The following is a 40,808-nucleotide window of genomic DNA, read 5'->3' on the forward strand; positions in this document are numbered from 1 at the left end:
AAAATACTATAAAATTTTAACCCTTAACTCTTCCCCTTCTAAAAATGGGGCTTTTCTGCCAACCCTAAAATGTAACCACAAAGCACAAGCTCCACAAAAAATACCCACCAATACTAATTCAGGCGATCTACAACTCGCTTAGGGATTTTACTTGCCCCACCTTTTTTCAGCATTGCTTCCCGATAGGCAGCATAGTACGGCTTCGCCTCATCATGCTTACCCAGCGCCCAAAGAGAGTCAGCAACATTAAGCTTCAATGGCACTCGATCAGGAGCCAAGCTCAATAACCGATTGTAAATCTGCATCGCCAACAAATGCTCACCGCCCTGTGCAAAATAGAATCCTATGTCGTTATATTCAGAGATACTTTTTTCTGGCGGATAGCACGCCATATAAGAAGACACCCCCATAAAAAACGAATCTCTTAATGAATCCGAGCGAGACTCATTTGAAGACACACTAGCTACTTCAGACAGTAAATATTGCGGAGACATGCCTCCTTTAGGAAAATCGAAAGTCTCTCCTGTCGTAATTTTCCACTTCTGCCCTTGCCACACCCCATCACATTGAAGTGCTGAACCTACATTCTTGACACAGCCAGTTTCCAGCGATACTGCATCACAGTATGCCTGCGAAGAAATTATTTTATTGCCTTCTTCGTCGGTTACCTCTCCGGCATTTGTTCGTTGAACCATCACATATTTTTTGTCGGGGGAAACCATATCCATATCTGAACTGGCTACGATGCCCTCTTCTGAAGTCACCATCTTGCTAGGAACCATATATATATTAAATTCACCTGTGGCACCTTTATATTTTATGTCACTCCAACCTCCATATTTCTCATCAAAATTTCTGAATTGCAGCATACCATCGTTGCCCCCGTTAATTTCCAACGGCTCCGTATCTGCATGACTCAAGCGAGCGAACAGTAAAACCAACAACGCAACCACATAATATTTATTAAACATTCAATGTCGCCTTTATCTTGTTATATCTATTCGCTGGCTCAGTCATTCCAGGACGGCCAGGCCCATAAATTTCGGTAATTTTCCGGTCATAGTCTGCATGATTACTTCCCCAAGCCGTTATATCCTTGCTAACACTTGGGTTTTCCAGGAAAAATTTATCCAACGCTTTTTTCAGGTTCTTTACAACATTGCTAGGCCGGTTCACATGTTCGTCCAAAGCTGCAGCTTGCCCAAGCTCTGACAAAAATAGTTGTCCAATCGTAAAATTATATGTATCAGGACTTTTGAGCAGGACCTCTCTCAAGCGTTTTATAAAGTCCAAAATCTGAAGCTCAACATATGAAGAGGAGCCTATGGCGCAAGCCATAACCGATACTGGCTTACACTGAACCACATTCCCGTAGGTTGCTTCTTCGCAACCAACTCTCAACTTACTCTTAAGCTGGGCACCTTCAAGCCTTTCCCCATTCGAAAACGCAGAGTCTTGATAGTACATTTTTGGCTCATCCGAACTAAGATCCAAGTGCCAGCCTTGATTTTCGAACAACTCCATATATTCATCAGGGTATAAATTCTTAAACCTTTCCACTTGAGCTGGTAGTTCGCCAGCACCCTGTGGATTAATCGTTTTTTGCATCGCACCTGCAGTTATGAGCTCACTATCATATGACTGCACTGCATTTATCTTTCCTTCATTTTCACACATAACCGCGATTACTCTTTTCTCAAGCGCAGTTACCTCACCAGCAGCCTCTATAGCACTCCACTGAGGAGCATCACCCAACTTTCCTTCTCCCCACACTACAGGGCCGTAATGAGTTTTCCATCGCGTCACCTTCACCACAGCATTACAAGCACATCGTTTTTTACGATCAAAACTACCTATCAGCCCTATGGCGTGCATATGAAAGACCTTGGCATCTGGACTTAGCGCTTCCTTTCCAGCCACTTCTTTCCACCAACTCAGCTTCTCAATCCGCGCCTTCTCGGCAACCCACTCCTTATGTGGCGCCGACTCGCTATGCCCCATCAACTCATCCAATGAGTCCCACTTCGTTGCCTTGTAGTCCCATTCGCTCTCATATTTGATAATCATCTGTGAGACCGGTTGGGCAAACCAAGGCTTGCTTAGGGCATTTCTTATCTCTTCCGATGGAAGTTTCGTGTCGCGATTTCGATCAAGGATGGTACGGCGCAGCAGCGCCAACTATCACGATTGCTGGCGCTTTTTTGTGCCTGGCTTTCTCGTGTTATGGCGGCTGTGCGCGGGAGACCTTCGCGTCTGCCGGGTTCCGTTTACTCCGGTTTTCCAGCCCGCGCATAGCTGCCACCCTTTCGACTGGAAACGAAACGGCAGCTCAATTCAGTAAACGGAGTTACTGCCATGCACATCACCACCCCATTCAAAACCCATTCCCTGCCCAGAGCTGGAGGTGCGCAATGACCGCCTCAGTCAAAACCATCGGCATCGTCACCTTCGCCGATTGCGGCGAAAAAGAACAAAGCCTGTTCCGCGTCAATCCCGACATCCCAGTTCGGGAAGCCTTGGAGCATGCTTCCAACCTGTTCTACTACGCCAAAAAACTCATGCTCGATGCGGCAATGGAGGAACAAGGAGAGCGCTACGCTTGGCCGGCTTATTATCTGTGCGAAATGGGCAAAGCGGTGGTGGATGACCTTTCTACTGCAATGCTCTCTGACGTAACCACCACTCAAGAGCACGCCTAAATCAGCAAGCAAAGGGCGACTCAACGAGTGCCGCCCTTTACTTCCTTGCCGCTACACCTTCTTCTCGGACGACTTCATATTGCCGACCTGATTCGCCAGCATGTCTTTCCAACTTCCGGGCTTGTCCTCGTCGTTGGCAGCTTTCGCCAGCATTCCAGCCAATGATCCCGCATCCTTGTTGCGTGCCGCCTCCACAGCCTCCAGAGCCTGGTGCGCCACCAGGATTTTCTGCAACGCAGGTGTGTTGGCAGTTGCTTCGCTCAATGGCAACAGTGGCGGTAATGCCGCGACCTTGGCCGTGACGTCTCCCGGTGTTTTAGTAAAAGCTCGTAGCGAATCCAAGTTGTTCATCATCGGTAGGGCTATGCCAGTGACAGGGTCGAAAGCACTGATTTCCGGCAGACTGACTTTACCTGTGAGAATTGGGCTTACCGCAGTCATCAAAGGTAATGCCAGTAGCATTCGAGGGTCACGCTTCTTGATGCTCAAGCCAATACTGGCCACGGCAATACCCAAGCCTATTACACGTCCTGCTGTCACTATTGGTGAAAGTTGCTTATTGGATTCGTTATCAAAATGTACCAGTCGAATACGGAAATAGTCAGTGAACGGCTCACGGGGACCAAGCCCCGATGTATTCATAAACCATGCGCGAGAGTCATGCACTTGGTCATCGAACAATGCCACTAAGTCTTCCTGCCCCTTACGAGGCTTATCTGGAGCACTGAATATCTCTTGATAACGTTTAGTACCGTTGTCATGCAGGTAATTGTATTCCTCGGCCTCATCTTCTTCGTTAATTGCATAGACCGTCCCCCCCACCAACATATCGACAATTAAGCTTCCGTACTTCCAATCATCGACAATTCCCCACTCCTTAAAATAGTCACGGCGAAACTCTGCGGCTGCACCGAGTAGCTGAGCCTGATCCAGCGGAGGATCGAACGCCTTTTCCGTACTAATGCTATCCACTTTGTCTTGGCCTACAAGTTGGACATTCGCCTGATATTCCTTTTCCTCCTTCTCTGTATATGTTGGCAGCGGTTTCCCTTGAGCAGCAGCGGCATCCTTGGCTGAATGACGCTTGTAGATTGCCTCCCAGGCTTCCTGTTCGGCCTTAGGCATGTCCTTTTCCACATTTGCGAAGAAACCGCGTTGAGCCAGACCGCCTGCATAGCGATCAATACGCCAAGCGGTAATCAACGCATGCTCGCGCCTCATCATCTCGTCCATCGTGCCGGCTCTAGCTTGGGACTGCCAAGCATTGAAACGTGTTACTAATGTCGAGCTAAAGTCGAATTCGTTTTGCGTGATGTCATCCATCCCGCGGTAGGCTTCATGAATATCTGTAATAAGAATACTTTTTGGAACTTGCAATGGTGCTCCAGCCTTGAATGCCTCCGCATACAAATGATGTAAAGCAATCTGCGAAAGTAACTCTGCCGAACCTCCCATAGCCTTCCCTTGATTCCCTGGCGAATAACCTCCTCCGACATCAGAGTGCACACCAGGGTACAGATACTCTTCAGTACCATCACGATAACCAGATGCCTGTTTAGAGTCGCGTTTACCTTGAGCATTTTTCGGTCTACGCCGAATAGAATCTAAAGGAAAGCTTGCACGTTGCTCGTGTGCTGAAACCAAATGCACACACCGCTTCAAATAGTGACAATCATTTGGAAGTGCTGTGTCCATGCACTGTGCTAACACTTCATCAGGCAGACGCATTGTGTCGTCTGCCCACCCCATATGACCAGCAGCGAACGGCATACTGTCAGCCATGCCTACAGCAGCCACTGTGTCGCAAATACCAAGAAACTCTATAGAAATTGGAAGACCGGCGAAACGGTATTCTGTTTTACCAGAATCTCCTTGCACACGAGTCAGTACTTGTAACCAGTTCGCAAATGTACGCGCTTGTGCTGCACCACGAGAAAAGCCATAGACATATAATTTTATTGCTAAAATATGTGGCTTTTCTTCTGACTCAACACGTTTATCCAGAATTTTTTCTAATTTGGATATTTCATCTCCCATAGTTGCAGCGCGTTTCTTCTCACCATTCTGAAGCAATCCACCACTCAGAAAAGTAATTGTACCAGTCGCCATAGACTCCACGAGTTCTTGCGTCTTGGGTAGATCGAGCCTAGTACCTTCCAATGTCTGTTTCAATGCATCGATTAATCGAGTGAGCCCCCAGTTGATGCGACTCTCACCACCACTAGCAAACATCAGCCCACTATCACTGGGGGCGTACTCACCAACATCTGGGAATACGGTTCCTACACCAGGACTGTAATAACGGAAAAAACCCTGCTCTTCAGCTGCAACTCCACCAATACTGGCATGAAAGATTCTTGCAATATTACTACAGGACGACGGAATCGAAGCTCTGTCAGCCTTATCGTTATTATTAGTTCCATCAAATGCGATAGTAATGTGCAGAGTCTTACAGCAAGGCATCCCGCTATAGGCTTCTCCTTTAGCCTGTAGCTTTTTACGAAGTTTATTTCCGAAAGCAACCTCACCACGCCTCTGTATGGCAATATTCTCTGAAAGAGCCTTAGCATCGCTGGGAAGCCGGCCATCTTGAGGAAATTTGGGTGCAATCAACGCCGCACTAGGAGACGGAGAAACGTCTTTTCTTAATGACTCGGACATACCGCCGGCTCCTTAATTTTGAAATATTCTTTGTCAGGATAGTTAGGATTGGACGGCGTAAAGCATGTTGTAGATACCTTAACCTGATCGCAAGGAAGGAAATGAACCTGCAGCGCGCAAACTTTTTCCCCATACTGGGGGATATCTACGACTACTTGATGGCGAGTAAATTTAGCAGCGTGCTTTCGATATGCCTCTCGATAAGCATCTGTTCCAAGCGGAGGCCAATTTACTGACGCGCCAGCATTAGGATCCTTTTCCCACTTCACGATTGCCTTTAATCCCGGGTTCCATTTACGAGGAATTACACTGCAGCAAACCTCACCACCGCCCCCCAGATTCGGCCCCAAGTTTGGTCCACCTGCTCCGTTAATGGTGAACTGATTGATAGCAGCAGAGGTATGGTTATAACCAGTTACTGGAGCAGATAACATTTTTGATTCAGCTTGACAGGCACTTACTGTCACTACCCCCAAAACCAACAACGAACAACGAACTAAATCAAAAATATAAAATCGACCTTGGACATGCACATATGCCCCCGATAAAAAGCCATTTTTTCTGAGCAAGAAAAAGTACGCCATAATCTTATTTATAATTAAAGTACACATACCTTCGGCCCCTCCATGTTCATCGGGTAGTTATAGGGATAACCCGGAGAGCCGGGTTTAATATTGTCAGCAGAAACACGTACTTGGTCGCACGGAAGAAAATGCACTTTCAAACTCCCTGCTACAGCGTACCGGGGGATTTCAACCGTAACCTTGTGACGTGAGTAGTTGGCGGCGTGCCGTTTGTAGTCCTCAGTATCAAGCTGGCCATATTGGTCTCGCTTGATGTAGCCGCCAGGATCAGGATCCTTCTCCCATTCAACAATCGCCCTAAGCCCCGGCACCCACTCCCGAGGAACAAGACCGCAGCAAACTTCGCTCCCTCCTCCTTGATGAGGCCCCAAATTCGGCCCTCCAGCACCATTGACCGTAAAACGGTTGATCGCCGCAGAAGTATGGTTATAGCCAGTCACCGGCGCGCCCAACATCTTGGAAGGGCTCTGGCAGGCGGTGATCATCAATACGCTGCTTACGCCCAACAACAGCCGTAACACCAGGCTGCAGGCATTCCCCTTTAAAGACCGGTTCATATCAACGGCCTCGGCGGCTCGTCGATGACGAAAGGCGAATTATCCAGCAGCCACTCCTGGATAAAGGGCTGCCGTTCTTCCGGTTCCTTGAGGCCTTTTTTATTGGCGGCCAGTTGGCTGTGGAACAGGTGGCGAATCAAGCCTTCCTTACGGCTCATGCCGTAGTCCTGCGGAGTGGCGCAGCGTTCGATGCGGTAGTTGTCGGCCTCGGTCCAGGCCAGCAGGTTGGCCACTTGCGGGTGGTCGAACATGAAGGGTTCGATAACCGGTGGCGGGGCGTGGCGCACGTAGTTGCCGGGCAGGCTTTGGGTTTGCTGGTCGCGGTCGAGCCAGTGCCAGACGATGACCGGGGTGTGGAAGGCCTGGCCTTGAGCCGGGGTCAGGGTCTCGCACACTGGCACGAACATGCGCGGGTCGTAGTAGCGCAACACGCCTTCGGAGCGGCCCTGGTTCCAGCGCGCCTGGGTGCAGCTGCGCAGGTGCCCGGCCAGGGCTTCGAAGCTCCAGGGGCTGAACAGCGCCAGCACATGCTGATTGCAGTCGACGGCACTGATGAAGGTTTTCAACCAGGGTTTCTGCGCCTTGTTCACCCGCAGCAGCAGCGGGCCGAAGTCGGCGATCGCCACTTCCGGGGTGTTGTCGAACAGCTTGGCCAATGCCGGTGCGTCCGGCTGGTTCGCCAGCTCTGCCAGCAACGGGTAGTCGAGGCTGGTGGCGTCGATCAGCAGGTCGATATGCTCCTGGCCCAGTCGTTGGGCTTCGTCCCATAACAGCTCGTGCCACTGCGGATTGCTTGCGTACATGTCAGGGTCCTTTAGCGTGCCGCCAGGGCTTGGCTGTTACGTTTGGCCCGGGCCAGGCATTCCTTGCACACCGGTGGCGGTGGCATCGGTATGTTGCTCGGCGCAACCACCGGCAGATCACCGGCCACATCCTTATCCGCCGCCCCCGGCAACGTCGGCGGCTTAATGCCGATCCCGGTACCACTCCCCGGCGAGCCCCCCGCATTGATCTTCACCACCGGCCCCACCACCGTGACGCCGCCGGCATCAAGCTTGATAAAGCTGCCCCCGGCCTTGATCGTCAGTTCGCTGCCGGCTTCGATCACCATCTTGGCGCCGGCCTTGAGGTGGATTTCCTGGCCAGCTTTGGTCAGTTGCGCGGTGCCGAGTTTGATGTGCTGGTTTTCGCCCACGGTCAGGTGGTCGTCGACGCGGGTTTCGGTCTTGCGGTCGGCGTGGGTGATGCGGTGTTCTTCAGCCTTGAGTTCGGTGTAGGTGTTCTTTTCCACGGTGTCGTGGCGTTCGTGGCCGATGCGGATTTTCTGGTCGTGTTCGATGTTCTCGTCCCAGTCGCGCTGGGCGTGGATGAAGATCTGTTCGGCGCCTTTTTTGTCTTCGATGCGCAGTTCGTTGTAGCCGGCGCCGCCGGGGGAGCTCATGGACTTGAAGACGGTACGGGTCTTGTTCGCCGGCAGGGCGTAAGGCACCGGGTGTTCCTTGTGGTACAGGCAGCCGGTGATCAGCGGCTGGTCGGGGTCGCCCTCGAGGAAGGTCACCAGCACTTCCATGCCGATGCGCGGGATGACGATGGCGCCGTAGCGGTCTCCGGCCCAACTGGAGGACACGCGCAGCCAGCAGCTGGTCTTGTCGTCGGCCTTGCCTTCGCGGTCCCAGTGGAACTGCACCTTGACCCGGCCGTACTGGTCGCAGTGGATTTCTTCGCCCTTGGGGCCGGTGACCACCGCGGTCTGGCTGCCGAGGACGCGCGGTTTCGGGTGATTCAGGGCCGGGCGGTAGAACACCTGCCAGGGCGTGGCGAGGAAGCGGTTGCGATAGCCCTGGTGGAAGTCGTCCTTGTTGTCGGTGGTGTCGCTGGTCACCGACTCTTCCAGCACCTGCGGCTGCTTGCCTTCGTGGACGATGTGGGTCAGCAGCCAGAGGTCGTTCCACTCGCTGCGCGGGTGCTCGGACAGTTCCAGGAAATGGCCGCTGACCAGTCGTGTCTGGTCGCCCCAGCCTTCGGCCTGCTGGTAGTCGGCGCGGTGGCGTTCGAGGGCACGCTGGCTGAGGAACTTGCCGCGCGCACGGTCGGTGAAACGCCCCGGGTAATCGTAGTCTTCCAGGTCCGGTTCTTCGCTTTCAGCCTCGGGCTTATAGGCCGCTTCCAGTTGCAGGCGCGGCTTCTCGAAGTCGTAGTCGCGGTGGGTGGTGCGACTGGTACGGGTTTCCAGACGCAGGTTGAAACCCTTGATCACCGGCTCGTCGGCGACCATGCCGCTGCCCTGGATATAGGCAGTGGGCTGCCCGAGTTTGGGGAACACCGTCTGGTCGTCACCGAATACCAGCAGGTGGCCTTGCGGGCTGTGCTGGAAGTGGTAATGCAGGCCTTCCTCTTCGCACAGGCGCTGGATGAAGTGCAGGTCGGTTTCGTCGTACTGCACGCAGTAGTCGCGGTCCGGGCACGGGGTGCCGAGCTGGAACTGGTAGGCATTGCCCTGGATGCCGTGCTCTTCGAGGATCAGGGCGATGATCTTCGGTGCCGACAGCTGCTGGTAGATGCGCTGGTTGGTGCGGTGCTCGAGGTAGGCCAGCTGCGGCACCAGCGACACCTTGTAGCGGGTCAGGCGCTTGCCGGCATCGCCCTGAGCCACGCGGTAGATCTGGCCGTGGATGCCGCTACCTTGTGGATCAAACGCTAGAAAAGCCTGCTTGTGCAGCAGCGTTTCCAGGTCCAGGTCGGGGTTCTCGCTGACCAGCTCCAGATCGAAACGGAACGGCTGGCTGATGCCTTCGATCCCTTCGAAAGACAGCACCTGCAAGTCACCCTGGAAGTCGTCGACCGTCAGGCTGAAGTGGGTTTCATTGGAAGGATTGAACATATCTTGCTCCCTGTTCGGTGGTCATCCGTTACGCCGATGGAACCAGCGTTGCAGCCAGGACGAATCCGCGCGCATGGCGTCGCGCAATGCTTGGGCGCAGATGGTGCGTTGCGCCGCGTCGAAGGCCAGCGCCGCGCGCAGGGCTGGCCAACAGTGTCTGGGAAGGTTCTTGGGCGCCTGCAGCGTGCGGTCCAGGCGTTCGTCGCGGGCCTGGGTCGACGGCAACCGGCGATACGGGTGTTTGCCGCAGGCCAGCTCAAAGATCACACAGGCCACCGCGTACAGATCGGCGCTGGCCGACAAAGCCCCGCCCTCCAGCAATTCGGGGGCGGCATAGCCGGGTGTCCAGGCGTTGAAGCGGCTGCGGCTCAGCTGCGGCAGGCCGGGCAGCACGCCCTCCTCGGCCTGGCTCAGGCCGAAGTCGAACAGCCGCACGCCGTCTTCGCAGAGCATCACGTTGCTCGGCTTCAGGTCGCCGTGCAGCACACCGCGAGCGTGGCTGTACGCCAGGGCATCGAGCAGTGGCCGCACCACATCGCGCAGCTCTTTCCACGGTAGGCCCAACGGCCGCTCGCAGAGCAGTTTGTCCAGGGTCAGGCCGCGCATCAGCTCCATGGTGATGAAGGCGCGCTGGCACTGGGTGTCCACCTCGAAGCTGTGCAAGCGCACGATGTTCGGGTGGCGCAGGCGTCGGGTCAGGGCGAACTCGCTGTAGAGCAAGGCGCTGGCATCCGGCGTCTCGGAGAATTCTTCGCTCATGACTTTGAGCGCTATGTAAGGGTCGGGATCGCCGAACTGCTCATGCAGCAGGTCCCGCGCGCGGTAGACCGCGCCCATGCCACCGGCCCCGAGCAGACGCTCGAGGCGGTAACGTCCGGCCAGTACATCCGGCAGCCCACCCACAGGCGCCACGGCCTTGGCCTTGGAACGGGAGCGGTTCCTGGAACGGTTGCGACCCTTGCCCTTGGCCTTGGGCGCCACGGGACGCGGCGCCTCATTGGCCTTGGCGAAGGCGAAATAGGTCAGGTTGCTGGCCTCTTCCTCGCTCATCAGGATGTTATCCAGACCGGATTTGAGATCACTCATTGGCGGATCACCACGGCTGTCAGGTTGTCCCGTGCCGAGCCGCGCAGGGCGCCGTCGAACAGGCGCTCCAGCGCCACCTGCGGCGAAGCCAGGCTCAAGGCGTTACCCAGCGCGTCGCTGGTCAGCCCCTGGTACAGGCCGTCGCTGCACAGCAGGAAGGCATCGCCGGGGTAGACCTGCAACTCCAGCACATCCAGGGTCAGCTGCTCGCTGGCGCCCACCGCCCGGGTCAGGGCATTGGCCGCCGGATGAGCCCGCGCCTGCTCGACGCTCATCTGCTGCTCGTCGATCAGTTGCTGTTGCAGCGAATGGTCCTTGGACAGCTGGTACAGACGCTGCCCGCGCCACAGGTAACAGCGGCTGTCGCCGGCCCAGATGCACGCCGCGCGGTCGCCTTCCAGCAACAGCGCGACCACGGTGCTGCCCATGATGCTGTCGTGGCGCTCGGCGGTGACGGTCAACTCCTGGCCCAGGCGCCGGTTGAGCCAGTGCAGGCACTGGCGCAGGCCCTTGAGCCGCTCGTCGAAACTGTCCTGCGCCGGCAACTCGGCCAGGCTGGCGACGATCAACTGGCTGGCGATGTCGCCACCCTGATGCCCGCCCATGCCGTCCGCGACCACCCAGAGCCCCTGCTCCGGACAGTCGAGGAAGGCATCTTCGTTGCGCGCCCGAACCTTGCCCGGGTCGGTGCGCGCAGCGCTGCGCCAGGTACTGGCAACCAGCATCAGAGCTGCACCGGCATGCGGAAGGTGCGCAGCACGCCCATGTCGAACGGGTTCGGCGTGCGCTGGCTCATCAGCAGGTAGTTGGCGCGCAGGCCGCCCAGGTCGGCCTTGAGCACCAGCACGTCACGGCCGGTCAGGTACTCGGTCTGCATCAGGTCGAACAGGCGGAACAGCGACCAGGGGCCGGTGTTCTTTTCGATGCCCACCGGGCGCCCGGCCATCTTGTCCAGCACCAGGCTGGTGCGACCGTCTTCGGCGTCGGTCGGCCACTTGAAGGACACCGGCACGATCGGGCCGTGGCGGTATTCCATGGTCTTGTCGCCGAAACGGAACTCGGAGCGGCTCACCGCCGGGTCCAGGGTGTAGGGCTCCAGCTTGAACTGCACCTGCGGCTCCGCCGGGTTCTCCGAGAAGAAGCTCTGGCGGATCACCTGGGCCGCGGCCATCTGGTCGAGGTAGACCTTGGACATCGGCAGGCTGTGGCCGTCGATGCTGCGCAGGCGGTAGTTGCCCGGATCGCCGCTGACGAAAGGCCGCATGTAGGTTTCGAAGAAGCGATCGGCGATGCCTTGCGCCTTGAAGAACTCGCGGAAGTCGCTGATGGCGACATCGCTGGTGCTGTGGGCGCTGAACGGATAACGCTTGCTGATGGCCTTGCCGTAGAAGCTGTACAGCTCGCTCTGGTAACGCTGGTTGAGGTACTGGTAGGAGTCGTTGAGCACCAGGCGCCAGGTGTCTTCCGCCAGCACGTTGAACCACACGCTCACCGGACGCGGCAGGCGCACCGAGGCGTTGCGCAGGCTGCTCAGGGCATCGCGCTGACCGCTCATGCGGGTCTTGGCCATCTCGAACGCCGCCTGCTCGGGCGCGCTGGCACGGGCCAGGCCGGCCAGTTGCAGTTGCAGGTCGTTCAGCGCTTGCAGCGCCGGCGTCAGGTCAGCGGCCGGGCCGTTGTTGTCGTCCAGCAGGCGGTGCAGCGGTTCGAAGCGACGTTGCAGCGACTTCTTCGCGGTGTCCGGCAGGTTCTTGGCCAGGGCTTCCTGGGCCTTGCCCGCGGCAGCCGCCGCGACCTTGCCCAGCGCCCCGCCCTTCTCCGCGGCCTTGTCCGCCGCGGCGGTCACGTCTTCGGCGCTTTCGGCGATGGCCTGGAAGCGGGTGTTCTCGCGCACCTCCACCAACAGTTGCAGCACTGGCGAGTTGGCCGAGGTCAGGCCGGCGACCTGATCAGCGCCTTCGCCGGCGTCGTTGAACGGTTGCAGACCGACCTGGCCGACCGCTTCGCTCCAGAAGTTGGCGTAGTCGCGGAAGTACAGCTGTTCCAGTTCCACCATCAGGCGGCGCAGGTCCATGCCGCTGATGCCGCTGCCTTCGCCCAGCACCCAGTTGTCACGCAGGATATCGGTGACCAGCGCCGTGCCCTGGACCGAGAAATACTGCTGGTAACCCTGTTGGGTGTAGAAGCCCGGGATCGCGTAGTCGGTGCCGACGAACAGGCTGCCTTGCGGCCCCAGGTGCTGGCTCAGGCGGTACTCCGGCAGGCTCCGCGCCTGTTCGCGCAGCACGCGATAGACCACGTTGGCCAACGACTCGCTGCGCAGCACCTGGCGCGCCTGGGCCACCAGCGTGTCGTTGAGCGGGTAGCTGAACGGCAGCTTGAGCAGGCGTTCGAAGTGCGCGTTCAGGCCGTTCTGCACCGCGGTGTTGCCGGCGTAGCGTGTCGACCAGTCGCTGGCCACCCAGTCCTTGAGCCAGGACGGATCGCGACGGTCCTGCATGTTCAGCATCAGGTACGCCCGCAGGCTGTTGAGCAGGCGGTCGCGGTCGCGCATGTTGCTGCGGATCTGCCCTTCCAGCATCTGCGCCACCCGTGGCAGCAGCTGCGCTTGCAGCTCACGCTCGTAGGCGCTGAGCACCACCGGGTTGCTTTCCTCGCCCTGGTACAGGCCGACCCGCTCGTGCAGCGAGACGTCGCCCTTGGCCGGGAACACCTTGGTGGCTTCGAAGCTGGTGTCGAGGGTCTTGAGCGCCGCCATCGCGTCGTCGCGGGCGGTCAGCGCGGTGCGCTGCTGGTTCCAGTTCTGCGCCAGGGAGCGCAGGTTTTCCAGGCGCTCGTAGTTGGCGGAAAAACCACCGGCCCAGAGCAGGCCGAACAAGGCCAGGGCCACCAGCGCGCCAACGTACAGCGCACGCTGGCCCCAATGGATGCGATTGCGCTCGCGCTTGTCCAGGCCCGCCAGGTCGGCCTCGGGGAAAATCACCCGGCTCAACAGGTGGTGAATGAAGCGCGAACGACCGCTGCGCAGGGTCGGCAGCACGCCGGCCGCCATGCCCAGGCTGGCGCCGATGCCGGCGGTATCGGGGTCGAGTTTTTCCGTCAGGTGCGGCGCGCTGGTCAGGTAGAAACCACGCAGCTGGCTGGCCCGCTGGTAGCGGTTGCCGGTGAACGCCATGTCGACGAACAGGCACAGGCGCTCGCCGATCTGCCCCAGCTGGTGCGGGAAATCGAGGATGCGACCACGGCGCTGGGTGTCGCGCTCCTGGTGCATGCGCATGATCACCTGGCTGTTCAGGCGGCGCAGCAGCTCTTCGAACTCCTGGCGCAGCACGGCGACGTCGGTGCCGTTCTGTTCCTTGCGGAAGCTGGTGCCGAGCACCTGGTCGCTTTCCTCGCGGCTCAGTTGGTCGAAGAATTCGTCGAAGCCCAGCAGTTGGTCGGCCTTGCTCAGTACCAGGTACACCGGCACGTCGACGTGCAGTTTCTGGTGCACGTCCTGCAGGCGCGCGCGGACCTGGCGCGCCAGGGTGTCGAGATCCGGCTCGTTGCCGCTCAGCAGCAGTTCCACCGGAATGGTCACCAGCACGCCGTTGAGCGGACGCCCGCGCCGACGCTTGCGCAGCAGGTTGAGCAAGGTGCTCCAGGCGCTGCCGTCGACTTCCGCGTCGGGCTGGGTCAGGTAGCGGCCGGCGGTGTCGATCAACACACCGTGGTCGGCGAAGTACCAGTCGCAATGCCGGGTGCCGATGGTGTCGCGGGTCAGCTTGCGGTCGATCTTGTTGATCGGGAACTCAAGGCCCGAGAAGTCCAGCAGGCTGGTCTTGCCACTGCTCTGCGGACCGATCAGCAGGTACCACGGCAGGTCGTTGCGCCAGCGCTCGCTGCGCCCGCGGTACAGGCTGGAGGTCTTGAGGGTGCGCATGGCTTCCTTGAAGCGGCTGCGCAGCTCTTTCTGTTCCTCGTCGATCAGTTCTTCACGGCGCAGGCGTTCCTGGCCGTCTTCGCTGTCTTCCATTTCTTTCTTGCGGATCCCGGCGCGCCAGCTGACGAAGACCATGGTCAGGCCCCAGATCAGGAACAGCACGCTGATGGTCAGCAGGCGCGAGGTCGCGCTTTCCCAGAACTTGTAGTCGTTGACCGCCAGCAGCGGCCCGACGAACCACACCAGCAGCGCCACGAACAGCACCAGCAACAGCGTCCAGACCCACGTCTTGCGCAGGAAGGCGCCGACTTTCTTGAAGAAGTTTTTCATCACACGTCCCTGTATTACGGCTGGGGCTGGACCACGGCCGGGTCAAGCTGCTGATAAGGTTGCAGAACGGTCTCGCGCTGCTCGCCCAGAACCCAGGCGAACCCCGAATACATCACCACCAGGCAGACCACCGTGAACAGCGCGACCATCCACCACGGCACGATGCGCACCAGGCTGCGGCGCTTGTCGTGCAGGCCTTCCCAATGCGGCGACAGCTCGCGCGGCACGTCGCCACGCAGTTGGCGGATCTGCCGGTACAGCGCATCGCGGATGCCTTCGAGTTCGAGCATGCCGCGGGCCATGACCCGGTACTTGCCCTCGAAGCCCAGCGACAGGCACAGGTACATCAGCTCCAGCATCGGCAGGTGCTTGACCGGGTTCTTCGACAGCCGATCCAGCAGCTGGAAGAACTTCTCGCCACCAAAGGTCTCATTGTGGAAGCTGCTGAGCAGGCTCATCTGCGACCACTCGCTTTCATTGCCCCAGGGGGTGGTGACCACCGCCTCGTCGACCACGGTGCACAGCACGTAGCGGGCGGCCATGACCTGGCTGCTTTCGGCGCCGTTGTGCAGGGCGCGCACCTCGAACAGTTTCAGGGCCGAGGTCAGCCGCTCGTTGAGCGCGTACAGGTCTTCGCGGGTGTCGCTGTGCTTGAGGCGCACCACTTCCGACAACAGGTCGGAGGCCGCCGCCACCAGCGCGTTCAGGCTGATGTTGAAGGCCTCGGCCGGGCGCAGGCGCGCGGCGTAGATCATCCGTTCTTCCAGTTGCTCGAAGCGTGGCGGCGCGGCGAAATCGGTCAGCGGACTCTGCGCCGGGCCATGGCCCTGGCGATCGAGCAGGACGGTCTTGTCGTCCTGGTTGTGTTCCATGTCCTTGATCATGTCGGTCAGTTCCTGATGGCCCAGAATTTCAGTTCAAGCTCGGCGAATTCGCCGGACACGTGGAAGGCGAAACCGCCGGAACGCTCCAGTTGCGCCAGGTCTTCGGAACTGAGTTCGAGGATGAAATAGGTTTTGTTGGAGTGGAACGCGATCTGCCGTGGCGCCACCGGCAAGGGTTTGACCTTGATCCCCGGCAGGTGCAGGTTGACCAGCTGGCGAATGCGCTCCACCGGGCCGACCTTGAGGTGCGCCGGCAAGCGATGGCGCAGTTCTTCGGAATCGCAGTTGGCGCTGGCGGCCAGGACGAACGAGGCCGAGCCCAGCAGCTTGTGGTCGTGCAACGGCGACACGATGATCCCGTACTGACGCGCCTGCAGCACCAGTTCGATGGCGTGCTGTTCGAGCACCATCGACAGCACCTGGCGGATCGCGTCCATCAACTTGCGAAAGCTCGCGCCCTGGTCGCTGTGCTGGTAGCGGCTGTCCAGGCGCGGCCGCTTGCTGTCGCTGGCGAAGGTCGCCAGATCGCCGAGCATGGTCAGCAGCGTGCGGTACAGCTCTTCCGGGTGCACCTGCTCCAGGCCCAGGTAGTGGCGCAGCAGCAGCTCGGTGCGGTTGATCAGTTGCAGCATCATGAAGTCGCCGACTTCGGCACCGCCGACCTTGCCGTTGGAACGAATCCGGTCGGCAATGGTGTCGCCGCGGTGGCTGAGCATGCTGATCACTTCCTTCAGGCACGACAGCAGGTAGCTCGAGGCATGGGCGTGGATGAAGGTCGGCACGAAGTCCGGGTCGAGGCTGATCACCCCGTCGGGCGTGGTGTCGAGGACTTCGCAGAGCTTGAGCTTCACATAGGCCTGGTCGCTCTGTTGCTCGCCGAGCAGCAGGCGGAAGTCCGGCCGGGCGCAGCTGACCTGGCTGCTGGAATCGTCGCCGGCGTTGGAGTCGGCCACTTCCGCCTCGTAGGTGGTGTAGCGCGCCAGCACATCGGACTGCTCCGGACGGCGCGACTCGATGTGGTTGCCGGTCACCAGCGGCAAGGCCAGGTAGACCGGGGTGTTGCCGGTGTTCGGCGGTACGTCGAGGGCCAGCGGCTCGGTGTTGCCGCCCAGTTCGAACAGGCTGCCGTCGGGCAGGATGCCGGAGGCCTGGCTGATCACCAGCTTGCCCATGTTGAGGAACTGCAGGTCGATCTCCAGGCTCAGGAACCCCCAGGAATAACTGCCCAGCAACTGGGTGCGGGTTTTCATCTGGTAGTCGTAGTAGCGATCGTTGTGCTGGAAGTGCTGCGGGCGCAGCAACATGCCTTCCTGCCAAATGACTTTATGCACGTTCATGATTACTTGTCCGCCTTGGCGAGCGTTGCGTTGCTGGTGCGAATACCGGCCTGGTCGAGGGTCAGGTCGGCTTCGGTCAGTTCCACCGGAGTGAGCTGCACCACATAGCGCCACTGGGTTTCCGACAGGTCGCGGTAGGCCGCCAGCACGCCGACGTAGCGGCTGCCTTCTTCGACGCTGAGCTTGAGTTCCACGGTTTCACCCGGGCGCAGTTCCAGTTCTTCGCTGGCCACCATGTCCGGCGCCAGGGACTCCTTGGCGCGCTCGTAGAGGCTGAAGAAATCGGCGTTCTCGAAGGCCACCGGATGCTTGAGTTCGATCAGCCGCACCACGATCGGCGACGGACGACCGTTGAGGTCCGGGTTGAGCTGGTCGCTGGCGGTCAGCTTGAGGTTGAGCTTGGTCATGGTCGAGTACGGCGACAGCGACGAGCAGCCAGCGAGCAACGCCAGGGCGGTCAGCGCAGCCAGCGTCTTGAGTAACAGGGTCGAGCAGCGAGACATGCGCATCATCCTTGGTGTTCGGTGTGAAGGGTGGAGATCAGGCGGATCTGTTCTTCGTAGGCCTGGGCGAAGTCGCGGGCCAGCAGGCGTTCGCTCCAGTCATCGTCCTGGCGCAGGGCCTGGTGGTAGCGGTTGTAGGCTCTCCAGCGGCTGCCGGAGGTGGCCAGCAACGGCTTGTTGTCGCGCTCGAAACGCAGGGTCAGTTGCTGCGGCGAAAAATGCTCGAGGGTGCCGCGTACAGCTGCGCGGCTGGCGGTCAGCAGCGCCACCTGGTGCGCCTGCAGATCGCGGAAAGCGCGGGAGATCGCCTGCTCGGCCGGCAACTGGCCGGGCTTGTTGCCCTGCAGCAGGATGCCCAGCGCTTCGCTGGCGTCCACGGCAAACTTGAGCGGGTTCTTGCTACCGCCCTGGGCCGTGGTCAGGGCCAGGCGCAGTTCGTTTTTCAGCTCGCTGCGGGTGCGCAGGCTCTGCTGCAGGCCGCCGATGCTTTGCTTGAGCAGGCGCGCGGCATCGATCGCCAGGGCTTCGCGGGCGTCGTGATCGAGACCTTTGAGGTCCACCCCCAGCGCCGCGCCGAAATGCTCCCAGAAGCCTTCGCGCTGGCGCTCCACCGGGGCCGGCTCGACGGCGACCGGCGCCTCGGGCTGGGCCACCAGTTCCGGCACCAGCAGGCTTTCCATGTCGATGCGCGCATAGTCCGCGCGCTGCCGTGGTTCCTGGCGCGGCGTGTTGAGCGCGGTCAGCTCGTCGATTTCCGAATACACCCGCTCCTGCTGGTCCAGCGCGTTGAGCGGGTCGAGGTCGAGGAATGCGTCATCGGGAATGATGCTGCCAGCGGCTTGCGGACGACCGACTTCGGCGTCGAAGGTCGCCGGATCGCGCACCAGGCGCGCGCGGATCTCGAAATCCCCCAGCACATACACGCTGCCGTGCTCGATACGCTGCGGCTCGCCCTTGCGCAGGCGCGCGCCGCTGTCGCTGGCCTGGATACCGTTGCTGCTGGTATCGGTGAGGAAAAACATTCCGTCGCGGTAGCTGACGATCGCGTGGTGATTGGACAGATGACGCTTGCGGTCCGGAATGATCCAGTCGCAATCCTCGCCCCGTCCGATCACCCCACCGGCCTGCTTGAAGGTTTTGCTGCTCAACTCCGTGGGCACGAACTGCTTGGTGTTCAGCATTTCGAAAACCAGTTCCATGATGATGCTCCTTGCGGTCACTTGCCGCGATTGACCGCCTGCGGATCACCCAATGGGCGATAGGTGTTGTCGTTGAATTTGTAATTACCGCTACAGCCGCCGAGGCCGCTGAGAACGATCAGAGCCAGCAGGGCGGCTTGCCAGTGACGAACAGACATCAGAGGGTCTCCATGGGTAGACAATGCACAAAGCGCCGACCCTGGCGGGCGACGCTTGGCGAAACGAAAAAGGCGCTGGGGAAAGTCATGTCGCGCTAACCCTCGAAGTCGCCAAGATTGATGTTCAACCGCCCGAGGCGGTACAGCAGCGTACGCCTGGGCAGCCCCAGCTCGCGGGCCGCCAGGGTCTGGTTGCCGTCGTTCTTGCGCAGGCAATCGAGCAGCAGGTGGCGCTCGACCTTCTCCAGGCGTTCGCGCAGGTTCAGGCCGGGTTCTTCCGGCAGCGCTTCGCTGCTCAGGGAGAAATGCTCGGCCAGCAGCTCACCGCCTTCGCACAGCAGCACCGCCCGTTCCACCAGGCCCTTGAGCTCGCGCACGTTGCCCGGGAAGGTGTAGCCCGACAGGTGATTGAGGGCGGTTTCCGACCAGCTCACCGGGTCGCGCTGCAGGAAGGCGCAGGCCTTGTCGGCGAAGTGCCGGGCCAGGTCGAGGATGTCGCCTTCGCGCTGGCGCAGGGCCGGCAACTCGATCGGGAACTGCGCCAGGCGGTAGTACAGGTCCTCGCGGAACTTGCCCTCGCTGACCAGCACCGCCAGGTCGCGGTGGGTCGCGGCGATGATGCGCACGTCGATCTTGTGGGTGTCGTTGGAACCCAGCGGACGGATCTCGCCCTCCTGCAACACGCGCAGCAGCTTGGCTTGCAGGGACAGCGGCATGTCGCCGATTTCGTCCAGCAACAGGGTGCCGCCATTGGCCGCGTCGAACAGCCCCGGACGGTCGCGATCGGCGCCAGTGAAGGCACCCTTGCGGTAGCCGAACAGCTCGCTCTCCAGCAGGTTCTCCGGGAAGGCCGCGCAGTTCTGCACGATGAACGCCTGGGAGCGCCGCGGGCCGTAGTCGTGGATGGCCCGCGCCACCACTTCCTTGCCAGTGCCGGTCTCGCCACGCAGCAACACGGTGTAGGGGCTGTGCAGCACCTTGCTGATCAACTGGTAGGTCTGGCGCATGGCCGTGCTGTTGCCGATCAGCCCGTAGCCGCTGGCGCTGACCGGGGTGCTGGCCACGGGCGTCGCGTCGCCCACTGGACGGCGCAGGCGTTGCAGCAGGTGCAATTGCCCGAGCACGAACGAGCCCAGCTGCCCCATGGAATCGGCGAAGCCCTGCAGGTCGATATGTTCGCGACTGGCGCACAGCAGCAGGCCCTCGACGGCCTTTTGCGTGTTCACCAGCGGCACGCACAGCAGTGACTGCCAGGGGGTATCCCGGGCCGGCAGGAAGCTGGTTTCGTGCAGGCTGCCGCTCAGCCCCACCAGGCTCACCACGCGGTTCTGGCACAGCGCGAACTGCAGCAGTTGCTCACCGTTGTAGTCCGCCGGCAGGCTCGCCGCTTCCCGCGGTTGCAGGATGCCGCCCAGGCATTCGGCGCTCAGGCCCAGCCGGGTATGGGTGGCATCCAGCAGGTACAGCTGGCTCAGCTCGCAACCGCTGAGCCCGGCCACGCCGCGCACGAAATCGCCCAGCAGCGCGCCACCGTCGGCCGCCCGCGACAGGCTGGCGAACTGCGCCAGCAGCGCCTCGGCATAGATCAGCGGTTGCGGTACACGAGTGAACATCACACCCACCTCAGGCGAACTCGCAGGTCACGCCGCCGCTGCTGTCGAGCGTCGCGTGTACGCGCTTGAGGTTCTCGCCGGTGGCCATGGCGTCCAGCAGGCGGTCGGCCACCAGCGGCAGTACGCGCAGGTCGAGCAAGTGGTCGATCAGGCGCGCGCCGCTTTCGCTCTGGGTGCAGCGCTCGGCCAGGTGGTCGACCAGGTTCTGGCAGTAAGTGAAATCCAGCTGGCGACGGTTCAGGCGCTCGCCCAGGCGGCCCAGCTTGATTTCGATCAGCTCGCGCAGCACCGGGCCGCCCACCGGGTAGTACGGCACCACGCGCATGCGCGCCAGCAGCGCCGGCTTGAAGTGCTTGCTGAGCACTGGACGGATGGTCTCTTCCAGAGTCTCGGCGCTCGGTCGCTCACCGTTCTCGCACAGGGCGCTGATGCGGTCGCTGGCCAGGTTCGAGGTCATCAGGATCAGCGTGTTGCGGAAGTCGATCTCGCGCCCTTCGCCGTCGTTGGCCACGCCCTTGTCGAAGATCTGATAGAACAGGTTGAGCACGTCCGGGTCGGCTTTCTCGACCTCGTCGAGCAGCACCACCGAATAGGGCTTCTGCCGCACCGCCTCGGTGAGCATGCCGCCTTCGCCGTAGCCAACGTAGCCTGGCGGCGCGCCGATCAGGCGCGACACGGTGTGCTTCTCCTGGAACTCGGACATGTTGATGGTGGTGATGAAACGATCGCCGCCGTACAGCAGGTCGGCCAGGGCCAGGGCGGTTTCGGTCTTGCCGACGCCGCTCGGGCCGACCAGCAGGAATACCCCCACCGGCGCATCCGGCTTGTTCAGGCCAGCGGCGGTGGCGCGCATCGAGCGGTCCAGCGCATGCACCGCCTGCTCCTGGCCACGAATGCGCGCGCGCAGGTCGGTGGCGAAGCTCGCCACCTTGGCGTTGTGTTCACGGGCCAGTTGCGTCAGTGGCACACCGGTCCAGGCGCTGATCACTTCGGCCACCAGGCGCGGGCAGACTTCGAAGCTGACCAGGCGTTCCTGGCTCTGGGCATCGCTCAGGGCGCTATGGGTTTCGTTGAGGGCAGCCTCCAGCGCCTCGACGCTCTGCCCTTCTTCCACTTCGGCGGCGAGGGTTTCGATCACCGCGCCTTCGGCGTCTTCTTCCACCGATACCCGCGGTGGCTGGTTGGCCGCGTCGCGAGCCTTGGCCAGTTGCTGGCGCAGTTCGAGCAGACGCTCGGCCAGGGTGCGCTGTTCGCTCCACAGGGTTTCCAAGGCTTGTTGCTCGGCCTCGGCGTCGGCCAGACGGGCTTCCAACGCGTCCAGCGCTTCCTGGTCGATCACCAGGCCGGCCTCGGCATCGCGGCGCAGTGCCTGGCGCTGACGGCCGCCTTCGGCCATCTCGCCACGCAGGCGTTCCAGGCTCTCCGGCGCCGCCGCCAGGCTGATGCGCACCCGGGCACAGGCGGTATCGAGCACGTCCACCGCCTTGTCCGGCAGCTGGCGGCCAGCCAGGTAGCGGGCCGACAGTTCGGCCGCGGCCACCACCGCGTCGTCGCGCAGGTAGATGCCGTGACTCTTTTCGTAGACCTGGGCCAGGCCACGCAGGATGGTCACCGCCTCGCTGACGGTCGGTTCGTGCAGCTGCACCGGCTGGAAGCGACGGGCCAGTGCCGGGTCTTTCTCGAAGTACTTCTTGTACTCGGCCCAGGTGGTGGCGGCGATGGTCCGCAGCTCGCCACGAGCCAGCGCCGGCTTGAGCAGGTTGGCCGCGTCGGAACCGCCCGCGTTGCCGCCGGCGCCGATCAGGGTGTGGGCTTCGTCGATAAACAGAATGATCGGCTTAGGCGAAGCCTTGACCTCGTCGATCACGCCCTTGAGGCGGCGCTCGAACTCGCCCTTCACGCTGGCGCCGGCCTGCAGCAGGCCCATGTCCAGCGACAGCAGCTCGACGCCCTTGAGCACCTGTGGCACTTCACCGGCGGCGATGCGCGAGGCCAGGCCTTCGACCACCGCGGTTTTACCGACGCCGGCTTCGCCGACCACGATCGGGTTGTTCTTGCGGCGCCGGGCGAGGATGTCGACCATCTGGCGGATCGCGCCATCGCGGCACAGCACCGGGTCGAGCTTGCCCTCGCGCGCCTGCTGGGTCAGGTTGTGGGTGAAGCGCTGCAACAGCGATTCGCCCGGCGCCGCCGGCTTGCCGCTGGCCGGTTCTTCCTTCTGCGACAGGGCGAAATCCTTCAGCCGTTCGATGTTCAGCTTGGCCAGCAGCGGCTGGTAGCGGCTACCGGCATAGCGCATCGGGTTGCGCAGCAGGGCGAGGATCAGCGCCGCCTGCTCGACCTGGCTCTGGCCCAGTTCGAGGTTGGCCACCAGCAAGGCGTCCTGCAGCCACTGCACCAGTTCCGGGGCGAACACCGGGTTGCGCGAGGCGCTGTGCTCGACCCGCGATTGCAGTGCCGCGCTCAGTTCGCCGGCATCCACTTCGGCGTCCTGCAGCGCGCGGGCGAGCAGGCCTTGCGGACGCTCCAGCAGACCCAGCAACAGGTCTTCGACCAGGATCTTGCTGCCGCCACGGGCGACGCAGCGTTCGGCGGAGCTTTCCAGGTCGCGGCGGGTTTCGGCGTCCAGCGCCTGGATCAGTTGCTGCAGGTCTACGTTGATCATGTCATCTGTCCTTAATGAATTTTGCTGCCCAGGGTCACCACGCCGTCCGCGCGTTCGCGGCCGAGCCAACTGGTCCACCCGAGGCGACAGGCGTTCTGCTCACCGATGCGCAGTTCGCGGATTTCTTCCTGGCGCAGGACCAGGCGAATGTCGTAGTCCAGCGGGTCACGCAGGGTGAACCGCACCAGCGCGCACAGCGGCTGGTAGCCGAAACCGATCGGCAGGAATTCGTGGAAGCGCTGCCAGTCGAGCTGGCGGATATGGATGCGGAACTTGCCGCTGCGGTCGCGCACCCGCTCGCCCAGCACCAGGTCTTCGCCGAGCTGGCTGTTGGCGCGACCCAGGCGGTTGCGTTGCTCCTCAAGAATCTCCACCCGACGCTCGATGCACTGCTCAATCACCAGGTCCGCATGCTTGAAGTAGTAGCGCAGCACGGCCTCGATCAGCGCCGCCGAGTGGGCCCGCAGGCTGAGCAGGCCGAGGTACGGCAGCAGGCGCTTCCAGTTCAGTTCCTTGGCCTTGCGGATGTCTTCGCCGCCGAGGCCGATCAGGGCGAACAGCTGGGCGGAAAACGGGTCGAGCGCGCCGCTCTTGAAGCTGGCGCGGTAGCGATACTTGCGCCAGATCGGCAGCATCAGCCGCTGCAAGCGATGGTGGAACAGGTCGAGGAAATTGCGGGTCGGGTTGCCGTCCTCGCTGTCGCCCAGGGCCTGCTCACCGTAGAACGCCGGCAGCGGCGAGCCGGAGCCGAACAGCCCGATCAGGTTGAACCGCAGGCGCGCGCGCATCTGCCCGTGCTCTTCGAAAAACTCCACGCGATCGACGTCGCTGCCAGGGAAACCCAGGCTCGGATTGGCCTGGAATTCCAGCTGGTCGTAGAGATCCTCTTCGCTCAGGCCCGGATGGGAATCGCGCAGCCGGTCCACTACCAGCAGCACGGCCTGGAACAGTGAGTACTCGCGGATGACCCGGGTCAGCCCGCTTAAAGCAGGGGCTGTAGACCCATACGTGGTGTCCATTGGTACACCTCTCCCTGTGTACTTTTTACCCGCAGCTCGTGGTACGAGTTGAGACTGGCGTAAAGAGCGAAAAACTCGTTGAGAACCGAAGCGAAGACGAACATGTCGCCTTCACCGATATAACCTTCCGGATCGATGGTCAGCTCGGTGCGCAGACCGCGCAGCGGCAGGCCCCGGTGCAGCCGGTCGACATGCTCGTGGCGGATCGACTTGAGCCCGCCCAGCAGGCGCTTGCTGACCTTTTCCAGGTGCTGGTCGTAGTAGCGCGGCAAGTCGTAGGTTTCGAGAATCACCTTGAGCGCGTCGACGTTGGCCAGCGACAGGTAGTTGAGCGACATGTTGCTGATCAGCTTCCACAGGAAGTCACGATTCAGCGGTGGCGCGTAGCTCGAAGTGGCCGGGGTGATGTTGCGGAAACTGAGGAATTCCGGGGTTTCCTCGCACGCCTGGTTGATCTCGCCGAGCTTGAGCCGGCGCGGCAGGTTCTGGTTGGTGCAGGTCAGCTCGATGGACAGGGTTTCGTGGGCCTCGGTGTGGCGGATGCCGAAGCTCAGGTAGGTGTCCAGGCCGTCATGCAGCAACGAGGAGCGCTGGCGGATGCTGTAGTGCGGGCGGCTTTGCGGGACGTCGAAACTCGGATCGTGCTCGAAGGATTCGAACGGCACATATTCCTGGTAACCCAGGCCGCCGGGCTTCCAGCCGGTCACGGTTTCCACCGAGAACACGCCGCAGTTTTCCAGGTCGTACTCGGCCGGCAGCAACAGGTACTCGTCCTGCTTGCCATCGAGACGGATCGGCAGCGCGTCGTGCTTGAACAGGTTGGCGATCGGCGTGCAATACAGCTTCACGTTGTCCAGGGTCGGCCGCAGGCGCTGGATGCCGCTCTTGCGAATGTCGAAGCGCACCTCAAGGCCGTGCAACTGCTTGAGGGTGTCCTCCGGCAGCGACTTGAGCAGGTCCAGGCCGTTCAGGTCGACGAACAGGAACTTGTCCTGGAAGGCGAAATACTCCTGCAGGTAGCGATAGCCGCGGAAGGTGTTCAGCGGGTACGGGATCAACGCCTCTTCTTCGGCAAAGCCCACCGGCTGCACGCGGTTGCCGGGCATCTTGAACGACATGGCATTGCCACTGACACCCGGGAACGGCTTGCCATCCATGCCCAGCGGCACCAGCTCGATGCCTTCGAGGTTGCGCAGCAGGCTCAGGTAGAGCATCTGGCTGATGTAGCGCTCGCCCGCCAGGTGCAGGCGCAGGCGGCTCAGGTTCAGCTCGCCGAGATGGCCGTCGCAGCTCATCTCCAGGCGCAGGCTGAGCAGTGCGCCGTCGCCTTTCACCGAGTAGTTCAGCGCGGTCAGGTCCAGCGGCAGGACTTCGGTCGGGTAGCAGGTCCGGAAGCGGCAGCGCACGTCATCGATGGGCTTGCTCTCCACCGGCGTATCACGCTCCACACGCAGGGCCGGCCCGGACTGCTTCAGCGGGTCGAACTGCAGGATGCTGAATGCCGGCAACGGCCGCATGTAGTTCGGCCACAGCAGGTGCATCAGCGAGTGGCTCAGCTCCGGCAGCTCGTCATCGAGTTTCTGCCGCAGGCGACCGGTGAGGAACGCGAAACCTTCGAGCAGGCGCTCCACATCCGGGTCCCGCCCGGCCTGCCCGAGAAACGGCGCCAGGGCCGGACTACGCTCGGCGAAACGGCGACCCAGCTGGCGCAGCGCGGTGAGTTCGCTTTGGTAGTAGTGGTTAAAGGACACGGGTTACCTGCTTGGTGTTGAATTCGGGTGAACTCGGTATGTGCGTCGACGTAGTCTTCATATTCATTCGGGCAGTTGATTCAGGAAGTTCATTCAGCCCAACCCAAAATCGGCATTCAGGCTGGAGGCAAATTAGCGAAGTAGCTACCAACTGCCTCAAGCAACGGAACAGACATCAGACATAGAAAGACCAGAGCCCTATGCCCCTTGGAATTCCTGATACCGGCAAACAGGCCACCAATCGCCACAAAAAAACAGACGATTGCCAAAACGCCAAACAGGTCGCTATCCGCCAATACCGCCAAATAACCTTTAAGATCCATCACTTATTGAACCCCGGTTCGCGACAGACAAATGGTTTGTTGTAGACCTGTTGCGCCGCGTCTCAAGGTCACAGGAAACAGGAGGAAGCCGGCGAACTTAGTCATTGAGTTCACCCTTTGCCCCTTGCTTTGCGATTCGCTGCGATAAATATTTATTCACTTTATTCGCAACAAGTATCGCCACTGCAGTCAAGCTGCCGCTCAACGCACTGTATGCAAATGCTCGAACAGGGTATTCAGGAAGCAGGTAAATCGATATCAGGGCGACCATAACCATTAGCGCCCCCCATTTAACTGCGACCTTTGGAACTAGAGAAGCAACAAGGTTCACCGCAACAAAAAGATAAAAAACCATGTACATGGCGATCCCGATGGATGCGCCTCGGGAAGTCAGCCCACCAAACAGGTGTTTATATAAAGAAACCCCGTAATAGTTGAGCACCACATATGCCACACAGGCACAGAAGTGGACAAACAAGCCTACAGCGATCCTCGCTATCACTTCTGCCAAACCCCGTACTTTTGTACCGAATCTTGTGTAATGGAGCTTCTCAGTTTCTGGTCCGATGCACCGCGGTACACAGTGCTGGTTACGATCTTTTCGCGATAGCCCATGCGACCGGCAAACACCCTTACCTTTTCCACACGTAGCTCAAAGTTTTCAGAAGCCCATAGCGCGCCACGTAAGACCATGTGGTTGTCATACTCATTGGAAAAGTCTTCCTTTGGAAATACAGGAAGACCGTCTCCATACTTCATGCCCGTCTCGACCGTCTTCAGGATAGAGGCTTCAAGTTGCTTGGTTTCTTCAAAATAAAGACGGTATGTATCAGTAGCGAATGGTATCTGCCCTACAGCATCGGACCAATAAGGCTTGCCCTCAATCATTACTATCAGAAACTTGGCTCCGCCTTCTGCGCTGTTTTTCCAGTCGCCAGGCATTTTTGGTGCAAAGCTGATCGACATACGATCCACGACTGCGAACTTGATGATTTGCGCCCATGTAAAGTGCTTGTACGCACTATAAGACTCCGAACCAGCTGTTTGAGACTCCGGATTAACCCATATCATTTTCCGGTAATTATCCGCCAACGGTTCAAACCACTGACGTTTTGCCTCGTACAGCTTCTCGGCCGTCAGAATTCGGAATTGAATGTCTGAGGCTGCTGGTTTTAGAGCAAAAAGCGGCACCCCATTATTCCTGGTTACCAACCAGACATTGGGCAATGGAAGCTGTTTCGGCTTCTTGTCCTCACTGGGCGTTGTTTCCGCCTTAATTTTCAGCTCCGTCTTTCTATCGGAAGTCTCGAAAACATGGGAAACGCCGTCGATAACAATTGTGGTTTCCACGCAGTTACTCCGACGACACGTAAATGGTGACCATTTCGCTTTGCTTACCGGTTGAAAAACATCCAGTTCCTCCAGCTGCCGATGAACATCCAGCTTTTTCTATTCCACTTTCAGAAACCATCCTGTAATTCAAGTTGGCGGCTGGCTGCCCATCTGCAGTCTGGAACGAAAAAATACGATTGAAGACTCCAGGAATGACTACAGGCTCCGGCGCCACAAACGGCGCCGCCGAGTGGGAGTTCCCGATAATCACCGTCCCCGACCCACCGATAACGATATTTCCATGAGTCCCGACCGAATCAACCGTGGCCGCCGGTTTACCGTTGATCAAAACAGTGCTTGCCAAACCACCGGACATCGCACCGCCACACGCAGAAGCATCACCTTCGCGGGCGGCGGCGAGGCCATCGAAGAACACGTCGCCGGAACCGGCGGCGATCGGGTTGGTACCGTGACCTGGCAATGGGCAAGCGGTCGGGTCTGAAACACGAGCGGCAGGTTTACCGGACATGTTCACCTCCCATAGGCAAGAGGGGTGGCGTGAACGTTGGCGGCGTAGCCAGCTTTGCCGAGGGAACAGGTTTCGCCGGGTCATGCAGCAGTACCGCTTGGGTAGCGGCGATGATAGAAAGGCGCGCGCCTTTCACTTCAACGGCTTTGTCATTGGCCTCGATGGTTACGCTGTGGCCACTTTTGAAGGTCAGTCGGTGAACCTGCCGGCCTTCTTCCTGAACGATTTCATGAGTGTCCAGATCCAGCAGGTTGGTCAGCCCTATCGTGGCATCGGGCGTGCCGAATGAAACATGGTTGACTGGCTCAACGGCGTGACTTGCCGTCTCGCCCAAACGAATGAAATTGTCTTCGCTCATCTTCATGTCACCTTGACCTGTCCGCTGCCATCCAGGCGCGCGGAAAAACTGACCTGGCGCTTGAACCCGTCCACCTCAAGCAGGCCTTCGATATTGAAAGCCAGCTTGAGCTGGTCGTGATCGCGCGGCAGGGAAACGACACGCACATTGCTCAGACGCGGTTCGTAGGCTTCGATGAAGCTTTCGATGGCCAGGCGAGCCTGGCTCAGGGCGTCGTGCAGGCTCAGGCGCATGTCGTTGAGATCGGGCAGCCCGTAATCGGACAGCGTCTGCACGCTGCCCGCACGGGTGCTGAGCATCTTGCCCAGATGGGCAGCCACCGACGCCATGGCGGAAACCTCGCGGCTCCAGCCGACACGTTTGTCGGCCTCGCCACTCAGGCGTTCGAAAAGGCTGCCGTATCCGGTCATGACCTAGCTCCTGGTTACTCTTTGTCCAGCTTGCCAACCAGCGACAGGGTGAAATCGGCACCCATGTACTTGAAGTGCGGGCGCACGTTCAGGCTGACGCGGTACCAGCCCGGCTCACCTTCCACATCGCTGACGATGATCTGCGCGGCGCGCAGCGGACGGCGGCCACGAACTTCGGCACTCGGGTTTTCCTGGTCGGCGACGTACTGGCGGATCCACTTGTTGAGTTCCAGCTCGAGGTCGGTACGTTCTTTCCACGAACCGAGTTGCTCGCGCTGCAGCACTTTCAGGTAGTGAGCCAGGCGGTTGACGATCATCATGTACGGCAGCTGGGTGCCGAGCTTGTAGTTCAGCTCCGCAGCCTTGCCTTCGGCGCTGATGCCGAAGAACTTCGGCTTCTGCACCGAGCTTGCGGAGAAGAACGCCGCGTTGTCGCTGCCTTTGCGCATGGTCAGGGAGATGAAGCCTTCCTCGGCCAGTTCGTATTCACGACGGTCGGAAACCAGGACCTCAGTCGGGATCTTGGTTTCGATTTCGCCCATGCTTTCGAAGTGGTGCAGCGGCAGGTCTTCTACTGCGCCACCGCTCTGCGGGCCGATGATGTTCGGGCACCAGCGGAACTTGGCGAAGCTGTCGGTCAGCTTGGTACCGAAGGCGTACGCGGTGTTGCCCCACAGGTAGTGCTCGTGGCTGTTGGCAACGGTTTCCTTGTAGACGAAGGATTTGACCGGGTTCTCTTCCGGATCGTACGGGTTGCGCAGCAGGAAGCGCGGTACGGTCAGGCCGATGTAGCGCGAGTCTTCCGACTGGCGGAAGCTCTGCCATTTGGCGAACTGCGGGCCTTCGAAGTGGTCTTTCAGATCCTTCAGGTCCGGCAGGCCGGTGAAGCTTTCCAGGCCGAAGAACTTCGGACCGGCCGCGGCGATGAACGGCGCGTGGGACATGCAGGCAACGCTGGACACGTACTGCATCAGCTTCACGTCTGGCGAGCTTGGCGACATGAAGTAGTTGGCGATGATCGCGCCCACCGGCTGGCCACCGAACTGGCCGTATTCAGCGGTGTAGATGTGCTTGTACAGGCCAGACTGCATCACTTCCGGCGAATCTTCGAAGTCGTCCAGCAGGTCCTGCTTGGAGACGTTGAGGATTTCGATCTTGATGTTTTCGCGGAAGTTGGTGCGGTCGACCAGCAACTGCAGGCCACGCCAGGCCGATTCCAGGGACTGGAAGTCTTCGTGGTGGAGGATTTCGTCCATCTGGCGGCTGAGCTTGGCATCGATCTCGGCGATCATGCGGTCAACCATGGCTTTCTTGACCGGCTCACCATCGTTCTGAGGCTTGAGCAGCTCTTCGATGAAGGCCGACACACCGCGCTTGGCGATGTCGTAGGCTTCGTCGTCCGGAGTCAGGCGGGTTTCGGCGATGATGCTGTCGAGAATGCTGTACTCGCCGTTCTCGTTGCTTTTCTGTTGTGCTGCACTAGTGCTCATAGTGTTTGGCTTCCTTGACTGATAGAGACTCAGGCTTCGGTGGCTGCGGCGTTCAGGCCCAGCTCACCGAGTACACGACCGCGCGATTCGTCGTCGGCGAGTACGCCTTCGATGGCTTTACGGAATGCAGGGGCGTTACCCAGCGGCCCCTTGAGGGCCACCAGCGCGTCGCGCAGTTCCATCAGTTTTTTCAGCTCAGGCACTTGCTCGACCAGGCTGGCCGGGTTGAAGTCCTTCATCGAGTTGACGCGCAGCTTGACCGCCAGCTCTTCGGTGTCGCCCTCTTCCTGAAGACGGTTAGGCACGCTCAGCGTCAGGCTCAGCTCCTGCTTGGCCAGCACTTCGTCGAACGTCATTTTGTCGATGCTGATCGGCTTGCGGTCTTCCACTTTGCGCTCGTCCACGCGCTGGGTGTAATCACCGATTGCCAGTAGCTTCAACGGCAGTTCAATCTCTTCCTGAGCACCGCCGGTGGCGGGTTTGAAGGTGACGTTGATGCGTTCCTTGGGGGCTACCGAGCCTTCTTTGGCCATGGCTTTTCTCCTTGCGGTTGTTGGCCCTGGGGCCTATTCGAGTACCACTTCGAGATCGAGGTGGCACAGCCTGCGATAAATCTCTTCCTTGCGTTCTCGCACTGCGTGGTTCTGCGGCAACAACTCACAGCAGCTATGCAGGAGGTGCAGCACTTCCAACGCAAGATCCGGCTCCCAGGCATGCAGGCCCGAGCTCAGTAATTCTTGATCGAGGGTTTCAAGCTGGGTCTTGGCCAGTTCGTATTTCTTGGCCATGAAGCACAGCCGCGCCAGGCTGAACTGCCAGAAGAACCGCACCCGCCCGCCGTGGGCGTTCTGCAGGCCTTGCTTGAGGACCTGCACGGCGGCCTTGAGGCCGTCCTTGCGCAGGATCGGCAAGACCTCTTCGAGGGCTTCTTCCCAGGCCGGCTGGCTGGTGGTCGCTTCGACCTTGCGCGGCGCACTGGCGCTTTGCAGATGGGGCATGACGTGAGCGCTGATCCAGCTGCGGGTGGCCGGATCGGCAAAAGGCGCACCGTCGTGGAAACGCAGTTCGACCACCCCCGGCAGACGCTGCAACAGGAGTGCGAAGTGAAACTCCACTTCGCGCATTGCCTGGTCGGCGTTCAGCCCCTGCAGGCATTCCCAGACCATGCGCTGGCCGTCGAACCAGAACGGCGCCCTGGCCAGGCTGGCTTCGAGCTCCACCAGCAGGTCGGCGTACTGCCCGTTGGCAAAACGTTCCTGATAGGTCTTGAGCTTGTCGGCCGGCAACCCGCGCAACGCGGTGATCTGCTCGGCATTGCGCTCCGGGACGGCATCGATGGGCAACCACAGCATGGTGCGATTCAGGCGCAGGGCGCGCACATCGGTGGCCTTCTGCTTGAGCCACCAGGCGCTCAGCGGCCGGGCGTTTTCCTGCAACGCGCGCAGGGCCTTCTGCGCTTCCTTCTCGTTGTCGATCGGCGCGCCGGGCGTGAACAGCTGGGTCGCGGCCTGCTTGACCTGCGCCACCACTGCGCCCACGGCGCCGGGTTCCGGCTGGTTGTCGGCGGCGCGCTGGACCATGGTCGACAGCCGCCGGCAGATCGGCAGCAGCAAGGGCGCGTTGTCGCCCAGATGCTCGGTGAGCACGGCGTCGAGCCCTTCCAGATGTTCCACCAGGCGGCGGAACAGCGGCAGTTGCTCCTTGATCGCGATGTTTTCGCCCAACACCTGCTCGAGACGCGGCACCAGCCAGCCGATGGCGGCAGCCCGGGTACGCAGTTTGGCGGGGTGGATCTGCGCCCAATGCTGTTCGCACAGGTGCTGCAGAAGACCAAGGCCGGCCAGCAGGCCGGGGAAGGATTCACGCTGATACAAGGCCCAGGTGAGCCAGGCGGCCACCCGCAGATCCTTGGACTGGGTACGCAGCAGCGCTTCACTGTTTTCGAGGATTTTCAGCCAGTCGATCTGGCCGCTTTCGTGCATGGATTGGGCTTTGCCCAGCTCACTTTCCAGTGCCTCGTATTCGCTGGAGAAGCGAACGTCCTCGCCCGCAAAACTCTCTTTGGAAACAGAGGCCTTGGCGAGGTCGAGGTAATGGGCAGAAAGTTTACTTGAGTAGGACATCCATGGCCTTTTTTGAGATTACGGTCTATACGCACGCGAGACTTTTTTCACGTGCTGGACAGTATCGAAGAGCGTACTCATCCAATTGAGCCTGCTCTTTCAAGAGCGCGCATCGTAATCAGTATGATGGCCACTAGCAAGCATCCCTTCAAACGACAAGACGAACTGTCATCGGCTGCTCGTAAGAGATTGCCTTATATATGACAGGGGTTCCCCTTAGGCAGTCAGTTGAATCCCTATTTCAACCAGAAACGCTGGGAGCCGCCGGCCAGAGCCTTGCGCGATATAAACCAGAGAACGATTCAATGATTAAGGGACAATGCCAGACAGGGTCGAAAAGTGCCGGATACGGGAACAATCTTAATTTTGAACTTTTATAAAAAAGTGCAGTCCGCGTACAACACCTAACTTTGAAAAGTGCCACCAATATGATGGCACTCGAGACGGTAGTTTGCTATCGCAACAATCTGTATGTTTCTTGAACAGTACAGATGGAGTTCTAACGAAACTTGCTTCATGCATTCCTGTTCTTTATATACGGAACAGCCACCCATAAAAAATGGGCATCCGAAGTATCGGCTTGCCCATTTTTCAATACGGTTCTCCCTGCTATCGAGGGAGTTCGCAACAGTTATGGATTGACGCTGTCTTTCAGCGATTTGCCTGGCTTGAAAGCTACGGTGTTGCTGGCCTTGATCTTCACCGGCTCACCGGTTTGCGGGTTCTTGCCGGTACGGGCGCCACGGTGACGCTGCAGGAAGGTTCCGAAACCTACCAGGGTGACGCTGTCTTTACGATGCAGGGCGCCGGTGATTTCTTCGAGAACGGCGTTGAGAACGCGGTTGGCTTGTTCTTTGGTCAGATCCGCTTTTTCAGCAATTGCAGCGGCGAGTTCTGGTTTACGCATAGTGAAGCCTCTTTGACGGTTTTTTGTTGTTATGTCCGTGCTGTTCTTCCGGAACAGCGCCCAAGGCGCCGCAGGCTCTACTCTGCGGCAGACGGGTGTGAGGATGGCACGCGGTTAGGAGTGGCGCCAGTCTCTGCGCGACCTTTGTAGCGGCAAACACATGATTATTCCGACAGAACGACCGGTATTTAGGCCAATAAGCCGGGAAGCTCCTTGTTCAGGGCCAATTTCTCCATGACCGCGGCCCCGGTCAGGGCATAACCCAGCAGCTTGCCGCTGGCATCGCGGCACAGCGCCTTGATGTCGGCGCCCTGCCCCTCGACCGCCCACACGCCTTCCAGGCCGCGTGGCGGTGGCGAAACCACCAATGGACAGACCGGGGTTTTCACGGTGATCGGCATCGGCCCGTAACTGACTGCCGTCGGGTTACCCGCCAGGGTTTGTGCCAGCGCTCGCGCACAACTCATGAGGGGCATGACGTACAGCAAATTCAGCCCATCGACCTCGGCGCAGTCACCCAAGGCATAGATGTTGGCGTGGGACGTCTTGAGATGCCGGTCCACCACCACCCCGCGGTTGACCATCAACCCCGCGGCGGCGGCCAGGTCGATGCGTGGGCGCAGGCCGATCGCCGACACCACCAGATCGCAGGCGATCACCTCGCCGTCGGACAGATGCGCTTCGAGGCCATCCGCTGTGCGCTGCAAGCGATTGAGCACCGGCCCCAGATGGAAGCGCGCGCCCAGGCTTTCCAGCCCGGCCTGTACCGCGGCAGCTGCCGCAGGATGCAACAGCGTCGGCATGACCTGCTCGCAAGGCGCTACCAGGTCCACTTCATAACCGCCGAGGATCAGGTCGTTGGCGAACTCGCAGCCGATCAGGCCGGCGCCCAGCAGCAACACCCGGCGCTTGCCGGCCGCGGCCGCGCGAAAGCGCGCGTAGTCTTCCAGGTCGTTGATCGGGAAAATCAGGTCGCCGGCATCGCCCTCCACCGGTACACGCACGGTTTCCGCGCCCCAGGCGAGGATCAGGTCGCGGTAGTTCACCGCTTCTTCACCAATCCACAGGCGCTTGTGGCCAGGGTCGATGCCGCTGATGCGGGTATGGGTGCGCACCTCGGCCTTCAACTGCTCGGCCATGGCGCCGGGTTCGGCCATGCTCAGGCCGTCGGCTTCCTTGTTCTTGCCGAAGCCGGTGGAAAGCATCGGCTTGGAATAGGAACGTCCGTCATCGGCGGTAATCAGCAGCAGCGGCGTTTCGCTATCGAGCTTGCGAAACTCTCGGGCCAGGTTGTAGCCGGCCAGCCCGGTGCCCACGATGACGACAGGTGCGTTCATTCCTTACTCCTTCAGGTTCAGGGGATCACCAGGTTGTGATCAGCCGATCTCGATCATTTCGAAATCCATTTTGCCGACTCCGCAATCCGGGCAGAGCCAGTCTTCAGGCACGTCTTCCCAGCGGGTACCGGGCACGATTCCGTCGTCCGGCCAGCCGTCGGCTTCGTTGTAGATCAGGCCGCAGACCACACATTGCCACTTTTTCATTTACGCGTTTCCTCAGGTTCTCAGGCTGTTGCCGGCGGGATGGTCGATGAATCGACTCTGGATGACGCCAGGGGGCGCGTCCGGCCCAGCGCGTTTTGTACTGATGAGCACCGACGGATGCAAGCACGTTCGCTGCGGACGGCCGCTCCATTGCGGCAAAATCGCCTGTCGCCATGCTAAGCTCGCGGCCTCATTTGCTGCCAATAATGACCCACTGTGCCGCACTCAATCTCTCCATTTTCCACCCCGGACTGGCTCTCGCAAAGCCGGCTGACGCCCCTCCCCGACGCACAGACCCTCGATTGGCTGTTCGATGAAGGTTCGCTGACCCAGCGCCTGACCCGTCTCTCCAATGACGGTTTCAGCGTGACGCCGCTGGTCGAGGGCTGGCAGACCCTGCGTGCCGACGAATGCGCCGCGCTGGACCTGCCGCTAGGTAGCCAGGGCTGGGTACGCGAGGTGTATCTGCGCGGTCACGGCCAGGCCTGGGTATTCGCCCGCAGCGTGGCGGCCCGTAGCGCCCTGCAGGATGGCGGGCTGAACATGGACGAACTGGGCAGCCGCTCCCTGGGCGAACTGCTGTTCTGCGACCAGGCCTTTGCGCGCCGCCCCATCGAGGTCTGCCATTACCCACGCCCGTGGCTGCCCGACGAGGTGCAAGCCGATGACCTCTGGGCCCGCCGTTCACGCTTCGATCGCGCAACCCTGAGCGTGCTGGTCGCCGAAATCTTCCTGCCGTCCCTGTGGAGCGCCGTCGGCGCCCAGCCGGAGAACCGCTGATGTATCAGAGCCTGCTCAAATCCCTCAACCGCCTGAATCCGCGCGCCTGGGACTTTATCCAGCTGACCCGCATGGACAAGCCGATCGGCATCTACCTGCTGCTCTGGCCGACCCTCTGGGCCCTGTGGATTGCCGGCGAAGGCTCGCCATCGCTGGCCAATATCGTGATTTTCGTCCTCGGCGTGACCCTCACCCGGGCCGGCGGTTGCGTGATCAACGACTGGGCCGACCGCAAGGTCGACGGCCACGTGAAGCGCACCGAACAGCGTCCGCTGGTCAGCGGCAAGATCAGTTCCAAGGAAGCCCTGGTGTTCTTCGCCGTGCTGATGTTCATCAGCTTCCTGCTGGTGCTGTGCACCAACGCGGCGACCATCTGGCTGTCGCTGGGCGGCCTGGCCCTGGCGGCCACCTACCCCTTCATGAAGCGCTACACCTATTACCCGCAAGTGGTGCTGGGCGCCGCGTTCTCCTGGGGCATCCCGATGGCCTTCACCGCCGAGACCGGCGAGCTGCCGGCCACCGCCTGGCTGTTGTACATCGCCAACCTGCTGTGGACCGTGGGTTATGACACCTATTACGCGATGACCGACCGCGACGACGACCTGAAGATCGGGGTGAAATCCACCGCGATCCTGTTCGGCGAAGCCGACCGGGTGATCATCCTGACCCTGCAGGGCCTGGCGCTGGGGTGCCTGCTGCTGGCGGGCGCGCGTTTCGAGTTGGGTATCTGGTTCCACCTGGGTTTGCTGGTGGCGGCCGGGTGTTTTGCCTGGGAGTTCTGGTACACCCGCGATCGCGACCGGATGAAGTGCTTCAAGGCCTTCCTGCATAACCACTGGGCGGGGTTGGCGATTTTCCTGGGGATAGTCGTGGATTACGCGGTTCGCTGAGGATCGTGATCGCGGGCCAGCCTCGCTCCTGCGCAGGAAAGAGGCTGGCCCGCGATAATCGCCCTGCCATCAATCAGGCTTGGCTACTTTCCAGGCGCCGTCCATCTTGCCGTCGCCGGTCATGTCACCGGCTTTCTTGTCCATCACGAAGGTGTACAGCGGCTTGCCGTCGTAGGCCCACTGCATGGAGCCGTCGTCACGCTTGATGACGGTCCACTCGCCCATGGCCTTGTCGCCGCTGGCGGCCATCAGCGGCGGCCAGTTGGCGGCGCACTTGTCGTTACACATGGACTTGCCATCGGCATCCTTGGCAAAGGTGTACAGGGTCATGCCCTTGTGGTCGACGTACATACCGTCTTTGACCATCGCCGGTTCCGCGGCGAACGCCAGCCCCGGCAGGGCCAGCGCAGCGCTCAGCAACAGGGTTTTCCAGGATTGCGTGAGTTGAGTCATAGAAACCTTCTTTGGTGGTTGTCAGGATTCGGACCCAAAGCTTAGTCCACGAATGCAGCCCTCGCCCCAGCACCTAAAATACTGTCACACGACTGCAATAATTCCGTTATCTAATGCGGCGCAAGACAGTTAAATGACAAGAGGATTAAGCATGGTTGGCAGGAGCATTCTGATCGTTGACGACGAAGCGCCCATTCGCGAAATGATCGCCGTTGCGTTGGAAATGGCCGGCTACGACTGCCTGGAGGCGGAGAACTCCCAGCAGGCCCATGCCATCATCGTCGACCGCAAGCCCGACCTGATCCTGCTCGACTGGATGCTGCCCGGCACCTCCGGCATCGAGCTGGCCCGGCGCCTGAAACGCGATGAGCTGACCGGTGACATCCCGATCATCATGCTCACCGCCAAGGGCGAAGAGGACAACAAGATCCAGGGCCTGGAAGTCGGCGCCGACGACTACATCACCAAGCCGTTCTCCCCTCGCGAGCTGGTCGCGCGCCTCAAGGCCGTGCTGCGCCGCGCCGGCCCGACCGACGGCGAGGCGCCGATTGAAGTCGGCGGCCTGCTGCTGGACCCAATCAGCCACCGCGTGACCATCGACGGCAAACCGGCCGAGATGGGCCCGACCGAATACCGCCTGCTGCAATTCTTCATGACCCACCAGGAACGCGCCTACACCCGCGGCCAGTTGCTGGACCAGGTCTGGGGCGGCAACGTCTACGTCGAAGAGCGTACCGTCGACGTGCATATCCGCCGCCTGCGCAAAGCCTTGGGCGATGCCTACGAGAATCTGGTACAAACCGTGCGCGGCACCGGCTACCGGTTCTCAACTAAAAGTTGAGAAAGCTGCAAGCCTCAAGCTGCAAGAAAGAGCAAAAGCAAACGCAGATCCGCTTCAACCTTGCAGCTTGTAGCTTGCAACTTGCAGCTGATCCGCTAAGGATCCCAAGTGAACCAGAACTGGCATGGCACCCTGATTCGCCACATGCTGCTGTTGGTCACCGGCTGCCTGCTGGTGGGCCTGATCAGCGGTTACTACGGCTGGAGCCTGGCCCTCGGCCTGGGGATCTATCTGGCCTGGACCCTCAAGCAACTGCTGCGCCTGCACGAATGGCTGCGCCTGCACCAACCTGATGAAGCACCGCCCGATGGCTACGGCCTGTGGGGCGAGGTGTTCGACAGCATCTACCACCTGCAACGCCGCGACCAACGGGTGCGCGGGCGCCTGCAAGCGGTGATCGACCGGGTCCAGGAGTCCACCGCGGCGCTGAAAGACGCGGTGATCATGCTCGACAGCGACGGCAACCTGGAATGGTGGAACCGCGCCGCGGAAACCCTGCTGGGCCTGAAGACCCCGCAGGACAGCGGCCAGCCGGTGACCAACCTGGTGCGCCATCCGCGCTTCAAGGAATATTTCGAGCAGGACAATTACAACGAGCCGCTGGAAATCCCCTCGCCGACCAACGACCGCGTACGCATCCAGCTGTACATCACCCGCTACGGCAACAACGAACACCTGATGCTGGTGCGCGACGTGACCCGCATCCACCAGTTGGAACAGATGCGCAAGGACTTCATCGCCAACGTCTCCCACGAGCTGCGCACGCCGCTGACGGTGATCTGTGGCTACCTGGAAACCCTGCTCGACAACGTCGAGGAAGTGAACCCACGCTGGAGCCGCGCCCTGCAGCAGATGCAGCAGCAAGGCGGGCGCATGCAGACCCTGCTCAACGACCTGCTGCTGTTGGCCAAGCTGGAAGCCACCGACTACCCGTCGGACAACCAGCCGGTGCCGATCGATGCGCTGCTGCAATCGATCAAGAGCGATGCCCAGGCGCTGTCCGGGGAGCGCAACCAGCGCATCACCCTGGAAGCCGACGCGCAGATCCAGCTCAAGGGCAGCGAGGCGGAACTGCGCAGCGCCTTTTCCAACCTGGTGTTCAACGCCGTGAAATACACCCCGGCCGAGGGCAACATCCGCATCCGCTGGTGGGGCGACGAGCAAGGCGCGCACCTGAGCGTGCAGGACTCGGGGATCGGCATCGACAGCAAGCACTTGCCGCGCCTGACCGAACGCTTCTACCGGGTCGACTCCAGCCGCAACTCCAACACCGGCGGCACCGGCCTGGGCCTGGCCATCGTCAAGCATGTGCTGCTGCGCCACCGGGCGCGCCTGGAGATCAGCAGCGTACCCGGCCACGGCAGCACTTTTACCTGCCATTTCGCCCCGGCCCAGGTGAAAAGATTCCGTGCCGGCACCCTGACCGACCAGCGGTGACAGCCACGCGCCACTAGGCAATCGCCCTGCCAGCCGCTACATTGGCTGGCTTGCGCCTGCCATTGCGCCGCGCATTTCTCTCTTTTTCGAATACACGGAACCCGCAAAACTCCATCATGGACCCTTCCCCTGGTTTTACCCTCGCGTCTCTTTTCGCCGACTTCGGCATGATTCTTTTTGCACTGCTCCTGGTTCTGCTCAACGGCTTTTTCGTAGCCGCCGAGTTCGCCATGGTCAAACTGCGCTCGACCCGGGTCGAGGCCATCGCCCACAAGAACGGCTGGCGCGGACAGATCCTGCGCACCGTACACAGCCAGCTGGATGCCTACCTTTCCGCGTGCCAGCTGGGTATCACCCTGGCCTCCCTCGGCCTCGGCTGGGTCGGTGAACCGGCCTTCGCGCACCTGCTGGCGCCGCTGCTCAGCGCCGTGGGCGTGGACTCGCCGGAAGTGGTCAAGGGCGTGTCGTTCTTTACCGCCTTCTTCATCATTTCCTACCTGCACATCGTGGTCGGCGAGCTGGCGCCCAAGTCCTGGGCGATCCGCAAGCCCGAGCTGCTGTCGCTGTGGACGGCGGTGCCGCTGTACCTGTTCTACTGGCTGATGTACCCGGCGATCTACCTGCTCAACGCCAGCGCCAACACCATCCTGCGCATCGCCGGTCAGGGCGAGCCCGGCCCGCATCACGAACACCACTACAGCCGCGAAGAACTGAAGCTGATCCTGCACTCCAGCCGGGGCCAGGACCCCAGCGACCAGGGCATGCGCGTGCTGGCCTCGGCCGTGGAAATGGGCGAGCTGGAAGTGGTGGACTGGGCCAATTCCCGGGAAGACCTGATCAGCGTGGAGTTCAACGCGCCGCTGAAACAGATTCTCGCCCTGTTCCGCCGCCACAAGTTCAGCCGCTACCCGGTCTACGACAGCGAGCGCAACGAGTTCGTCGGCCTGCTGCACATCAAGGACCTGCTGCTGGAACTGGCGGCGCTGGACCATATCCCCGAATCGTTCAACCTGGCCGAGCTGACCCGCCCGCTGGAACGCGTTTCCCGGCACATGCCGCTGTCGCAGCTGCTGGAACAATTCCGTAAAGGCGGTTCCCACTTCGCCCTGGTGGAGGAAGCCGACGGCAAGATCATCGGCTACCTGACCATGGAAGACGTGCTGGAAGTGCTGGTCGGCGACATCCAGGACGAACACCGCAAGGCCGAGCGCGGCATCCTCGCCTACCAGCCCGGCAAGTTGCTGGTGCGCGGCGATACCCCGCTGTTCAAGGTGGAACGCCTGCTGGGCATCGACCTGGACCATATCGAGGCCGAAACCCTCGCCGGCCTGGTCTACGAGACCCTGAAACGGGTACCGGAAGAAGAAGAGGTCATGGAAGTCGAAGGCCTGCGCATCATCATCAAGAAGATGAAAGGCCCGAAAATCGTCCTGGCCAAGGTGTTGATGCTCGATTGAGCAAGGCCTGAGCCCCCTATCGCGAGTAATCGACGCTCGATTGCTCGCGATCCCCTCCCCTGATGACACCCGCCCCGCAGATCGC

38 protein-coding genes are annotated in these 40,808 nt (G+C 60.5%); 6 read left to right on the forward strand and 32 right to left on the reverse strand.

Annotated features, from left to right (window positions below; genetic code table 11):
* Positions 1-113: 113 nt before the first annotated feature.
* On the reverse strand, positions 114-971 hold the full coding sequence (locus DK261_RS03600) for a type IV pilus biogenesis/stability protein PilW (protein ID WP_081251695.1): 858 nt from the start codon (positions 969-971) through the stop codon (positions 114-116).
* On the reverse strand, positions 964-2,067 hold the full coding sequence (locus tag DK261_RS03605) for a hypothetical protein (protein ID WP_232788600.1): 1,104 nt from the start codon (positions 2,065-2,067) through the stop codon (positions 964-966). Before DK261_RS03605 ends, DK261_RS03600 begins: the two co-directional genes overlap by 8 nt.
* A gap of 344 nt (positions 2,068-2,411) precedes the next feature.
* Between DK261_RS03605 and DK261_RS03610 the strand changes: the two genes are divergently transcribed.
* The gene (locus DK261_RS03610) at positions 2,412-2,699 is read left to right on the forward strand and encodes a DUF3077 domain-containing protein (RefSeq protein ID WP_101283988.1); all 288 of its coding nucleotides are present in this window, start codon (positions 2,412-2,414) and stop codon (positions 2,697-2,699) included.
* Between the two features lie 51 nt (positions 2,700-2,750).
* On the opposite strand, the gene DK261_RS03615 is transcribed toward DK261_RS03610, so the two are convergent.
* The 29 genes from DK261_RS03615 to DK261_RS03755 all read right to left on the reverse strand — a co-directional run bounded on the left by DK261_RS03615 (position 2,751) and on the right by DK261_RS03755 (position 34,865).
* Positions 2,751-5,360 carry a DUF2235 domain-containing protein gene (locus DK261_RS03615; RefSeq protein WP_101283990.1) on the reverse strand — a complete coding sequence of 870 codons (2,610 nt, stop codon included), beginning with the start codon at positions 5,358-5,360 and terminating at the stop codon, positions 2,751-2,753.
* The gene (locus DK261_RS03620; RefSeq protein ID WP_226303220.1) at positions 5,345-5,971 is read right to left on the reverse strand and encodes a DUF3304 domain-containing protein; all 627 of its coding nucleotides are present in this window, start codon (positions 5,969-5,971) and stop codon (positions 5,345-5,347) included. The genes DK261_RS03615 and DK261_RS03620 overlap by 16 nt, the downstream gene beginning before the upstream one ends.
* Positions 5,959-6,501, reverse strand: a complete 543-nt coding sequence (locus tag DK261_RS03625; protein WP_101283992.1) for a DUF3304 domain-containing protein — start codon at positions 6,499-6,501, stop codon at positions 5,959-5,961. The genes DK261_RS03620 and DK261_RS03625 overlap by 13 nt, the downstream gene beginning before the upstream one ends.
* Positions 6,498-7,304: a DUF4123 domain-containing protein gene (locus DK261_RS03630; RefSeq protein ID WP_038574694.1), complete on the reverse strand. Its 807-nt coding sequence runs from the start codon at positions 7,302-7,304 to the stop codon at positions 6,498-6,500. The genes DK261_RS03625 and DK261_RS03630 overlap by 4 nt, the downstream gene beginning before the upstream one ends.
* 11 nt (positions 7,305-7,315) lie before the next feature.
* Positions 7,316-9,382: a type VI secretion system tip protein VgrG gene (locus DK261_RS03635; RefSeq protein ID WP_110175288.1), complete on the reverse strand. Its 2,067-nt coding sequence runs from the start codon at positions 9,380-9,382 to the stop codon at positions 7,316-7,318.
* A gap of 21 nt (positions 9,383-9,403) precedes the next feature.
* Complete coding sequence (locus tag DK261_RS03640) at positions 9,404-10,468, reverse strand: serine/threonine-protein kinase (protein WP_110175289.1); 1,065 nt, start codon at positions 10,466-10,468, stop codon at positions 9,404-9,406.
* Complete coding sequence (locus tag DK261_RS03645; RefSeq protein WP_007930264.1) at positions 10,465-11,193, reverse strand: PP2C family serine/threonine-protein phosphatase; 729 nt, start codon at positions 11,191-11,193, stop codon at positions 10,465-10,467. Before DK261_RS03645 ends, DK261_RS03640 begins: the two co-directional genes overlap by 4 nt.
* Positions 11,193-14,720 carry a type VI secretion system membrane subunit TssM gene (gene tssM, locus DK261_RS03650; RefSeq protein WP_110175290.1) on the reverse strand — a complete coding sequence of 1,176 codons (3,528 nt, stop codon included), beginning with the start codon at positions 14,718-14,720 and terminating at the stop codon, positions 11,193-11,195. The genes DK261_RS03645 and tssM overlap by 1 nt, the downstream gene beginning before the upstream one ends.
* A gap of 14 nt (positions 14,721-14,734) precedes the next feature.
* On the reverse strand, positions 14,735-15,604 hold the full coding sequence (icmH, locus tag DK261_RS03655) for a type IVB secretion system protein IcmH/DotU (RefSeq protein ID WP_007930266.1): 870 nt from the start codon (positions 15,602-15,604) through the stop codon (positions 14,735-14,737).
* Positions 15,605-15,609: 5 nt separating this feature from the next.
* Positions 15,610-16,941: a type VI secretion system baseplate subunit TssK gene (gene tssK / locus DK261_RS03660; RefSeq protein WP_009046207.1), complete on the reverse strand. Its 1,332-nt coding sequence runs from the start codon at positions 16,939-16,941 to the stop codon at positions 15,610-15,612.
* 2 nt (positions 16,942-16,943) lie between these two features.
* A complete protein-coding gene (tssJ, locus tag DK261_RS03665; protein WP_009051585.1) occupies positions 16,944-17,444 on the reverse strand; it encodes a type VI secretion system lipoprotein TssJ in 501 nt (166 codons plus the stop codon).
* Between the two features lie 5 nt (positions 17,445-17,449).
* Positions 17,450-18,643, reverse strand: coding sequence for a type VI secretion system-associated FHA domain protein TagH (tagH, locus tag DK261_RS03670; RefSeq protein WP_009051586.1), 1,194 nt, complete (start codon positions 18,641-18,643; stop codon positions 17,450-17,452).
* Positions 18,644-18,660: 17 nt separating this feature from the next.
* The gene (locus DK261_RS03675) at positions 18,661-18,801 is read right to left on the reverse strand and encodes a hypothetical protein (RefSeq protein WP_007930271.1); all 141 of its coding nucleotides are present in this window, start codon (positions 18,799-18,801) and stop codon (positions 18,661-18,663) included.
* A gap of 95 nt (positions 18,802-18,896) precedes the next feature.
* On the reverse strand, positions 18,897-20,414 hold the full coding sequence (locus DK261_RS03680) for a sigma-54-dependent Fis family transcriptional regulator (protein ID WP_009051587.1): 1,518 nt from the start codon (positions 20,412-20,414) through the stop codon (positions 18,897-18,899).
* Between the two features lie 10 nt (positions 20,415-20,424).
* Complete coding sequence (gene tssH / locus DK261_RS03685) at positions 20,425-23,079, reverse strand: type VI secretion system ATPase TssH (protein WP_110175291.1); 2,655 nt, start codon at positions 23,077-23,079, stop codon at positions 20,425-20,427.
* An 11-nt stretch (positions 23,080-23,090) separates the two neighbouring features.
* Complete coding sequence (gene tssG, locus DK261_RS03690) at positions 23,091-24,098, reverse strand: type VI secretion system baseplate subunit TssG (RefSeq protein WP_007930277.1); 1,008 nt, start codon at positions 24,096-24,098, stop codon at positions 23,091-23,093.
* On the reverse strand, positions 24,062-25,849 hold the full coding sequence (gene tssF / locus DK261_RS03695) for a type VI secretion system baseplate subunit TssF (RefSeq protein ID WP_007930278.1): 1,788 nt from the start codon (positions 25,847-25,849) through the stop codon (positions 24,062-24,064). Before tssF ends, tssG begins: the two co-directional genes overlap by 37 nt.
* 116 nt (positions 25,850-25,965) lie before the next feature.
* Entirely contained in the window at positions 25,966-26,172 is a 207-nt protein-coding gene (locus DK261_RS03700; RefSeq protein WP_023967800.1) for a hypothetical protein, read from the reverse strand.
* Between the two features lie 97 nt (positions 26,173-26,269).
* Entirely contained in the window at positions 26,270-26,674 is a 405-nt protein-coding gene (locus DK261_RS03705) for a hypothetical protein (protein ID WP_053270196.1), read from the reverse strand.
* Positions 26,671-27,522: a hypothetical protein gene (locus tag DK261_RS03710; protein WP_053270197.1), complete on the reverse strand. Its 852-nt coding sequence runs from the start codon at positions 27,520-27,522 to the stop codon at positions 26,671-26,673. The genes DK261_RS03705 and DK261_RS03710 overlap by 4 nt, the downstream gene beginning before the upstream one ends.
* 4 nt (positions 27,523-27,526) lie before the next feature.
* Positions 27,527-28,033, reverse strand: a complete 507-nt coding sequence (locus DK261_RS03715) for a PAAR domain-containing protein (protein ID WP_080710624.1) — start codon at positions 28,031-28,033, stop codon at positions 27,527-27,529.
* Positions 28,023-28,391 (reverse strand): hypothetical protein, encoded by a 369-nt coding sequence (locus tag DK261_RS32785; protein WP_124300768.1) that lies wholly within the window; start codon positions 28,389-28,391, stop codon positions 28,023-28,025. Before DK261_RS32785 ends, DK261_RS03715 begins: the two co-directional genes overlap by 11 nt.
* A gap of 2 nt (positions 28,392-28,393) precedes the next feature.
* A complete protein-coding gene (gene tssE, locus DK261_RS03725) occupies positions 28,394-28,801 on the reverse strand; it encodes a type VI secretion system baseplate subunit TssE (RefSeq protein WP_016703136.1) in 408 nt (135 codons plus the stop codon).
* A 14-nt stretch (positions 28,802-28,815) separates the two neighbouring features.
* Complete coding sequence (gene tssC, locus DK261_RS03730; protein WP_009051592.1) at positions 28,816-30,291, reverse strand: type VI secretion system contractile sheath large subunit; 1,476 nt, start codon at positions 30,289-30,291, stop codon at positions 28,816-28,818.
* A gap of 29 nt (positions 30,292-30,320) precedes the next feature.
* On the reverse strand, positions 30,321-30,824 hold the full coding sequence (gene tssB, locus DK261_RS03735) for a type VI secretion system contractile sheath small subunit (RefSeq protein ID WP_007930286.1): 504 nt from the start codon (positions 30,822-30,824) through the stop codon (positions 30,321-30,323).
* A gap of 33 nt (positions 30,825-30,857) precedes the next feature.
* Positions 30,858-32,414: a type VI secretion system protein TssA gene (gene tssA / locus DK261_RS03740; RefSeq protein ID WP_028683642.1), complete on the reverse strand. Its 1,557-nt coding sequence runs from the start codon at positions 32,412-32,414 to the stop codon at positions 30,858-30,860.
* Positions 32,415-33,045: 631 nt separating this feature from the next.
* Complete coding sequence (locus tag DK261_RS03745; protein WP_003213368.1) at positions 33,046-33,321, reverse strand: HU family DNA-binding protein; 276 nt, start codon at positions 33,319-33,321, stop codon at positions 33,046-33,048.
* A gap of 188 nt (positions 33,322-33,509) precedes the next feature.
* A complete protein-coding gene (locus DK261_RS03750) occupies positions 33,510-34,658 on the reverse strand; it encodes an NAD(P)/FAD-dependent oxidoreductase (RefSeq protein WP_009051594.1) in 1,149 nt (382 codons plus the stop codon).
* Between the two features lie 39 nt (positions 34,659-34,697).
* Positions 34,698-34,865: a rubredoxin gene (locus DK261_RS03755; protein WP_009051595.1), complete on the reverse strand. Its 168-nt coding sequence runs from the start codon at positions 34,863-34,865 to the stop codon at positions 34,698-34,700.
* Positions 34,866-35,081: 216 nt separating this feature from the next.
* Between DK261_RS03755 and DK261_RS03760 the strand changes: the two genes are divergently transcribed.
* Entirely contained in the window at positions 35,082-35,645 is a 564-nt protein-coding gene (locus DK261_RS03760) for a chorismate lyase (protein WP_110175292.1), read from the forward strand.
* Positions 35,645-36,535, forward strand: a complete 891-nt coding sequence (ubiA, locus tag DK261_RS03765) for a 4-hydroxybenzoate octaprenyltransferase (RefSeq protein ID WP_009051597.1) — start codon at positions 35,645-35,647, stop codon at positions 36,533-36,535. Before DK261_RS03760 ends, ubiA begins: the two co-directional genes overlap by 1 nt.
* A gap of 69 nt (positions 36,536-36,604) precedes the next feature.
* Here ubiA and DK261_RS03770 read toward each other — a convergent pair whose 3' ends face one another.
* Entirely contained in the window at positions 36,605-36,988 is a 384-nt protein-coding gene (locus tag DK261_RS03770) for a hypothetical protein (protein ID WP_009051598.1), read from the reverse strand.
* 151 nt (positions 36,989-37,139) lie between these two features.
* Between DK261_RS03770 and phoB the strand changes: the two genes are divergently transcribed.
* The 3 genes from phoB (at position 37,140) to DK261_RS03785 (ending at position 40,723) form a co-directional block, all read left to right on the forward strand.
* Positions 37,140-37,829, forward strand: a complete 690-nt coding sequence (gene phoB / locus DK261_RS03775; protein WP_016703132.1) for a phosphate regulon transcriptional regulator PhoB — start codon at positions 37,140-37,142, stop codon at positions 37,827-37,829.
* 144 nt (positions 37,830-37,973) lie between these two features.
* A complete protein-coding gene (gene phoR, locus DK261_RS03780; protein WP_231999353.1) occupies positions 37,974-39,266 on the forward strand; it encodes a phosphate regulon sensor histidine kinase PhoR in 1,293 nt (430 codons plus the stop codon).
* Between the two features lie 116 nt (positions 39,267-39,382).
* Positions 39,383-40,723 carry a hemolysin family protein gene (locus tag DK261_RS03785; RefSeq protein ID WP_009051600.1) on the forward strand — a complete coding sequence of 447 codons (1,341 nt, stop codon included), beginning with the start codon at positions 39,383-39,385 and terminating at the stop codon, positions 40,721-40,723.
* Positions 40,724-40,808: the final 85 nt, after the last annotated feature.

Origin of the sequence: Pseudomonas sp. RW409, from assembly GCF_003184125.1 — a bacterium.
GTDB lineage: Bacteria > Pseudomonadota > Gammaproteobacteria > Pseudomonadales > Pseudomonadaceae > Aquipseudomonas > Aquipseudomonas chlororaphis_I.

Excerpts from the sequence above, each read along its gene's own strand:
- DK261_RS03600 (WP_081251695.1), bottom strand. The coding sequence starts at position 971 with ATGTTTAATAAATATTATGTGGTTGCGTTGTTGGTTTTACTGTTCGCT.
- DK261_RS03605 (WP_232788600.1), bottom strand. The coding sequence starts at position 2,067 with ATGATTATCAAATATGAGAGCGAATGGGACTACAAGGCAACGAAGTGG.
- DK261_RS03610 (WP_101283988.1), top strand. The coding sequence starts at position 2,412 with ATGACCGCCTCAGTCAAAACCATCGGCATCGTCACCTTCGCCGATTGC.
- DK261_RS03615 (WP_101283990.1), bottom strand. The coding sequence starts at position 5,360 with ATGTCCGAGTCATTAAGAAAAGACGTTTCTCCGTCTCCTAGTGCGGCG.
- DK261_RS03620 (WP_226303220.1), bottom strand. The coding sequence starts at position 5,971 with ATGTGTACTTTAATTATAAATAAGATTATGGCGTACTTTTTCTTGCTC.
- DK261_RS03625 (WP_101283992.1), bottom strand. The coding sequence starts at position 6,501 with ATGAACCGGTCTTTAAAGGGGAATGCCTGCAGCCTGGTGTTACGGCTG.
- DK261_RS03630 (WP_038574694.1), bottom strand. The coding sequence starts at position 7,304 with ATGTACGCAAGCAATCCGCAGTGGCACGAGCTGTTATGGGACGAAGCC.
- DK261_RS03635 (WP_110175288.1), bottom strand. The coding sequence starts at position 9,382 with ATGTTCAATCCTTCCAATGAAACCCACTTCAGCCTGACGGTCGACGAC.
- DK261_RS03640 (WP_110175289.1), bottom strand. The coding sequence starts at position 10,468 with ATGAGTGATCTCAAATCCGGTCTGGATAACATCCTGATGAGCGAGGAA.
- DK261_RS03645 (WP_007930264.1), bottom strand. The coding sequence starts at position 11,193 with ATGCTGGTTGCCAGTACCTGGCGCAGCGCTGCGCGCACCGACCCGGGC.
- tssM (WP_110175290.1), bottom strand. The coding sequence starts at position 14,720 with ATGAAAAACTTCTTCAAGAAAGTCGGCGCCTTCCTGCGCAAGACGTGG.
- icmH (WP_007930266.1), bottom strand. The coding sequence starts at position 15,604 with ATGATCAAGGACATGGAACACAACCAGGACGACAAGACCGTCCTGCTC.
- tssK (WP_009046207.1), bottom strand. The coding sequence starts at position 16,941 with ATGAACGTGCATAAAGTCATTTGGCAGGAAGGCATGTTGCTGCGCCCG.
- tssJ (WP_009051585.1), bottom strand. The coding sequence starts at position 17,444 with ATGTCTCGCTGCTCGACCCTGTTACTCAAGACGCTGGCTGCGCTGACC.
- tagH (WP_009051586.1), bottom strand. The coding sequence starts at position 18,643 with ATGGAACTGGTTTTCGAAATGCTGAACACCAAGCAGTTCGTGCCCACG.
- DK261_RS03675 (WP_007930271.1), bottom strand. The coding sequence starts at position 18,801 with ATGTCTGTTCGTCACTGGCAAGCCGCCCTGCTGGCTCTGATCGTTCTC.
- DK261_RS03680 (WP_009051587.1), bottom strand. The coding sequence starts at position 20,414 with ATGTTCACTCGTGTACCGCAACCGCTGATCTATGCCGAGGCGCTGCTG.
- tssH (WP_110175291.1), bottom strand. The coding sequence starts at position 23,079 with ATGATCAACGTAGACCTGCAGCAACTGATCCAGGCGCTGGACGCCGAA.
- tssG (WP_007930277.1), bottom strand. The coding sequence starts at position 24,098 with ATGGACACCACGTATGGGTCTACAGCCCCTGCTTTAAGCGGGCTGACC.
- DK261_RS03700 (WP_023967800.1), bottom strand. The coding sequence starts at position 26,172 with ATGGATCTTAAAGGTTATTTGGCGGTATTGGCGGATAGCGACCTGTTT.
- DK261_RS03715 (WP_080710624.1), bottom strand. The coding sequence starts at position 28,033 with ATGTCCGGTAAACCTGCCGCTCGTGTTTCAGACCCGACCGCTTGCCCA.
- DK261_RS32785 (WP_124300768.1), bottom strand. The coding sequence starts at position 28,391 with ATGAGCGAAGACAATTTCATTCGTTTGGGCGAGACGGCAAGTCACGCC.
- tssE (WP_016703136.1), bottom strand. The coding sequence starts at position 28,801 with ATGACCGGATACGGCAGCCTTTTCGAACGCCTGAGTGGCGAGGCCGAC.
- tssC (WP_009051592.1), bottom strand. The coding sequence starts at position 30,291 with ATGAGCACTAGTGCAGCACAACAGAAAAGCAACGAGAACGGCGAGTAC.
- tssB (WP_007930286.1), bottom strand. The coding sequence starts at position 30,824 with ATGGCCAAAGAAGGCTCGGTAGCCCCCAAGGAACGCATCAACGTCACC.
- tssA (WP_028683642.1), bottom strand. The coding sequence starts at position 32,414 with ATGTCCTACTCAAGTAAACTTTCTGCCCATTACCTCGACCTCGCCAAG.
- DK261_RS03745 (WP_003213368.1), bottom strand. The coding sequence starts at position 33,321 with ATGCGTAAACCAGAACTCGCCGCTGCAATTGCTGAAAAAGCGGATCTG.
- DK261_RS03750 (WP_009051594.1), bottom strand. The coding sequence starts at position 34,658 with ATGAACGCACCTGTCGTCATCGTGGGCACCGGGCTGGCCGGCTACAAC.
- DK261_RS03755 (WP_009051595.1), bottom strand. The coding sequence starts at position 34,865 with ATGAAAAAGTGGCAATGTGTGGTCTGCGGCCTGATCTACAACGAAGCC.
- ubiA (WP_009051597.1), top strand. The coding sequence starts at position 35,645 with ATGTATCAGAGCCTGCTCAAATCCCTCAACCGCCTGAATCCGCGCGCC.
- DK261_RS03770 (WP_009051598.1), bottom strand. The coding sequence starts at position 36,988 with ATGACTCAACTCACGCAATCCTGGAAAACCCTGTTGCTGAGCGCTGCG.
- phoB (WP_016703132.1), top strand. The coding sequence starts at position 37,140 with ATGGTTGGCAGGAGCATTCTGATCGTTGACGACGAAGCGCCCATTCGC.
- phoR (WP_231999353.1), top strand. The coding sequence starts at position 37,974 with ATGCTGCTGTTGGTCACCGGCTGCCTGCTGGTGGGCCTGATCAGCGGT.
- DK261_RS03785 (WP_009051600.1), top strand. The coding sequence starts at position 39,383 with ATGGACCCTTCCCCTGGTTTTACCCTCGCGTCTCTTTTCGCCGACTTC.